Genomic DNA, 42,081 nt, shown 5'->3' on the forward strand with positions numbered 1-42,081 from the left:
CTGCTGTGGCCGACCCGCGAGGTGACGCGCGCGGTTGCCGCCGTGGCGCAAGGCGACCTGCTGCAAGCCGTGAAGCTGGACGTCGACGGCCGCCCATTGGGCGGCGAATTTCTGCAGTCGGCCACCATCGTCAATACCATGATCAAGCAGCTTTCCGTGTTCACCTCCGAGGTGACGCGTGTGGCGCGCGAAGTCGGCACCGAAGGCAAGCTCGGCGGCCAGGCGCAGGTTCCGGAAGTGACCGGCGTGTGGAAAGACCTGACCGAGAGCGTCAACTCGATGGCCAACAACCTGACCGGCCAGGTCCGCAACATCGCCGAGGTCACGATCGCGGTCGCCAACGGCGACTTGTCAAAGAAAATCACCGTCGACGTGCGCGGCGAAATCCTTCAGCTCAAGGAAGCCATCAATACGATGGTGGACCAGTTGCGTTCATTTGCGTCGGAAGTGACGCGCGTCGCCCGCGAAGTCGGCACCGACGGCAAGCTCGGCGGCCAGGCCATCGTGCCCGGTGTCGCCGGCACCTGGAAAGACCTGACCGACTCCGTCAACGCGATGTGCGGCAACCTGACCGCACAGGTCCGCAATATCGCCAACGTCACCACCGCAGTCGCGCGCGGCGACCTGTCGCGCAAGATCACGGTGGACGTGCGCGGCGAAATTCTGGAGCTGAAAGATACCATCAACACCATGGTAGACCAGCTCAACTCGTTCGCTTCGGAAGTGACGCGCGTGGCGCGTGAAGTCGGCACCGAAGGCAAGCTCGGCGGCCAGGCCCAGGTGCCAGGTGTCGCCGGCACCTGGAAGGACCTCACCGACAACGTCAACTTCATGGCCTCGAACCTGACCGCGCAGGTTCGCAACATCGCCGACGTTGCGACCGCGATCGCCGGTGGCGACTTGTCCAAGAAAATTACAGTGAACGTGTCGGGCGAAATCCTTCAACTGAAGGAAACGCTCAACACCATGGTCGACCAGCTCAACGCGTTCGCCGGCGAAGTGACGCGCGTGGCGCGCGAAGTCGGCACTGAAGGCCGGCTCGGCGGTCAGGCCAACGTGCTCGGCGTCGCCGGCACCTGGAAAGACTTGACCGAAAGCGTCAACTCGATGGCTTCCAACCTGACCGCGCAAGTCCGCAACATCGCGGAAGTGACGACCGCGGTCGCCAACGGCGACCTGTCGAAGAAGATCACGGTGGACGTGCGTGGTGAAATTCTCGAGCTGAAAGACACCATCAACACGATGGTCGACCAGCTCAATGCGTTTGCCGGCGAAGTGACGCGCGTGGCGCGCGAGGTCGGCACCGAAGGTAAGCTCGGCGGTCAGGCGCAGGTGCGCGGCGTCGCCGGCACCTGGAAAGATTTGACCGACAGCGTCAACTCGATGGCGTCCAACCTGACCGGACAGGTGCGTAACATCGCCGAGGTGGCGACCGCCGTGGCGAAGGGCGACCTGTCGAAAAAGATCACGGTGAACGTGTCGGGCGAAATCCTTCAGCTCAAGGAAACGCTCAACACGATGGTGGACCAGCTCAACGCGTTCGCCGGCGAAGTGACGCGCGTGGCGCGCGAGGTCGGCACCGACGGCAAGCTCGGCGGGCAGGCGCAAGTGACTGGCGTCGCCGGCACCTGGAAGGACCTGACCGACAGCGTCAACTCCATGGCGGGCAACCTGACCGCGCAAGTCCGCAACATCGCCGAAGTCGCCACCGCCATCGCCGGCGGTGACCTGTCGCGCAAGATCACGGTGGACGTGCGCGGCGAAATCCTTCAGCTGAAGGAAACGCTCAACACCATGGTTGACCAGCTCAACCGCTTCGCGGGCGAGGTGACGCGCGTGGCGCGCGAGGTCGGCACCGAAGGCCGGCTCGGCGGTCAGGCCAACGTGCCGGGCGTAGCCGGCACCTGGAAGGACCTCACCGACAGCGTCAACTCGATGGCGGGCAACTTGACGGCGCAAGTCCGCAACATTGCCGAAGTGACCACCGCCGTGGCGCGCGGCGACCTGTCGCGCAAGATCACGGTGGACGTGAAAGGCGAAATTCTCGAACTGAAAAACACCATCAACACCATGGTGGACCAGCTCAACGCGTTCGCTTCGGAAGTGACGCGCGTGGCGCGCGAAGTCGGCACTGAAGGCAAGCTCGGCGGCCAGGCCGAAGTGCCCGAAGTGGCCGGCACCTGGAAGGACCTGACCGACAACGTCAACTTCATGGCGTCGAATTTGACGGCGCAGGTCCGCAACATCGCCGAAGTCGCGACCGCGATCGCCGGCGGCGACTTGTCGAAGAAGATTACAGTGGACGTGCGCGGCGAAATTCTGCTGCTCAAGGACACCTTGAACACGATGGTAGAGCAACTTCGCTCCTTCGCCGCCGAGGTGACGCGCGTCGCGCGCGAAGTCGGCACCGAGGGCCGGCTCGGCGGCCAGGCCGTGGTGCCCGGCGTCGGCGGCACCTGGAAGGACCTGACCGATAACGTCAACCTCCTGGCCGCCAACCTCACCACGCAAGTTCGCAACATCGCCGAAGTGACGACCGCCGTGGCCCGCGGCGACCTGTCGCGCAAGATCACGGTGGACGTGAAGGGCGAAATTCTCGAACTGAAAAACACCATCAATACGATGGTGGACCAGCTCAACGCGTTTGCCGGCGAGGTGACGCGCGTCGCGCGCGAAGTCGGCACGGAAGGTAAACTCGGCGGACAGGCGCAGGTGCCGGGCGTGGCCGGTACCTGGAAGGACCTGACCGATACCGTGAACTTCATGGCGGCCAACCTGACCGAACAGGTGCGCGGCATCGTCAAGGTAGTGACCGCGGTCGCCAACGGCGACCTAAAACAGAACCTGACCGTGAAATCGAAGGGCGAGGTCGCAGCGCTCGCCGACACCATCAACAACATGACGGAGACGCTCGCAACCTTCGCCGATCAGGTGACGAGCGTCGCGCGCGAGGTGGGCGTGGAAGGCCGGCTCGGCGGTCAGGCCAACGTGCCGGGTGCTGCTGGCACCTGGAAGGATCTCACCGGCAACGTCAACCTGCTCGCGGCCAACCTGACCTCACAGGTTCGCGCGATCGCCGAAGTGGCGACCGCCGTGACCAAGGGCGACCTGACCCGTTCGATTCAGGTCGACGCCAGAGGCGAAGTTTCGGAGCTGAAAGACAACATCAACACGATGATCACCAACCTCCGGCTCACGACGGACCTCAACACCGAGCAGGACTGGCTGAAGACCAACCTCGCCCGCTTCACCAACATGCTGCAAGGCCAGCGCGACCTTGCTACCGTCGGCCGGCTGCTCCTCCCCGAACTGACGCCATTGGTCAACGCACATCGCGGCGTGATCTATCAGGTTCAGAACGAAGACCGTCCCCAGTTGCGCTTGCTCGCGGCTTACGCCAGCGACGGCGCCAACCCGCATGCTCAGGTGATCCAGGTCGGCGAAGGCCTGATCGGACAATGCGCCATGGATAAGCGGCAACGGCTGGTTTCCGATATTCCGGACGACGCGATCCCGATCAACTCGGCGCTGTTGCGCATGGCCCCGAAGAATCTCGTGGTGCTTCCGGTGCTGTTCGAGAACCAGGTCAAGGCCGTGATCGAGCTTGCCTCGGTTTCGACGTTCACAACGTCGCAGATGGCTTTCCTCGAACAGCTCACGGACTCGATCGGCATCGTGCTGAACAGCATTGAGGCCACGATGCAGACCGAAGGACTGCTGACGCAATCGCAGCAACTCGCCGGCGAATTGCAGACCCAGCAGAAGGAATTGCAGCAGACCAACGAACAGCTGGAGCAAAAGGCTCAGCAGCTTGCCGAGCGCAATGTCGAGGTGGAGCGCAAGAACCAGGAAATCGAGCAGGCCCGGCGTGCGCTGGAGGAAAAGGCCACCGAGCTTTCGCTGACGTCCAAATACAAGTCGGAATTCCTGGCCAACATGTCTCACGAGCTGAGGACGCCGCTCAACAGCATTCTGATTCTGGGCCAGCAGCTGACCGAAAATCCCGACGGCAACCTTACCGTCAAGCAGGTCGAATTTGCCCGCACCATCCACGGTGCCGGCACCGACCTGTTGAACCTGATCAGCGACATTCTCGACCTTTCGAAGATCGAGTCGGGCACGGTCACGGTGGAGGCCGAGGACATCCTCACCACCAACCTGCTGGAAACCGTCGGCCGGCCGTTCCGCCACGAAGCCGAAAACCGCCAACTCACCTTCGATGTCGCGATCGATCCTCACCTCGGACGAAGCATCTATACCGACTCGAAGCGGTTGCAGCAGGTGTTGAAGAACCTGCTTTCCAATGCCTTCAAGTTTACCGCCGAGGGCGGCGTTCGCCTCAGCGTCTCGGCTGCACTTGGCGGCTGGAGCGCCGAACATCCCGTTCTCGATCACTCGCCCGCGGTGGTCGCCTTCGAAGTGTCCGACACCGGTATCGGCATTCCGCAGGACAAGCAGAAGCTGATCTTTGAAGCCTTCCAGCAGGCGGATGCCGGCACCAGCCGAAAATATGGCGGCACGGGCCTTGGCCTTGCGATCAGCCGCGAGCTTGCCAGCCTGCTCGGCGGCGAAATCCATCTGCAGAGCACGCCCGGCAAAGGCAGCGTCTTCACGCTGTATCTGCCGCTGAAATATTCCGGACCGACGATCGCGCCGCGCACCAGCACTCCGTCGCAGCATGGCGCGGCGCCGGCGCTGCCTGCGGTCACGCAGGAACGCGTCACCGAGCAGTTGCCGGACGACCGGCTGAGCCTCGAGCCCGGCGACACCATTCTTTTGATCGTCGAGGACGATCCGCATTATGCGCGGGTACTGGTGGATCTGGCCCGCGACAAAGGCTTCAAGATCCTGGTCGCGGCAAGAGGCGCGGAGGCCCTCGACCTCGCCAAACAATACCAGCCGGCCGCCATCTCGCTCGACGTTTTCCTCCCCGACATGCTCGGCTGGACCGTGTTGAGCCAACTCAAGCACAATCCGCTGACCCGGCACATTCCGGTCCAGATCATCACGCTTGACGAAGACCGCCAGCACGCTTTGGCGCGCGGCGCGTTCTCCTTTGTCAACAAGCCAACGACCACCGAAGGGGTCGCCGCGGCCCTTTCCCAGATCAAGGAATACGCCAAACCCCGCCGCAAGCGTCTCCTGATCGTCGAGGACAATGCGGCGGAGCAGATGAGCATCAAGGAGCTGCTTGGCCATGACGACATCGAGATCGTCACCGCCGACACCGGAGCCGGGGCGCTAACGACGCTCCGGGATCATCCGTGCGACTGCGTGGTCCTCGATCTCAGGCTGCCTGACATGAGCGGCTTTGAGGTTCTGGACTCGATCCGCAAGGACGATTCTCTGCCGGATGTTCCGGTCGTGGTCTTCACCGGCCGCGAGCTATCGGTCGAAGAGGACGCCGAACTCCACACCATGGCCCGCAGCATCGTGGTCAAGGGCGTGGAATCGCCCGAGCGCCTGCTGGACGAGACGTCGCTGTTCCTGCATCGCGTTATCACGGAACTGCCGACCGAGAAGCAACGGATGCTGGAAAAGCTCAACAGTTCCGATGAGGATCTGGTCGGCCGCACCGCGCTGCTGGTCGATGACGACGCCCGCAACATCTTTGCGCTGTCGAGCGTTCTGGAACGGCGCGGCATGAAGGTACTGACCGCGACAACCGGCAGCGAGGCGGTCGCGCTGGTCGGGTCGCATCCGGAAATCGCCGTCGTGTTGATGGACATCATGATGCCGCATATGGACGGTTATCAAACCATTGGAGTCATCAGGACCGACCCGGCGTTCCGCAGGCTTCCGATCATCGCATTGACCGCCAAGGCGATGAAAGGAGACCGGGAGAAATGCCTCGAGGCAGGCGCTTCCGATTATCTCGCCAAGCCGGTCAATACTGAGCAGTTGCTGCTCGCTATCAGAATGTGGCTTCATCGCTGACTGGGCACGAGAGCATGGACCATGAACAGGTAGACATCCTTCTGGTGGACGATCAGCCGGCCAAGCTGCTCGCCTATGAGGTCATTCTCAAGGAGCTTGGCGAAAATCTCGTGGTGGCGACCTCGGGGCGTGAAGCGCTGGAATATCTCCTCAAGAACGAAGTTGCCGTGATTCTGGTAGACGTCTGCATGCCCGAACTCGACGGGTTCGAGCTTGCGGCAATGATCCGCGAGCACCCGCGCTTCCAGAAAACCGCGATGATTTTCATTTCCGCCATTCAGGTTTCCGACATCGACCGTCTCCGCGGCTATGAAATGGGAGCGGTCGACTACGTGCCGGTTCCGGTCGTCCCGGAAGTGCTGCGCGCAAAAATCCGCGTCTTCGTAGATCTGTATCGCAAGACGCGACAGCTCGAGCAATTCAATGCCGAGCTCGAAGACCGGGTTCGCGCGCGGACCAGCGAGCTTGAATATTCCAACGCGCGGCTGCTCGAAAGCGAGCAGCGCCGCAGCCTTGCATTGGCCGCTGGACACATGGGGTCGTGGGATTGGGACTGGGTCAGCGGCGACTGGATGTGGGACGAAGGTCAGTTCCGGATTTTCGGCGTCGATCCGAAAAACTTCACCGTTACCCCGAAAAGTGTCCGCGCCTTGCTGCATCCCGACGATATGGGCGAACTGCGCAAAGCGATGGTCCATTTCGACAAAGGCATCAAATCCTACGAAACCGAATTTCGCATCGTTCGCCCGGACGGCGAAATCCGCTGGCTGTTCGGCACGGCAGCCGCCACCGTCGACAAGACCGGCCGGGTCGTCCGCGTCAGTGGCGTGACCGTCGATATAACCGAACGCAAACGGGCGGAAGAGCGGCAAAATCTGCTCACCCGTGAGGTCGATCACCGCGCCAAGAACGCACTGGCGCTGGCCCAGTCGATCGTCCGGCTCACGCGCGGCGAAAGCGCCAAGTCCTACATGCAGGCGGTCGAAGGCCGCATCGGGGCGCTGGCGCGCGTGCACACCATCCTTTCGCTGTCGAGTTGGCAAGGCGCGGAGATCACCAAGCTCGTCGATGAGGAATTGGCGCCCTATCAGGTCAACGACCAGATTGTATTCAGCGGATCGAATGTTCAGTTGCAGCCTGCGACCGCACAAACCTTGGCGATGGCGCTGCACGAGTTGGTGACGAACTCGGCCAAATACGGCGCTTTGTCCACGCTGACCGGCCGCCTGGCGATCCATTGGAAAGTCGAGGCGGACGTTCTGACCATCCTGTGGGAAGAGCGGGAGGGTCCAACCGTCGTGGAGCCGGTATCGCGCGGCTTCGGGACGCGAAGCGTGATCGCCAGCATCGAATCCCAGCTTGGGGGCCAGGCCGAATTCGACTGGCGTTCGGAAGGTCTGATTTGCCGGCTCTCGGTACCGTTGAAGCCAGCGGCCACGTCGCGGCTAACCGGTTATCGTCAAGCAGCGACCCTGACCAGCAATGAGCGGACTGTCGAAGCCCAGAAGATCGCGAGCCAGTAACTGATCATCCACGGGTGGGTGGCGTGCGGTCGGAAAGCTCCTGGCGCGACGCCCCTTCGACACGCTAGTAAGTCGACATGCTAGTAATTGCTCGCGGGCAATTTATTCGGGATGCCCTCGATCGGGCATTCCTCGGTCCCCGCGGTCGGGCGGGTCATCGCCTCGACCATTTCGCGCGTACCTTCCGGATCGGCGATCCAGTTCTTGTAGAAATCGTAGGGACAGGCCGCGACACCGCGCGAGCTTTCGCCCGAATTGATCATGCCGGTATAGCCGCGATGAACCAGCTTGTAGAGGTGGTTCTGCGACTGGCCGTTGCGGCGCGCGTCGCGGATCAAGCTCTTTGAGAGCTGAGCATACTGGATGCCGTACTCCTCTTCGCCGGTCTCACCCAGAGTGCGGCCGTCAAAGCCGATGATCGCAGAGTGGCCGAAGTAGGAATAGACGCCGTCAAAACCGGCGGCATTGGCGACCGCGACATAAACGTTGTTGGCCCAGGCCATCGCCTTGGAAATGAGGACCTGCTGTTCTTTGGCCGGATACATGTAACCCTGACAGCGCACGATCAACTCGGCACCCTTCATGGCGCAGTCGCGCCAGATTTCGGGGAAGTTGCCGTCGTCGCAAATGATCAGACTGATCTTCATGCCCTTCGGGCCTTCGGAAACATAGGTGCAATTGCCGGGATACCAGCCTTCGATCGGCACCCATGGCATGATCTTGCGGTATTTCTGGACGATCTCGCCCTTGTCGTTCATCAGGATCAAGGTGTTATACGGCGCCTTGTTCGGATGCTGCTCGTGGCGTTCGCCGGTAAGTGAGAACACGCCCCAGACCTTGGCCTTGCGGCAGGCCTCCGCGAAAATTTCAGTCTCGGGACCCGGGATCGCCGAGGCGGTCTCGTACATCTCTTTCGAGTCATACATGATGCCCTGGGTGGAATATTCCGGGAAGATCACCAGGTCCATGCCCGGCAGTCCAACCTTCATGCCCACCAACATCTCGGCGATCTTGCGGGCGTTGTCGAGCACCTCGGCCTTGGTGTGCAGTCGCGGCATCTTGTAGTTGACGACCGCGACGCCGACCGTGTCGTTGCTGCTGGAAATGTCACCGTGAAGCATTGGGACCGCCTTCTGTTTCAGTTTGGGTTCGACGATCACAGGGATCGTGCATCAATGGCTGATCATCCATGGCCGCGCAGTCGGAAAGCTCTTGGCGCCGCTTCTGGTTTTCTTGACAAGCCGCGACGGTTTGGTCGAACAGCAGCCGCAGCCGGCTCCGTGTGAGGCCTTGTACTCGCCAAGCGTCTTGGGTGCGTTCGCGCTGCGCTCGTTGGTGGCGTGCGCCTTCCGCCGTTCCGCCGGCATGCAAAAGAAATTCGGCGCCCTTAAGATCGCGCGTGGCGAGGCGCTTTCGCATTTCGGACAATCTTGCGGTTCGTCGCATTCGGCCATCGGCCGCATGTCCGTGAACGGACCGCAATCGTTGCAGACATAATCATAAACCGGCATTTCACTTCCCTGCGTCAAAAAATCCCGAAACCCGCGGCGGATGCGGGGCGGCCTACCCCAGAAGACCGTCCCGCATCCTTCGCAGGGAGACCTACGTTCGGAGCATAATCTTGCCGGAAAGCCGGCTTCCACTTTTCCCGATCATGCTCATTTGTCCTGCGAGAGCGGCATCTGAATGTCGCCCTTGATGTGTTTGATCGGGCCGGCCGACGACGGCATGATATCGAAATCGAAGATTTCGGTCGGCAACCAGAGCGTGGCGCAGGCGTTGGGCACGTCCACCACGCCTGAGATATGGCCCTGGCACGGCGCCGTGCCGAGGATCGAATAGGCCTGCGCGCCGGAATAGCCAAACTTCTTCAGATATTCGATCGCGTTCAGACAGGCCTGACGATAAGCGATATGCACGTCGAGGTAATGCTGCTTACCCTGCTCGTCGACCGAAATGCCTTCGAAGATCAGATAGTCTTTGTAGTTCGGCGTGATCGGCGAGGGCTTGAACACCGGATTCTTGATGCCGTATTTGGCGACGCCGTCCTTGATGATATCGACCTTCAGGTGCAGCCAGCCGGCCATTTCGATCGCGCCGCAGAATGTGATCTCGCCGTCGCCCTGGCTGAAGTGCAGGTCGCCCATCGAAAGCCCGCCGCCCGGCACATAGACCGGGAAGTAGATTTTCGAGCCGCGCGACAGATCCTTGATGTCGCAGTTGCCGCCATGCTCGCGCGGCGGGACCGTGCGGGCGCCTTCGGCACCGACCTTGGCTTTGGCGTCGCCCTTGGCCTGGCCGGCATGGGCCGTCGCCGCGAACGGCGGGTTGGCCAGACCCGGCACCCGGGTCGGATTGGTTGCGATCAGCGCGGTCTCGCGCTCGTTCCATTTTGCCAGCAGCTTCGGATCGGGCAGACAGCCGATCAGGCCGGGATGGATGAGGCCGGCAAAATTCACGCCGGGAATGTGGCGCGAGGAAGTGTAGAGGCCCTTGATGTCCCAGATCGACTTCTGCGCCAGCGGGAAGTGATCGGTGAGGAATCCGCCGCCATTCTTCTTGGAGAAGAAGCCGTTAAAGCCCCAGAGGCTTTCCTTCAGCGGACCGACGTCAAGCAGGTCGACTACCAGGAGGTCGCCGGGCTCCGCACCTTTGACGCCGATCGGACCGGAGAGGAAGTGCACGATCGACAAATCGATGTCGCGGACGTCATCGGCCGAATCGTTGTTCTTGATGAAGCCGCCGGTCCAATCATAGGTCTCGATTATGAAATCGTCGCCCGGATTGACCCATGCCACGATCGGAATATCCGGATGCCAGCGATTGTGGATCTTGTCGTTTTCATAAGCCGATTTGGAAAGATCGACCTTGATCAGTGTCTCTGGCATTTCAACGCTCCCCTGTTTTTACAAGCTATGTACAAATCAAACCGATAGATATTTGGAGATCTGCGCCGCATCGATGCCGTCGCGCGAATCGTCGTGAACGATCTCGCCGTTTTCGATGACGAGCACACGATCCGCCACGTCGAGCGCGAAGCTCAGGACCTGCTCCGAGACCACGATCGAAAGGCCGCGCTCGTCGCGGATCCGCTTCAAGGTCCGCGCCATGTCCTTGATGATCGACGGCTGGATGCCTTCAGTGGGTTCATCCAGCAACAGCACTTTCGGTTTGGTAGCGAGCGCGCGTGCGATCGCCAATTGCTGCTGCTGACCGCCGGACAGATTGCCGCCGCGACGGCCCTTCATTTCCAGCAACACGGGAAACAATTCGTAGATGCTGCCGGGCACCTCCGTCTCGCCCGAGACAACGAGGCCGGTTTCGATGTTTTCCTTGACAGTCATGGTGGAAAAGATCATGCGGCCCTGGGGAACATAGGCCAGGCCCTTGGCCACGCGATCGTAACTCGGCAAATTGCCGAGCTCAGTTCCGTCCATGGTCACCGAGCCGCTTTTGGTCGGCACGATCCCCATCAGCGACTTCATCAGCGTGGTCTTGCCCATGCCGTTACGGCCCATGATCGCGACGATCTCACTCGGTGCGACGGACACGTTGAGGCCGTGCAGCACTTCGCTCTGGCCGTAGGCGACGTGAAGGTTCGAAATTGCCAGCATCACAAAGCTCCTTGCCTCGCCTTAACTCGCCCGCCCATCTCGGCACTCAGTGTCCAAGATAGACTTCAATGACTTTGGGATCGTTCTGGACGTGGTCCATCGAGCCTTCCGACAGGACCTGGCCCTGATGGAGAACAGTGACCTTGTGCGCGATGTCCTCGACGAATTTCATGTCGTGTTCGATCACCAGAACCGAGCGATCCTTGATGATGCGGTTAAGCAGTTCGGCGGTCTTGGCCCGCTCGCTCACACTCATGCCCGCGACCGGTTCGTCGAGCATCAGCAACTCGGGGTCCTGGATCAGCAACATGCCGATCTCCAGCCATTGCTTCTGGCCGTGGCTGAGCAGTTCGGCTTTCACGTTCAGCCGGTCGTTGAGGAAGATCATTTCGGATACTTCATGAACGCGGTCGCGCACCACGGCATCGCGAGTGAAGGTCAGTGCCCCGAACACCGTGCGGCCGCGCGGAAACGAGATTTCCAGGTTCTCGAACACCGTCAGGTCGTCATAAATCGATGGGGTCTGGAATTTGCGGCCGACGCCCGCCTTCACGATCTCGTTTTCCCTCAGTTTCGTAAGTTCCTTGCCACGAAACTGGATCGAACCCGATGTCGCTTTGGTCTTGCCGCAGATCAGGTCGAGCACCGTGGTCTTGCCGGCCCCGTTGGGGCCGATGATGACGCGGATTTCGTTCTCCTCGACATAGAAGGAAAGGTCGTTTACGGCCTTGAACCCGTCGAAAGAAACCGTGAGCGCCTCGACCGCGAGCAGAAACTCCTTGGGCTGGTGACCTATCAACATGATCTACCTCCTCACTCCGCCGGTGCGCCGTCGGCAACCGAAGAGTCGGTCCAGCCGTTGCCGGGTTTCAATTTGCCTGATGAGAGCATGCGATCGATGCGTGGCTGCACGTAATCGCCCCAGATACCGGCGAGCCCGTTCGGGAACGCGAGCACAACCGCGATGAACAAGCCGCCGAGACCGAACAGCCACAATTCAGGAAAGGATTCCGACAGGCTGGTCTTGGCGAAATTCACCAGCAACGTGCCGTATATCGCACCCAGGATCGAGAGCCGGCCGCCAACCGCGGTATAGATCACCATTTCGATCGACGGCACGATGCCGACAAAGGACGGCGACATAAACCCCACATTGAGTGCGAACATCGCGCCACCGATGGCAGCGAAGACGGCGGCGACGCAGAAGGCGAAGATCTTGAAGTTGGCGACGCTATAGCCGGAGAACCGGACGCGATCTTCCTTGTCGCGCATCGCGACCAGGATTCGCCCAAGTTTCGAGTGCCGAATGAACTGGGCGATGAAGATACAAACGAACAGGCAGCCCACCTCGAAGAAGTAGAGAACGACCTTGGCGTGGTCGGGCCGGATATCCCATCCGTGCAGGGTGCGTAGATCGGTCATGCCGTTGATGCCGCCGGTGTAGCCCTGCTGCCCGACGATCAGGATCGTCAGGATGGCGGCGACAGCCTGGGTGATGATGGCAAAATAGGTACCGCCGACCCGGCGTTTGAACATCGCCGCGCCAATGATCAGGGCGAAAATGCCAGGCACCAGAATGACGGCGGCGATGGTCAAAGTGAGACTATGGAAAGGCTGCCAGAACAACGGCAGTGAGGTGATCTGATTCCAGTCCATGAAATCGGGAATACCGGGTGTCGACTGGATCTTGGTGTTTTCGACGCTCGATGCTTCGAGCTTGAGAAACATCGCCATGCAATAGCCGCCGAGGCCGAAGAACACCCCCTGCCCGAGGCTCAGGATGCCGCCATAGCCCCAGCAAATCACCAGGCCCAGCGCCACGAAGGCGTAAGTGAGATATTTCGCGACCAGATTGAGCCTGAAGACATCGAGACAAAGCGGCAGGACCACCACCAGGAATACGGCGAGCACCAGAATTCCGATGAGTTCCGATCGATTGAAGTAGCGATTGTCGGTCATGGCTCCAGCCTTTTTGTTATTTGCGAACCTTGAGGGCGAACAGACCCTGCGGGCGCAGCATCAGGATTCCGACAACGGCAAGAAGCGTCAGGACTTTTGCCATCGACCCGGACATGAAGAATTCGAGGGTCGATTGCGTTTGTGAGATGCTGAACGCTGAGGCGATGGTACCGAGCAGGCTCGCGGCCCCGCCGAATACGACAACCAGGAATGTATCGACGATATAAAGCTGGCCGGAGGTCGGGCCGGTGGAGCCGATCATGGTGAAAGCGCTTCCGGCAACCCCGGCGATGCCACAGCCAAGCCCGAAGGTATAGCGATCGACCTTCTCGGTGTTGATGCCGACCGCGCCGGCCATAATGCGGTTTTGCACCACGGCGCGGACCTGACGCCCCCAGCGCGACAAGTACATGACGTAGGCGACCGCGATCGTAATCAGGACGGTAAGGCACATCACGAAGATGCCGTTGATCGGCACCTCAATGCTGTCGGTAACCTGCAGCGAACCGAGCATCCATTGCGGCAGCTCGACGCCGACTTCTCGCGCACCGAAAACCGAGCGATAGGCCTGCTGCAGGATAAGACTCAATCCCCATGTGGCGAGCAGTGTATCCAACGGACGCTTGTAGAGATGGCGGATCAGCACCCATTCCACCAGCATGCCGAGCGCTCCGGAGGCGATGAAGGCCAGTATCATCGCGAGGAAGAAATAGCCGGCGAACAGGCTCGGAAGGTGCGACTGAAAGAAGTTTGAGGTCATCCAGGTGACGTAGGCACCGAGGATCATGAACTCGCCATGCGCCATGTTGATGACGCCCATCTGGCCGAAGATAATCGCAAGACCGAGTGCCATCAGCACGTAGACCGAAAACAGGATCAGGCCCGCGAAGCCCTGCATGACGAAGATCGAGCCTAAATCACCAATCGAATAATCGCCGAACATCAATCCTGTCCTATGTCGCCGGAGGTTATGAACCCACGAACAGGGTTCGCGAGGAAGCGCTTGTCCAGGGAGGGCGTGGACCGGATGGTCCACGCCGTAAGGATTTGAGGTGGGAGCGATCGCGTCAGGAAACGCCGCTGCCCACCGACGACCCTTACTGATAGCCCTTGGGGAACGGATCCGGCTCGACGAGATCGGCGGTCTCATAGATCAGTTCGAACTGGCCATCGAGCTTGGCGCGGCCGACGCGCGTCTTCGACCACAAATGATGGTTTTCGTGGATGCGGACGTAGCCTTCCGGCGCACCCTTGAATTCCACGCCGGGCGAAGCGGCGGCAATCTTGTCGACGTCGAAGCTGCCGGCCTTTTCCACCGTTAACTTCCACAGCCACGGGCCCAGATAGGCAGCCTGGGTGACGTCACCGATCACGGTCTTCTCGCCCCACATCTTCTTGAACGCGGGAACGAAGGCCTTGTTGTTCGGATTATCGAGCGACTGGAAGTACTTCATGCAGGCATAGGCGCCCGCGATGTTTTCACCGCCGATACCGTCGATTTCGTCTTCGGTCACCGAGATCGTGAGCAGCGCCTGCTTCGACAGGTCGATGCCGGCCGCCTTGAGCTGCTTGTAGAACGCGACGTTCGAACCGCCGACGACGTCGGTGAAGATCACGTCGGGCTTGGTCAGTTTGATCTTGTTGATGACCGAATTGAACTGGGTGTTGCCGAGCGGATAATATTCCTCGCCGACCACCTTGCCCTTGAGCACGTTCTCAACGTGCTTGCGGGCGATCTTGTTCGAGGTACGCGGCCAGATGTAATCCGAACCGACAAAGAAGAACGACTTCGCGCCCTTCTCCTTGGCGATCCAGTTCAGGCCGGCCAAGATCTGCTGGGTGGCTTCCTGGCCGGTGTAGATGACGTTCTTGGATTGCTCGAGGCCTTCGTAGAAGGTCGGATAATAGAGCATGCCGTTATATTGTTCGACGACCGGCAGCACCGCCTTGCGCGAAGCCGAGGTCCAGCAGCCCATGATCGCGGCAACCTTGTCGTTGACGAGAAGCTTCTTGGCCTTCTCGGCGAAGGTCGGCCAGTCGCTGGCGCCGTCTTCCTGAATGAACTTGATCTTGCGCCCGAGCACACCGCCCATGGCATTGATCTGCTCGATGGCAAGCTTTTCTGCCTCGATCGATCCGGTTTCCGAAATCGCCATTGTGCCGGTGGCGGAATGAAGAATACCGACCGTCACTTCGGTATCGGTGACCGCGAGCCCCGTGGTGTTGACCGCGGAAGTGGCAGGCGTATCGGCCCATGAGGACCGCGGAAGCAGGGAAATGGCAGGAAGTGCAGCGATTCCCGCGAGCAGCTTGCGCCGAAGCGGCGACTTCAGGCCCCTTTTGATTTCGTCTGACATGACTACCCCATTGGTTTTCGAGGACGTGGTCTTGATCAGGCGAGGATTGCTTAAATTGTGCACTGCACAGATACGCAAGATCGCGTATATTGCACCGCAAAATAACGACGTAGGTTTTGGCACTGGAGTTGCAGTCCAAATTGCGGAAGACCGCTTAGAAACCGGGAGTGCAGAGTGGCAGGGCGGCAGCGGATCGACCGCGTCAGACGCCAGTATAATCAATGGGTTGCAAACCAGACGCTGGAGGATTACGCGCTTCGCTTCACCGCCAAGAGCGCCCGGCGCTGGTCCGCGGCCCGCGTGGCCAATACCGCGCTTGGGGCCATTTCCTTCCTGGCCCTGGAAGCGATCGGCGGCACGATCACGCTCAATTACGGCGTCACCAATGCCGCCGCCGCCATTCTCGTCGTCAGCGTCATTATTTTCTGTTGCGGCCTGCCTATTGCCTATCATGCCGCGAAATGCGGCATCGACATCGATCTCCTGACCCGCGGCGCCGGCTTCGGCTATATCGGTTCGACGATCACCTCGCTGATCTACGCGTCCTTCACTTTCATCTTCTTTGCCATCGAAGCCGTCATTCTCGCCAGCGCGCTTGAGATGTGTCTCGGAATTCCGCGACCGGTCGGATATCTGATCAGCGCCGTCGTCATCATCCCGCTGGTGATCTACGGCATCACGCTGATCAGCCGTTTCCAGCTCTGGACGCAGCCGCTTTGGATCGTTTTACATGTCCTTCCCTTCGCGGCGATCGCTTATGCGAACCCACATTCCTTTGCGGAGTGGACTAAATTCGCCGGCGAACACGGTAACCCTTCCGGCCATCTCGATCTTCTCTTGTTCGGCACGGCGGCCTCCGTGGTTTTCTCGCTGGTGGCGCAGATCGGCGAGCAGGTCGACTTTCTGCGGTTCCTGCCGCGCGACCGGCGTACTTCGAGGAAGGCGTGGTGGATTGCGTTGCTCAGCGCCGGCCCCGGCTGGATCATTCTTGGTGCGTTGAAGCTTCTGGCGGGATCTTTCCTGGCTTTCTTCGCGCTCAATCATGGTGTCAGCGAAGAGCACGCTGCCGAACCCGCCTACATGTATCTTCAGGCGTTTCGCTATGTCCTGTCGGAGCCTGGTCTGGCATTAGCCCTGACCGGCTCCTTCGTGATCCTCTCGCAGGTCAAGATCAACGTCACCAACGCCTATGCCGGCTCGATCGCGTGGTCGAATTTCTTTTCGCGATTGACCCATAGCCATCCGGGCCGCGTGGTCTGGCTGGTGTTCAATGTGCTGGTCGCGCTGCTCTTGATGGAAATCGGCGTCTACAAGGCGCTGGAACAGACGCTCGCGCTTTATTCGAATGTCGCTATCGCCTGGGTTGGCGCGCTGGTCGCCGATCTCGTCATCAACAAGCCGCTTGGCCTGCGCCCGCAGCACATGGAATTCAAGCGCGCGCATCTTTACGACGTGAATCCCGTCGGCGTCGGCGCCATGACCATCGCCACCGTCGTTTCCATCAGCGCTTTCTATGGCCTGTTCGGACCGACCGCAAAGGCGCTATCGCCTTTCGTTGCACTGCTCGTCGCGCTCGTCGTTGCACCGGTGATCGCGTTTGCGACGGGAGGAAAGTATTACATCGCGCGCAAGCCGAAGCGAAGCTGGCAGAACGTCGAAGCGATCCAGTGCTGCATTTGCGAACATACCTTCGAACCGGAGGATATGGCGTCCTGCCCGGCTTATGCCGGGCCGATATGCTCACTGTGCTGCTCGCTTGACGCGCGCTGCCACGACCTCTGCAAGCCGCATGCGCGCATTCAGGCACAGGTATCAGAAACGCTCGGCAAATTGCTGCCGCAGCCGATCTACGCGCGGATCAACTCCCAGCTTGGCCATTATCTCGGCGTCTTTGCGGTCTCCGCGGGCCTCGTCGCGCTGACGCTCGGCCTGATTTACCTTCAGACGTCAACCACCATTGATGTCGATCACGTCCTGCTGTCGGAGGTACTCTGGAAGGTCTTCTTCGCGCTCACGATCATCATCGGCGTTGTCGCCTGGTTGTTCGTACTGGCGCAGCAGAGCCGGCGCGCCGCGGAAGAGGAAACCCGGCGGCAAACCACGCTGCTGATTCAGGAAATCGACGCCCACAAACGTACCGACGCCGAATTGCAGCGCGCCAAGGAAGTCGCAGAGTCCGCGAACCTCGCAAAGAGCCGTTACGTCGTCGGCCTCAGCCACGAATTGCGCTCGCCGCTGAACGCGATTTCCGGCTACGCGCAGCTCCTGGAGCAGGACGCAAGTCTCAGCACCAAGCCACGCGATCAGGTGCGCGTGGTGCGTCGTAGCGCCGACCATTTATCGGGGTTGATCGACGGTATCCTCGATATCTCGAAGATCGAGGCCGGACGGCTGTATCTGTCGCGCGACGAAGTCCGTATCGGCGAATTTCTCGATCAGCTCGTCGGCATGTTCCGCCTTCAGGCTGCCGCCAAGGGGATCGACTTCGTTTTCCGCCGCGCGCCGACCTTACCTTCTGTGGTTTATGCCGACGAAAAGCGGCTGCGCCAGATTTTGATCAACCTGCTCTCCAACGCGATCAAGTTTACCCAGTCCGGCAGCGTACAGCTGGTCGTGCATTATCGCAGCCCCGTCGCCGAATTCGAGGTAACCGATACCGGTCCCGGCATTCAATCGAGCGACCTCGAACGTATCTTTGCTCCGTTCGAACGCGGCGCGCTCGGCGTCTCGCAACCCCAGACCGGAACTGGACTGGGGTTGACCATCAGCCGGCTGCTCGCTGGAGTGATGGGCGGCGATATTCAGGTGGCCAGCACGGTCGGCGGCGGCAGCACGTTCCGCGTCAAGTTGCTGTTGTCGGAAGTGGCCAATCCGAAACAGATCGCTCCCGTCGACGCAATACCGTCCGGCTATCACGGGGCGCGCAAGACCATCCTGATCACCGACGACGATCCGATCCAGCGCGATCTGTTGCGCGAGGTGCTGACGCCGCTCGGCTTTATCCTGCTCGCCGCACCCGATGGCCCGGGTTGTCTCGCGCTTGCCCAGCACTGCCGTCCGGATCTGTTCTTGCTGGATATTTCGATGGCCGGCATGGACGGTTGGACGGTTGCGGAAACGCTTCGCGCAGACGGCCACCACCAGGCTCGTATCCTGATGGTGTCGGCCAGCGCCCTGGAAGCGCACGGCGCGCCGCTCGCCCAGCCCTTTCACGACGGCTATCTGATGAAGCCGATCGATATTCCGCGCCTGCTCGAATTGATCCGCCAGCTCCTGAAGATCGAGTGGCAGTATGACGATGAGCAGGTGACGGTTGCGAAGTGGCAGCCAGGTCACGGCTTGCAGCCACCGGCAAACCATGTCGAAGAACTCATCAGTTTGGGCCAGCTTGGCTATATCCGCGCGATCCAGGTCAAGCTCGATGAGATCGGGACCGATTATCCAGAGCACCGGGATTTCGTGTCGGAAATGCGGTCTCTCGTCGATCGCTTCGATCTGGACCGGTACATGGCGACCCTGAAGGGGCTGCAGAGCCATGATCGCTGAATCCAAGAAACGCGACATTGCGTTGGTCGTCGATGATTCTCCGGAAACGTTGCGTCTTCTGACGGACGCGCTCGACGGCGCCGGAATGACGGTCATGGTGGCGATGGACGGCGCCGCTGCGTTGCGCATCGTCGAACAGATCACGCCCGACATCGTTTTACTCGACGCCATGATGCCCGGCATGGATGGCTTTGAAACCTGCCGGCGGCTGAAACGCGACGCGGGGTTGAGCAACGTGCCGGTGATCTTCATGACGGGATTGGCCGAGACCGAGCACATCGTCGGCGGACTGGAGGCCGGCGGCGTCGACTATGTCACCAAGCCGATCGTGATCGAGGAAATGCTGGCGCGCATTCGCGTGCATCTCGCCAATGCCCGGATGACGCAGAGCGCGCGCGCCGCCCTTGACGTGTCGGGCCGGTATCTGCTCGCCGTCAACGGGCAGGGCAAAATCGTATGGGCCACGCCACAGGCGCAAAAGATGCTGTCGGAAAATCTCGTATCCAGCGCCGGCGAAGAGTTCGCACTTCCGGAGCCTATGCTGCAATGGATCGCGCAGATGCAGAAGGGAAGGCCCAAGCCGAAATCCCAAACCGCGTCTTTTCCGGAAAATGAACAGCTTCAGCTGCAATACATGGGAAAGCTTGGGCCCAACGAATTCCTGCTGCGTCTGGCCAAGGATTCGAGCGCCGACACGCCTGCGGAGTTCTCAAGCGAACTCGGGCTGACCACGCGCGAAGGCGAGGTCTTGTCCTGGCTGAGCAAAGGCAAGACCAATCGCGATATCGCGCAAATCCTGGGGCTCAGCCCCCGGACCGTGGACAAGCACCTCGAGCAGATCTACGCTAAGCTCGGCGTCGAGAACCGTACGGCGGCAGCCGCCATCGCAACCAGCACCGGGCGCCGAAACACCTAACCGCCCCACTCCCCCTCGCCACCATTGCAAGGACTGGCGCAAAGCTGCCCGCCATGTTAGCGGCTGGCGCCAGTGCGAGCGGGGAAAACCATGTTTGAAGCGGTGATCTGGGATTTTGGCGGCGTCTTGACGTCCTCGCCCTTTGAGGCGTTCGCCCGTTTCGAGGCCGAGCGCGGCCTGCCTGCCGACATCATCCGCCGCACCAACACGGCCAATCATCTGGAGAACGCCTGGGCGAAATTCGAACGGGCCGAGGTGGATATCGAAACATTCGACAAACTATTCGCGGCGGAATCGCGGGTCTTGCGCCGAGGTCCGCGGGGCGGGATGTATTGCCGCTACTGGCCGGCGACCTCCGCCCCGAAATGGTCGAAGCGCTCCGTCGGATCAAGTCCAAATTCAAGACCGGTTGCATCACCAACAACCTTCCAGCCAATGCGATCGGCAGCGCCGGCGGGCGCACGCTCTACATCGCCGTGGTGATGCACTGTTGGACCACATCATCGAATCGGCGAAGATCGGACTGAAAAAGCCCGATCCGCAGATCTATCGGATGATGGCCGATGTACTCGCGGTCGATCCCAGGCGCTGCATCTATCTCGACGATCTCGGCATCAACCTGAAGCCGGCACGCGAGATGGGCATGACCACGATCAAGGTGCGCGACGCCCGGCAAAGCTCTTAACGAGCTTGAGGCCGCAACCGGCCTGCCGCTTCGATGAGACGCTGACGGCGCGCTTTAGGCGTCGATCGCGTCCTTGATCTTGATCCGCGTCAACGGCAGATCGCGCAGCCGTTTTCCGGCAGCGTTCGCAACCGCATTGGCGACCGATGCCGCCGCCGGCCCCTGCCCGGTTTCACCGCTGCCCAGGAACGGCTGGCCCGGACGATTGATGATGTGGACATCGACCTTTTCAGGAATTCCGTCGAAACGCAGGATCGGATAGGTCTGCCAGTCGATGCTCGTGATCCTGGTGTCGTCGAAGGTGACGGCTTCATAGAGCGTCCAGCTCATCGACTGGAGGATGGCGCCCTCGACCTGGTTGATGATCCCATCGGGGTTGACGACCTGCCCACTGTCGACGGCAGCCACCGCACGCACCAGACGCGGACGCCCGGTCTCCCGGTCGATTTCCACCTCGCTGGCGATGGCGCAGTAGGCCGCGAGGTTTTTGTATCGCGCAAAAGCGAAACCATAGCCGCGGTCCTGCGGCGCCTTCTGTTCCTTCTGCCAGCCAAACTCCTTGGCGGCTTTCTCGACGACATCGCGCGCGCGTGGATCGTCAAGATGCTTCAGGCGGAATTCGACCGGATCGGCGCCAGCCAATTCGGCGAGTTCGGTCATGAAGCTCTCGATCGAAAATACGTTGTGGTAGGCGCCAAGCGCCCGCATCGCCGAGATTCTGACCGGCATTGACGGGATGAAGTGATGCACCACATGCGCATTGGGGAATTTGTAGATCGGAATCGCGTTACGGTCGCCGCCGCCTTCCGGCAATGGCAGCGGCTTCGGCTCCGGTATGGCAAGCGGATTGGCCATGTGTTGGGCCGCCAGCAGGCAGCCGCCACCGCCCGGCCGCATCGAATGCGTGTTGCTCCAGACTTCAAAATTCCATGACGCGATCGCACCGCTGTCGTCGAGCGATGCCTTCAGTTTGGTGACCATCGCCGGACCATAGGGCTCCCAGCCGTGTTCCTGTTCGCGCATCCATTGCACGCGTACGGGAGTTCCGGGCAGTTCGCGCGCGATCAAAGCGGCGTCGGCGGCCGCGTCGTCGGCGCCGTTATGGCCGTAGCAGCCGGAGCCTTCGACGTGAATCAAACGAACTTTCGCCGGCGGCACGCGCAGCATTTCGGCGACGCCCTGGCGGTCGGGGTAAACACCTTGCGTGTGCGTCCAGACCGTCATGACGTCGTTGTTGAGCTGCGCCACCGCGCAGGACGGGCCGATCGAGCCATGCGATTGGTAAGGTCTGGTGTAGGTGGCTTCGAGAGTTCTTTGGCCTGAGACTGCGGGATCGCTGACTTCGAAGATCACCGAGTCCTTCGATGGCAATCCGGTGATGACGCTTGGCAGGTCATTCTGGTTCGGCAGGGCCGGCTTTTCGTTCCATTTTGCGACGGCCGAAAGCGCCCGCATCGCCTTGATGGCCTGAAATTCCTTTTTTGCGATGACAGCCAGAAAATTGCCGTTGCGAACAACCTTGACGACACCCGGAAGCTTTTCGACCGACGACGTATCGCATTCGCTCAACTGGGCGCCATAGCTCGGCGGACGGACGAGACGTGCATGCACCATGCCCGGCAATCGCATGTCCTGGACGTAAGCCGCACCGCCGGTGACCTTGGCCGGAATATCGACACGCGGCACCGGTTGTCCCATCACCTTGTAGGTCGCGGGATCTTTCAAGTTAGATTTAACCTCGGCCTGCACGTGCAGCATGTCCCCCGCGACCAGATCGCCGTAACCAAGGCGTTGGCCATTCGGTGCGACCACCGAACCGTTTTCGGTACGAAGATTTTCCGCCGGCAGATCGAGCCGTCGCGCGGCCTCGGCGATCAGAAGCGCGCGGACCTGTGCAGCCGCATGCAGGATCGCCGTGCCGCTATCCTGCATCGAGTGGCTGCCGGCCGTGTAGCCTTCATTGGCAGTGCGGCCGGTATCGGCGGTCACGACCTTGATGGCCTCGAAGGGAACATCGAGTTCTTCCGCAGCAATTTGCTGAAACGCAGTCTTGAAACCCTGGCCGAGTTCGGCCTTGCCGGTGAAAGCCGTGATGCCGTCCGCGTCGATACGAATCCATGCATCGAGGTAAGGAGAGGTCGCAAGGCTGCCGGGTGGCTTTGGAGCGCCCGCGGCGGCATGCTCCTGCGCAAAAGCGTCCGACAGCGAGAAGCTGACGACCAGGGCCCCCCCACCGGCCAGAACCTGACGACGATCGAGATATACGGGACCGTTCATTGCGCGCTCCCCTGGCCACTTGTCGTCAATTCAGCGGTATCCATCAGATGCGCGGCGCGATGCACGGCGCGAAGAACGCGCATGTGGGTCCCACAACGGCAAAGATTGGTTTGCAGCTCGTTGCGGATCTGCGCATCGGTCGGCTTTGGATTTCGTTGCAGCAGCGCTTGCGCGCGCATCATCATTCCGGCGATGCAGTAGCCGCATTGCGCGGCCTGCTCTTCAATGAAGGCGCGCTGAATCGGCGCGGGCTTCTCCACCGTGCCCAACCCTTCCAGGGTCGTCACTTCCTTATCCTTCAGCAGAAGCAGCGGCGTGACGCAGGACAACACAGCTTTGCCGTCGACGATCACCGTGCAGGCGCCGCACTGGCCGAGACCGCAGCCGAATTTGGCGGCATTGAGCTTGAGCTCGTCGCGCAGTACATAAAGCAGCGGCGTATCGGGATCGGCATCGATCTCGTGATCGTGACCGTTGACCTTCAATGTTGTCATGGTTTTTCTCGCTGCATGGAACCGCCGGCAATATTTTCAGGCCCCGGCGAAGTCTGGAGAGATACGGTTTCGCTATGCCTTGCATCCCGGATGATCTGTTCGACGCCGCTCCAGGCTGGCTGCGCGCTGAAGCGGCCGCGGAGATAATTCAGCAATGCCGCAATCTGATCGTCCGTCATGCTATCGGCAAAACCCGGCATGATGGGGCTGCGTTCCCCGCCTACGGGACGAATGCCGGATAGAATGACGTTGGCTGCGTTACGCGGATCCGGCGCGCTGAGCGCTGTGCTGAGGCGAAGGTTGATTCCGCTGTAGGGCAACGGCCGGTCGGAGTCATGGCAGGTTGCGCAGGCGGCCTGATAGACCAGCGCAGCGGGATTATCAGCTGTGGCAGGCTGAGCGGAGGCAGGCTGAGCTTGCGGCGATTTGATGTCCGCACGCGTGGCCTTGGCTCGATCGAGGTGGTCCTGCGTCGGAGGCCCGAACACGCTTCCCATATAAAGAGCGATCGCGCGGACGTCGTTTTCCGGCACCGATGCAAGGTTGGCAGCCACTTCCGCCATCGGCCCGCGCGCGACGCCGTGATCGGGATCCCAGCCCTGACGCAGATAATGAAACAGCGCGTCGGTAGTCCAGGGCAGTGGCGAGCGCGATTGCGCATTAATGGCGTAAGCGTGCCAGTTGTCGACGTCACCACCGGAAAATGACGCACTCGCCTTCTCCGCGCCGAGCGCGTTGCGAGGGGTATGGCACGCGCCACAATGGGCCAAACCGTCGACGAGATAAGCGCCTCTGTTCCACTCCGCACTTTGCGTACTGTCGGCCTTGTAGGTCCCGCCTTTCAGGAAAAGCAGCTTCCAGCCGGCAACGGCGAAACGCTGATTGAACGGAAATGCGAGATCGTTGGCGCGAGTGGCGGCGCGAACGGCGGGCCGGGTCATCAGGAACGCATAAAGCGCGCGGTCGTCCTCGTCGTTGACGTTGGTGAAATGGTCGTAGGGAAAGGTCGGATAGAGATGCTGTCCGGTACGGTCGACGCCTGCGCGCATGGCGCGGCGGAAAGCGGCTTCCGACCAGCGGCCGATACCGGTTTGCGGGTCGGGCGTGATATTCGACGAATAGATCGTGCCGAACGGCGTCGGCACCGGCAGGCCGCCGGCAAAGGTCTTGCCACCCTTTACCGTATGGCAATCGCTGCAATTGCCGATGGCCGCTAGATCACGGCCGCGTTTGACAAGCGCCGGTTCGAAGGATTGCGGCGCGGGAGGGTCGATTCCCTCGATCGCCGGCCGCCAGACCACCGCAAAGACGGCGATCGCCCCACCCATCAGCGCCGCTAAGGCTGCGCCCGCGATGATTCCCGACTTTGACATGCGTCCCAAGCTCTTATTGCTTTGGGACGCATTGCTAGCACAACTTGCCGGATTGCGTCCAAATTCGCGCCGGGTTTTCAGCGCTGTAACATAGCGTCCGGGTCGCAAAATGGGACGTTTCGCGACCGTTCGGGCAGGAAGACGGATATCGACCGGCCATTTTACTGCTTTATTTCCGGGGCCGGCGCCGCCGCGGCAAACTCGCGCTCAAACACCGCGAGATCCGCGCTCGGCAAATCGCCTACCGCAACGTACGTGAAATTCCCGTCGCTCCAGCTTCGGACATTATAGCCGGCGATCGTTTGCTCAGGAACGGTTTGGCCGGGCCGTAGCGTCGTGAGGCTGACGGTATGTGCCGCATGCTTGTAAACGATGGTCGCCACCGGACGATTGTTGATCACATCGACCCGGCCGCCCAGGAGCGCAAAGCCTTGCGCGGCAAGGTCCGGCACTTGCGGCGATTCCGGCAGCCGCGACGTGAACCACGGCTTGACCGTGTGACGATCGGAGGATGCGATATCGAACGGCTGCGGCGCCAGCAGGCCCCGGATATGACCGGCGACAACTTCGCTCGCGATGGTATCTTCTTGTCCAAAACGATCGATCGTTTTCAGCACCGAACCCGAGATCACAGCACCGAACACGGCGGATGCCGCAAGCGCCTGGAACGACCAGTTCCGGCGGCGCAGGACTGTTACGTTGCTGACGTTGCTCGGCCGCTCTGTGGTCGACCGCTCCGTCTCCGCTTTCAGCCTAGCCTGAATTTTAGCCTGCAAGTCCGACGGGACGTCGGCCTGCGGGAGCGAACGAACGGCCTGCCGCAACGACATCAGCCGCGTATAGCGCGCTTTCAGCAATTCGTCGGCCGCGAGCCGACGCTCGAACTCACCCGCCGCGGCTGGGTCGAGCTCGCCGTCGCAATAGGCGGTTAACTGCAGTTCGTCGTTATCTCGTAAAGACGCGGCCATAATTACTTCCGATCCCCGAGAAGCTCTATCAGGAGCTGCCTTCCTCGCGACAGACGGGACATCACGGTGCCGATGGGAACGTTGGTGATCTCGGCGATATCGCGATAATTCATCTGATTGATTTCCCGCAAAACGATCACCTCGCATCGGTAACTGCTCCAGCGCTTTCTGAATCGCCGTCGCGTCTGCCTTGAACTGGACGACATCTTCCGGCGTTTCTACTTTCGTACCGTGGAGCCCTTCGTATTCGATTTCCTGTTGCTCCGCCGGATTGAGGTCATTGATATAGGTAACTTTTTTCGGTCTGTTCTTGGTCAACCAAGTCAGAGCCGTGTTACGAACGATGGTCAGCGACCACGCCCGGGCATTGACGGCTCCGAAACCGTTGATGCCCCGAAACGCCCGTATCGCGGCTTCCTGGACGATATCTTCCGCATCCGATGCATTGCCGGAAAGCCACTGTGCGAGGCGGTAAGCCTCAGGCAAATACGGCGCGAAGATCTCGTCAAAGTCGTTTTTAGCATCCTTGTTTTGCACTACGGAGACCGACGTTTTCTGCTGGCCAGACACTCGATCTGAGCCTTCCAGCCGGTCTTTTAGCATGTCGTTTTCAAGTGCGGTACACCGGAAAGCCACCCGGTGTACCGCTAGAGTTGCCGTCATGTCTCGTCAATCAGAGCCCTCACGGCGTGGTTACTTGACGATGATCTTTCCCTGCATATGCGGATGCAGGCCGCAGAAATAATCGAAGGTGCCGGCACTGGCGAACGTAAAGGAATACGAATCGTCGGTGTCGAGCGCCTTTGACCGGAAGACCTTGTCCTTGTTGACCACGTTGTGCGGAATGTCGTCGTGATTGACCCATTTCACCGTCGTTCCGACCGCAACGGTCAGCTCGTTCGGACCGAAGGTGAAGTTGTCAATCGTCACCTCATTTGGCTCCTGCGCCGCGATCGCTCCGAACGCCAGCAACGCGCCGGCGACCGGACCGAGGAGCATCGCAACGACGACGGCGCGACCGGAAGAAAATCGCGCCATAACGATGCGCAGGTGGCTCATCAAAGCTTGCATGATAGTCCTCAGATTAGCCGGCCAGCGTATTATCGATGAAGGCGAGCGGTTTGTTGCCTTGCAAGACCGTGACGGTCGACAGTCCAAGCTTGCTGCGGAGTTGATCGGCGGGGACAAGCATCGGCCCGGGTGACGGCGCACTGCCGGGAGCCGGCTGCGGGAACGCCGTCGACAACGCGGTGTGGAAGGTCATGTTGCCTTCGACCTTCTGCGCCAGCTGATGGATGTGACCGTTGAGGATAGTGACCGATCCGAACCGCTTCAGCAGATCGAGCGCGCGGCCGCCGTCCTCGGTGCCCCAGCCCCATTCCTTGTAGAGGATCTGCATCGGGATATGGGCGAACACGACGATCGGCGTGCTGTTCGACTTGCCCTTCAGATCAGCCTCGAGCCAGGCGAGTTGCTCGGCGCCGAGATTGCCGAGACCGCCGCCCTTCAGGTCGACGACGTTGACGAGGCCGATGAAGTGGACGCCGTGATCGTCGAAAGAATACCAGCCTGCCCCCTTCGAACCCTTGCCGTAGCGATCGAGATAGGCCTTGCCGCGGTCTTCATCGATGATGTCGTGCTCGCCAGGAACCCAATGCATCTGCACGCCGGTCTCGCCAAATACTTTATCGGCATTGTCGAACTCGGCGGCCTTGGAGAGATGGGTGATGTCGCCGGTGTGGATAATGAAAGCTGGCTTGGTCGGCATCGCCTTGACCTTGGCGACCGCTTCGCGGAGCGTGCCGAGGGCGTCCGGGTTGGCTGCCTTGTCGAAGCCGATGTGGCTGTCGCTCATTTGCAGGAAGGTAAAGCCGGTCGCGGGCTCGGCGGCTGCCGCTTCCCCGATCAGTCCGATCGAATGCGGAACACCCCCGCTGATGGTCCAAAGGACACCGGTTCCCGCCCAGACCATGCATTCCAGCACTTCTCGGCGGCCTAATCCCTTTTCCTGATCGTCGAGGCCCTTTTTAGCCATGTCATATTCTCCCTATGGAGCCTGGCGCGGCTCCAACTGGCGCAGGATTGCGCCGTACGGGGAGAAGACTCGGGCTTTTCGGGCTTTATTCCCGGTGCTGTGGAGGTGGGTTCGCTCCGCCTGCTGACAGCACAGGCCCTGTTACACCTGTTATTTGACGTTTTTGCATCAATGGCGGGCGAATCCCTCCGCATGATACTGAATATATTGACAAAACTGTATTCGCCGGGGTTTTTTCTTTGCGAATAACAGGGCTTTTCTTCAGATAACAGGGCTCTCCGCGTCAAAGATCGCAGGCGATCTCATACCATCGCGTCGGCCTCGCTGATGGAATAACACATTGGCGGCGGCGCTTGCCAAGGCCCAGGCCGCGATCGCCAATCCGGAAAAATCCCTGACCGCGACCATCGTCTCTCCCTTTCCACGGGAGGCAAGCCGGATCTTTCGTTATGCCCCGCTCTCCAGTGGTCTTGATCTGGTCCGCAAGTGTTTAGGCCAGCACGAGATCGCGACCGTTCAGACCACCGCCATCGACCGCGAGTCCAACCTGATCAGACTTACCACCACGCTCGTGCATGCCTCCGGCGAATGGGTATCCTCGGATTGGCCGGTCTGCCCGATCAGCGAAACGGCCGCTCCCCATCGGCTGGGCGCGGCCCTCACCTATGCCCGCCGCTACGCCCTGTTCACGCTGGTAGGGATTGCCGGCGAGGACGACCTGGATGTACCTGATATTCCATCCGGAAACGGTGCGTCGCACGACCACTTTCCGGCACCCGTGGGACACTCCCTGCATACGTCAGCGAAGCACGCTCGTCCGACTCGACCACCAACTCTGCCGGCCCAGGATTCCGATGTTTTGCGCCGCCAGCTAGCATCTGAGATTGAACGGCTAACGAGTTCTGAGGCCCTCGCGAAATGGGCGCATCGAGTCCTTCCCTTAAAAAGCCAGCTTTCGGTAACGGATGCTCGGCTGGTTGAGGATCTGTTCTCGACAAAACTGATCCAGTTCGAAAGTCTAGAGGCACCACCGAACCAAGGTCCAACCGACCTTTTGGACCCGACTGGACACTTTGGCCCGAGCGAACAGCAGGTCACCGTCATCGGCAAACCGGTGCGAGAACGTGACCGAGACCACCTGAGGTTTGTCGCCTCTCAACCGTGCCTGGTTTGTGGCAGAATCCCATCGGATGCACATCACATCAAGTTCGCCGAGCAAACCGCGATGGGTCGCAAAGTCAGCGACAAATTCACCGTCCCCATCTGCCGACTTCACCACCGCGAGCTTCACCGTCGGGGCGACGAACGCGTTTGGTGGAACGCGCAGGGGATTGATCCTATGGTCACGGCCGCCGACCTTTGGAGCCAAACCCGTAAGGTCGTGGAACCCGCCAAGGCAGTTCAGCGTTACAAGTCCTATGATCCAGCCTCCGGGACCTATCTCGGGTACGATGGTCGGAGACATCCTTGCGAATAGGGATTGAAAAAACAGCGGCTCAAACTGAGCCGCTGTTTTTTATGCGTGCGTCGGCGCATCTTGATCACCAAGCTCTGGACTGTCTGCTCCGCGGATCTAGGCCGCATTCGCCCGGAACGAAAGCTGGATTGTGGAAGCAAGCGGTATCAAGCGTGGGGTCCCAACCGCCGCGCTCTCTCCATTTACTCCACATAATGTAATCACACAGCCGACTGTGCGGGTTACCTGGTTCTCTGGTAGCGCAGTATATGCTTTCACCGACAGGGCGCGCAAAGGCTGGCCCTGAAAGAAACGAAATAGCCAGCGCCGTCGCGCGAATAAGTTTGAAATTCATTTTGGTTTTCCTCCGCTCGATTCAGATCATGGATAAGTATTGTCGAACGCCGCTTCTTGAATTTCTAAAATATTTTTAGAGGAACGTGACGATTCCAAAAGGCGGGGCTGATTTCCTTCCTAGAGGCAGCGCTGATATTTTCCTGCGCCATGGCGCAGCAGCCATAGCCCACCGAGAGAAATACAAGACCGGCCACGAGCTTTTGCATGCCATTCCGATCGTCGTCATCCCCTTATGTAGCGATCACAAAACGCGGTAAGCTACCGTGCTCAAACGCGCAAATTGGCAAGTGGAACAGGGGAGTAAAGTTCCACGTCCGTCTGGCCAGATTCTGCGCGGCGATCCTAATTTATTTATTAGTTTCGCGACGCATAATGCTCTCATCGCTGAGGCGGCTCTCGCAGCTTCTGTCTTTGCGCGATCTGTTCATCCGTGAGCCTTGCATCATAAATCGAACGTGGTTCGATCATCCTAGAAACCAGCGTCGCGATAACGACCGCAAGCAATAAAGGCGCAACGAACGACCTGTCCCGCCCGGTCAGTTCCATGATCAGTACGACCGCCGAGATCGGTCCTTGGGTGGCCGCCAGAACGGCTCCCGCACCTATCAAGGCAGCGAGTGCAGGCTGCATTTCAGGCCGAAGCGATGAACAGGCGTGGCCGACAACCCCGCCCAGCAGCGCCCCAAGCGCAAGCGACGGTGTAAACAAACCTCCCGGTACACCACTTCCAAGGCACAACACCGTCGCTGCGGGTTTGAGCAGTAGCAGCGCCAGCAACAGGGTGAACGGGATCTGATCCGCGAACGCGAGTTGTGCAATGTCTTTGCCATTTCCCAGCAACTGCGGGAAAGGAATAGATACCAGCCCGAGCAGCCCGAGCACCAGAATGGGAGCCATCAGCCGCCGGCGATGCTTTGGCCTGTATCGGTCGGCGAGCGCGATAATCCGCACGAACGCCACCGAAACAAGTCCGGCGATGGGTCCAACCAGCATAGCCAAAACGAGATTCGCGAAGGAACCCTCGAAATGAGGGAGCTCATAAGTTGGTGCATTTGGCAGCGCCAGCCATGACGTTGCGGTGGCGACGACCGACGTAAGTATCGCAGGTAATACAAGCCGCAAAGCCAGCATTCCCCCAAAGCACCTCGAGCGCGAATAGCGCCCCACCCAGCGGCACGCCATAAGCCGCGGCCATACCTGCCCCGGCGCCGCAAGCAACCAGCAGTCGGCGCTGTTCGTCAGAAAAGTGGACCTTGTCCGACAACACGTTGGCGATGACCGCGCCCGCCTGTTTCGGTGCTCCCTCGCGACCGAGCGAAGCGCCCATTCCGACGACAATAACTGACAACACCGCGCTGCCCAGAGTTCGCAATGCCGGTAACCGTCCCGCGGAGAGCCAGATGGCTTCCGTGATGTCTATGCTGTTACCGGCAGTCAAGCGTACCAGAATGATCTGGCCGGCACCGGTCGCCAGTCCCGCGCCCATAAGTACAAGAATATGCCGCCAAGGGGTCGCCTGTTCGGCCGCGTCCAGCAACGTTCCGCCGGCACCAGGCCAAACGAAATGCTGGACGGCCTGTAGGATCAACGTCAGCGCAGCCGCACTCGCGCCCGTCCCAATGCCTGTCAGCACGATCGCAAACCAAAAGCGCCAGCCGGCGTGCGGGCCAAGTTCAATCAGAGCTGCAGCGGGAGAAGAATGTTTGGCCACGTCGTTTCAACGTCTTTCAAGCAAGTCATATCTCACCGTATGATCGTGATGCCCACCACTATCGTTATAAGACAAGACCAGATCAAATGGATACACTACCGCTTCATGTTCAAGGTCGATTCTGACAGCGGCACAATAGCAAAACAGGACCGCCCTAAAGCGATCCTGCTTGCCGAATTACCAATTCAATTTAGACCAACAACGAAAGCAGGGGCTTCCTGCCGCACTTCAGCCCGACAAAATCGATCAGGTGTTGCTCGGATACTTGTACTCCGGAGCAGCCTTAAGCTGGTCAGCGTTAGCATCCATATTTGCGTGCCACTTTTTGTCTTTGGCGTCATAGCTGAGCTTGATCGCGGTAGGACGAACCGCGACATAATGATCGCCCATTCCAAGAAATCCACCGACGCCGAGGATATAGCCGTTCACGCTGGTGCCGTTGTAGGCCACATCCTTGATCGTACCGATATTTTGATTGGCATTGTTGTAGACATCGAGGCCGACCACTTTTGAGCTGAGCTCGTCCTTGACGGGAATGTTGGTGAACATGCCGCCAGACTGCATGTCCGCTTTGCCGCCGGCGTTTGAACCTGATGTCTGATCATTTGATCCGATGGATGTAAATTCGGTTGCCGAGTTCGGTCCGATGAACATCGTGACCGGATTTCCCGATTTATCATTTGCCTGAACCAGAAATGAATCCGGAACAATTTTGATATCGGTGAAGCCAGACTGTTGCAAACTATTCGTCAATTGCTGTCGAAGGCCTGGTCCACCCGCCTGTGGTTTGGCAGTGGCCGAGGTAGGCGGCGCACTGGAATTGGGGCTTGTTGCCTGCGCCAGTGCTGCCGACGAAACCGTCGTCAGGATAGCTGCTGCCACCAAAGTCGTTCTCTTCATCGCTTGATCTCCATTCTTGCGTTGTTGACTATCGAATTAGCAACAGAATGGACGTCGCACCGTCCCGGATATTGAGGCGTCGGTGAAAGTTAGATACTTCTTTAGAATGCACTGACACAAACAACTTGCGGCCGTCAACCGCTCGTGCGTTTTGCCGTTCGAGTAAACACCGACAACGACAGCGGCCGCGAACGGACACGCGTTAGAACACTGTTCTTGTTGGCCGCCTGAGCTTTTTTCGACCGGCTCGATGACTTCCCCGGAAGGTTCACAGAGCGCTTGCCTGCCGGTTCCAGATTCTCGTCGCCCTCACCGACGCGCCCGAAAGCTTCAAACCTCGGCCTGGAACCCTGGCCTGCATCAACAGTTGCCTGCCGACGGAGGTGAGGAAGATGTGGAATCGCTGGATACTCGCGTATCGCGCTTTTATCGGGGCTCGCTGCGCAAGCTTTGAAGCGGGTGAATTCCATCATATGTCCTGCGTCGTTGTCCGGCTTTACGTCGCAAAATATTCGGCTCCAGCTGCTGAAGCATGGGCGCGGAGCCGGGGCGCTACCGAGGCCGAAATCATGGTAGCGCGACGTTGTCTGAGAGATGAACCGGTTCGTACCGCGACTGATCTCAGTGCAGGAGCTCACTAATGGCTCTGGTATGACAGACGTACTACCAACGATCGACCACGAAGAGGAAGACGCTTTCAATCGCGGGACAAGGAATTTGAGAACGACCGACAATAAGAAACCGCTTGCCCGCAAACTGCATTCAATGTTGCTCTCGATTGGACCGGACGCGGACGACGAATGCTTTATGAGCGCTGTCGAACTGCTCTCTCTGGAACAGATGAATTCACGCGAACCAGACGATTTCATGCTCGACGCTTTCATTGCTGTACAAAGCGTCGCGGAGGCGATCTCCAATGACGCGTGCCAATCTGAGCGAAATCGGCTCCTTTTGCACCGGTCAATTGCGCTCACAGTTGGCTGAATGCGCGCAGATTTCCGGGCCCTTATTGATGACGTCGACCGCGAGTAAAGCAACTAGAGCAGCAATAACGGAGTCTTCTCAACCTCTTCAACCTCTCCAGCTTGGGATAATCCACGCGCTCTTCCAGAAAAGAATCGGCGCCTTCACAACCCGGCGCGGTCAGGATAAATGGCCTGTTCGGATCTAGAATATCGCTCCGTGGATCGCCTAACGATTACGGCCCGCGGCAGCAGGGTGCTTCATCCATCTAACTTCAAATCTCGCGCGTCTTGCTGCTTCCCGAGGACCGTTGATGGACCGGACCACCCGCACCCATCAAGTTGCGCGCTGTATTGATCAGCGCGAGATGTGAGAATGCCTGCGGAAAATTACCGAGCTGGCTCTTCGAAATCGGATCATATTCCTCGGCGAGTAATCCGACGTCATTACACAACGACAAAAGCTTGGTGAAGAGCATTCGAGCTTCATCAATCCGCCCTTGCAGCACATAATTGTCGGCCAGCCAGAAGCTGCAAGCCAGAAAAGCACCCTCGCCAGGCGGCAGTCCGTCCGTCCCTGTAGTGGTGTTGTACCTCAGGACAAAGCCATCCCTAACAAGGTTCCGCTCGATCGCAGATAACGTCCCGCGTATGCGCGCGTCAGTTGCGGGCAGAAATCCGACAATCGGGATTAAAAGAAGACTGGCATCAAGCTCGGTCACACCAAAGGATTGAACGAACGAATTCTGTTGAGCGTCAAACCCGTCATCGCAGACTCTTTTATGAATTCTATCGCGAACAGTTTGCCAGTGCTCCAAAGGAGCTTCTAGACCGAACTCCTCGGACGATCGAATTGCTCGGTCAAAGGCAACCCAAGCCATAACTTTGGAATGCGTAAAATGCTTGCGTCCACCACGGACTTCCCAAATTCCGTCGTCCGGTTGATCCCAGATCGTTTCCAGATGTTCGATCAGCGCGCATTCAAGCCCCCAACTAGCGTCGTTTTCAGCAAGGCCAGCTCGTCTGGCAACATACAGCGCATCGAGGACTTCCCCGTAGACATCGAGCTGAATCTGGCCAGCCGCCGCGTTGCCAACCCTGACCGGCACTGAGTTTTGATAGCCCGCAAGCCAAGGTATCTCATACTCCACAAGGCGCCGTTCTCCCGCTATGCCGTACATGATTTGCAGATCATCCGGATTTCCGGCAACCGATCGAAGCAGCCAACGGCGCCAAGCCTTCGCCTCATCGAGAAAGCCCGCCTCAAGCAAGGCATACAATGTGAACGTCGCATCGCGGAGCCAACAAAAGCGGTAGTCCCAGTTGCGCGCTCCCCCAATTTTTTCCGGCAAAGAGGTAGTGCCCGCGGCAACGATCCCACCTGTCTCGCGATGCGAGAGCGCCTTTAGCGTTAGCAAAGACCTCAGAACCGGCTCGGACCACTCCCCTGCCCGTTTGATTGGCGCGGCCCAGTTCGACCAAAACAGTTCGGCCTCAGCCAAAGCATCATTGGCTCGGAAAGGAGGAGGTAACGGTCGATACGAATGGCTCCAGCTCAATGTAAACGTAACTTCTTCCCCAGCCGCAACGTCGAACTCTCCGATCGACTTGAAATTTGCGCCACGAAGCGGAACGCGCGTTTCCAATATCAGTCGTTCTGGGCCAGCTGTCAGTTCGAGCCTGCCGTCTTCCTGCCGAGAGACCCAAGGCACAATCGAACCATATTCGAATCGCACGATTAGCTCGGCGTGCATGGCGACCGTGCCGCTTAATCCTCGTACAATCCGGACAAGGTCCGATACGCCATCTCGGCGCCACATGAAGTCGATGACGCGAGCCGAGCCAGTTTCGGTTTCGAAGGTCGTTTCAAGTATCAAGGTGTCGCCGCGATAGCGTCTTGAGATTTGAGTACAATCAGCAGCCGGACCAATGAGCCACCGGCCCTGCTGGGCTCCTCCAAGCAAAGCGGAGAAGCACGCAGCGCTGTCGAACCTTGGAAATCCCAGCCAATCGATGGATCCATTGCGACCGACAAGCGCTAACGTTGCACAATTGCCGATCGCAGCGTAATCCTCAATCTGGTTCGGCATCATGCTGTCAATCGCAGCTTGATTTTCTCAGCCACGCGCAGTGCGTTTGCAATAATCGTCAGAGTCGGATTGACCGCACCAATCGACGGAAAGAAACTGGCGTCGGCCAGATAGAGGTTGTCGAGCTCATGTGCCTTACAATCGAGATCAAGGACTGACGCCCGCGGATCGGTCCCGAACCGTGCGGTTCCAGCCTGGTGAGCTGTGCCTCCGATCGGAACGTTTTGGCCAAGATACAGGCTTCGCTCCAGCAACATGGGATGCGCTCCAGCCTTGCTCAGCATTGTTCCAAGCTTCTTCTTAAGACGATGGTGGGCTTCCATGTTACCCTCCGTGAGGTCCAGCACCACGCGGTCGCCATCATACGAAATACGGTTTTCCGGCCGCGGCAAATCCTCGCTGGACAGCCAAAAATCCATCGAGCGCCGGGCCATTTCCTCGAACGGCATTTTCGGCATCCATTCGAGCCAGCTGGGAAGTGCTTCGCCCCTGATCTGAGCACCGTGCGAGGTCGCACACATCTGGATCAGACCGAGCGGAAAAGCCCAATCATCGGAACCGAAATAATAGTCGCTCACCGCGAGTGTTTTCTGAAAAATGGTATCTTTCGGCTGCGTCATCAGGGCCATCAAGATCGATTGATTGTGACGCATGTAGTTGCGTCCAATCTGATCGGAGCCATTCGCAAGACCTTTCGGGTGTTTGTCATTTCCCGATCGCAGCAATAGCAGTGCTGACGACAGTGCTCCACAAGCGACAACCACGATGTCGGCTGAGTATAACTCCTCCTGACCGCCTCTGATAACGCGGACTCCCGTCACCGACCTACCGGTTTCATCAGTCTCAAGCTTCGACACATAGGCGCCGGTCAGCAGCGTCAGATTGGGATAACCTTTCAACGCTGGATCCACGCACATCACCTGCGCATCCGCCTTTCCGTTGAGTAAGCATGGAAAACCGTCAAAAGCATCGCAGCGGATACAAATGCTCGTCGGAGTGGCCTTGCCGTCTTTTTCGTCCAATAATATGCCCAACGGAAGATGAAACGGGTGCAAGCCGTCCTCGGCCAAGCTGTCGCTCAACGCCTGGATCTGGGGTTCGTGCGAAACGGCAGGATAAGGGAACGGTCCGCTGGACGGCGGCTCGGTGGGATCTTCACCGCGCTGTCCGTGCACGCGAAAGAGCCGTTCTGCTTCCGAATAGTAAGGTTCAAATGCATCATATTTCAGTGGCCACGCAGGCGATATACCGTCTTTATGTACGATTTCATCAAAGTCCCGTTCGCGCATCCGAAACAGGGCCGCGCCATACACCTTTGAATTGCCGCCGACAAAATAGTGCAGGCCGGGATGAAAAGTCCGCCCGTCGGCACCGTACCAAGTCTCCTTTGCCTGATAAGCTGCATCGACGAATACTGTCTGAGAATCCCAATTGGCAGGTGAACGCGGCAGATAATCGCCGCGCTCCAGCAGCAGAATGCGCTTGCCGGTGGGTGCCAGCTTGTGCGCAACGGACGCCCCGCCAGGGCCGCTACCGATAACAATAACGTCGTAATGGTTTGACATTGCCGCTCCTATCCGCCTGTGGCAAATCCGGGATAGAGCGTCATACCGCCGTCAACGAATAGCGTCGTGCCAACCACATAATCGGATTGATCTGACGCGAGCCATACGGCCGCGCGCGCGATGTCTTCGGGCTCACCAATCCGCCCATAAGGCACCAGCGTCATCAGTGCGTCATAGGCTTCTTTTGTGTCCCAAGCGGTCGTGTTGATCGGCGTTCTGATCGCACCGGGCGCGATAGCGTTCACACGGATGCGTTTCGGCGCGAGTTCTTGCGCCATACTCTCCATCATGAGTTTGATCCCGCCCTTGGAAGTGGCGTAGTTGGCATGTCCACCCCACGGAATCTCCTGGTGCACTGAGCTCATGCAGATGATCTTGCCCGCGGCGCTCGATATTGAGGGAACTACGCCGCGACGGAGAAATTCCCCTACCGCCGCGCGCGCGCACAAGAATTGACCGGTGAGGTTGACGCTGAGCACCTTATTCCACTCCTCCAGAGTCATCTCGTGAATGGCTGAGTCGCGTTGTAAACCAGCGTTGCTAACGAGAATATCGATTGTACCGAATTCCTTGACCATCCGAGTGAACATGGCTGCGACCTGATCTTCCGAAGAAACGTCTGCCTGCTGCGCATAGGCCAAGGCACCGGATTTTTTGATTTCCTCGACCACCGCGTTGGCTGCGTCTTCACCATCGACGTAGTTGACCACCACGTCGGCACCGGCCTGCCCCAAAGCGATCGCGACCCCCTTGCCGATGCCCGAATTGGCCCCCGTGACCAACGCCTTCTGTCCGTAGAGGAGCTTTGGAACCGCGATCGGTGGTGCAGTTGATACGGCCGTGGACTGTTCTGTCGGCGAGGTCATGGAGATTACTCCGGTTTGACGAAAGCCGGCGACGAGCCGGAATTGGAAAGCGCTTTGATCGGCGAGCATCCTTTAGTGGGTATCGATATAACCAGGCGATGGCCATCTGGATCGATCAAACCTTGCGGAGTGACGCTTTCTGCTGAAGACCCATCGACATGAAGCATCAGCCGCGTCGCGGCCACATCGTTACCGTGAACAGAGGAACTTATCCCGCGAGTGACGGATCTGTAGCAGAGCAATTCGACATGCGGAGTGCCCTGCTGGAGCTCCAACGCCGTGACTTCTACTTGTACATGTCTTACGGCATCCAGCCGTTCCTGCTCAGTGCCGCTGTTGAATGAATGTCCCGATACACGGAAGCCGAGACCTCGGTAAAATTCAGTACTGGCAGCACCGTCGGCAACACTGATCGCTGAATGGTCGATGCCGAGAAAGACGCCGGCCCGGGGGCGGCTCTGCCAATACGGCGGCATCCGGTCGTTTGGAAATTCCAGCAGCTCCAGCGGATGACCGTCGGGATCGCGGAATTTGAACGCCGTGACACCACCTGAGGAGGCCGGCAATTGTTGCGGCCCATCGGTCGAGATTGCCATCCACCCACCGGCGGAAACCAGCCTTTGATAAGCTGCATTGATATCCGCAACAACGATCGCAAAATGCTGAAAGCATAGATCCGAAGAAGCAGCATCCTTGGGATAAAGCCGGCCCGGTCGGTCGAATTGCAGGAGTTCAACCACTTCGTCGCCAAGCCCCAGTGTGACTACCGAAGCCCCGCCGTCCACGCCCATCAGCCGCTCGAACTCACCTCCCGAACGCCGCTCAGTCCCGAGCAATCGAAAATCCAAAGCATTCTGATAAAAGTTGGATAACTGATGCGCATTTGGCGTCGTCAGGCCGAAGCGGGCCAGTCTTCGAACCAGGACGTGCGGCTTCGCGCTTGCCATGCCGGTCACCGGAATTCGCAGGGTGATCGGGGGGCTGACGCCTCTTCAAACTGAACCACCATGAGTACTGCCGGAACGTCTCCGATCGTCCCGGACCGATGGCCGCGTTTGCCATCGATCTCACGGCAATTCTGATCACTGCCGAACGAGATTTCGCCTGGCCCCATTTCGATCCGCGTGCCGTCCATGGCTTCAACGAACCAGCGCCCTGACAACGGCACGATCCATTGTGGTTTCGGATTTTCGTGCCAGGCACCGATCCAGCCAACTGGCTGTACGGTCACCATCGTCGTCATGTTCCCGGTGAAACTTGTCCCCTGCCATTGCGGATCGGCAGGCGCATTCATCGACTTCAACTCAAACTCAGTCATCGTGCATTGCGTCAGCCGGCTAATGCCATCCGCACCGGTCCACAAATGCCAATACGAGATCGTCGGCCGACCGCTCATCTGGCCGCCGCGACAGGGCTCAGGCTATAGGGGTGTGACGATGCCAGGGGATGCGATACAAACCGTTCAAAACCGTTTGCGCTTGCGCCGAACGCCAACGCCAGAAAGCCGCCGCCAACCGCGAGATTTTTGAGAAAATCCCAAAATAACTGCCGGCCATGGCTGGCGCCGCGCAGCCGGAAATCCGGCGTCTTCCAAAACTGTTTCCACAGCAGGGCCGTGACGATGCAATAAGCGGCCAGCACGAGCGCCGCCAAGCGGTCAGCGATGCCCGTCAGAATGGCCAGCGACATAAACACCTCTACGCCCAAACCGGCAAAGATCAGGACGGTCGCGAGCGAACGGCTCGGCGCGGCTTCCGCCGCCTGGTCGACCGCCGGTCTGAAATTGAGGACCTTGTCCAGCGCACTAAATGGCAAAAACAGCATGACCAGCGCTAGGCGAGCGGCCAAGGCGGCACCGATACTTAGAACGGCCATTGTTCGCAGCCTTAACCGGAGAAAGCTCGACCGGAAACGTAGTCTGGTCCGGATGACAACGCACGGGAGAAGCTATAGTGCCCGCGAATGACCATTATTCGCCAATTGCGACCATAAAGTCGTTGCCTTCCCACTTACCCGGCCCAGTCCGCAGCATCGTGAAGCGCACTTCTGCGCCTGCAGCCAGCGCTTGAGTAGGAAGATCGCAAATGAACGTGCCGAAGCCTGTGGCGTCAGTTCTGCTATCCGTTGCGGTCGCCCAGTTATCGATCGACCAATGCACCGAAACCGGCTCCAGAAATTCAAGGCGCAGCCTTCGGCCCACCGCCATCCGGCTAATTTTCGTGTCCATACGCCAGACAATGGGCGCCGGCTTGGGCGTGCTTTTCACGTAGCGGGCGTAGGTTTGCGGCGGCATGTCGAATACCGCGCCGTCCCGCAATGACCGCAGCAATTTGATGTGTTCAGGGTGTGCCCAAACCAGCGGCATCGCGCTTCCCGAAGGCCGCCCCAGAAACAGCTCCTTCTCCGGAATATCTTCGCTGTCCCAAATTTGCTCCGGTAATAGGCCCCCGATGCTGGCGGACACTTCGAACGTTGCCAACAGACGTTTCGCTTCTTCGGGCCTTCCGGCGGCGAGTTCGTAGTGCGCGCGCTCGCCGGTCAAAAGCGGCCAAAGCCGGCCAATGCCGGACCCGTCAAAAGGCGCGCCGTCGGCGTGCTCACCATAACCGTCATCGTTGTAGCGATACCAATAGGGACCGGCTGGCAATTCCCGTCTAAGCAAAGAGTCGACAACGGCAACCGTATTGAGAATGCGTGGATCGTCGGCAGCTCGCAGACCAAATCGAACATAGGCGAGCGCATCGGGACTGACCAGAAGGCCGGCTTCCAGCACTTCGTCGCCACCAGCTCGATTTCGGATTGGTATCAAGCCGCGCGATCCGAACACGCCGTCGCCGCCGAAAAATCCGATCCGCATGTAGTAACCGTCGATCCCGAGTGTCCGGGAAAGCTCGGTTTCGGTCGCATAAGTCCAGTTATCAATCTGCTCGTTCCAGCCATCGGCCACATCACGCAGATATCGCGCTTTGGCGCTGTTGCCGGCTCCGTCTATCGCATCGGCGGCCGCCAGCAGCGCCGCGATCTCAACCGCCAGCGTAAACGGAGAGTAGCCGCCGTCCTCCTCCCAGCGATCCTGTTGCGTGGTCGGGCCGGCGCGAACAATGTAACCAGCAGCAGTCTCAATCAATCGCCCATAATGTCCGGCCTCGGACGCTTTGATCGCGCCGACGCGCAGGAGCATATCGTAGAGCAGGATCGGAAAAGCCGTTTCGTCCATTTGGACGCCCTGCCAGTAGGGCCGGCCGTCAAGCCAGGAATTCTGTACCCAGTGCCCGTCCGCTTCCTGAATTGCCATTAGATAGTCGAGCACCGATTTTGCGGCGGTCGTTGCACCCGCCGCGAGAAATCCGCCAGCCGTTTCGACGAGATCCCGCGGCCAGACCAGATGATAACCGCCGAGGTCGTCATCGCCCTTGCGGAACCCCCACGGGATCGAAAGGCTCGCAATAATCGCCCCTGATGCATCGTCCCGATGCGAGGCCAGCACAGCGGTGCTGACTCGGTAGCGGTTCAGCTTCGCCGGGTCGTGGGGTTCATCGAGCGGCAGGAACGCGCTCTGCAGGTCGCGCCACCCAGCGGAATATTTCTTGAGCGCCGCCGTTGCGCCTTGTTGCAGGCTGAGAACGGCACGAAAGGCGGGCTTCCTCAGGCAGAACTCCGAAGCCCATCGCCAGCAGTGCCCGACCGTTACTGTTCGCCAGATCGAGCGTACCGGACAACGCGACGTTGCCATTCTGCGCGGATTGATACTCCGGCTTCAAACCCTCACCGCGTTTCAATGTCTGCCAGCCGTCAGAGGTTCCGACGTAACCGACCGACCGCGCAATCCAGGGGACAGAGGACGCGATCGCGAGCGACCGGCCCCTCGCTTGCGCAAAGAGCATCGGCCTTCCCTTGAAGTCGCCTACCCAGCCATTATTTCCGGCGCCAGCATTGACGAGGTGAGGCGAGATCAGCGCGTGAATCTGATAGTCGGGCGGCTTGCGAGCCAACGCTTCAAAATGAAGCTCCTGAAGCACGACTTCGCGATCGGGATCAGATAGGACCGATTTAGTGATACGGTAGCGGCCGTCTCTCGAGGTGTTGACCAGACGGAAAGCTTGAACACCGTCTTCGATCAAAACGACCGTATGATCGGCGTCGCGCTTCTCTTCGGAAAAATAATCCTTCGCAGTAACAATAAAGCCAAAATCACGAATGCTGGCTGTATCGAGTCGTGGGGCATAGACTTCGTTGAGGATACCGTGGCTGATCGTAAACCAAACCTTGCTCTCTGCGCCTGCGGCTGTCCCGACTGCACTCTTCGCGCTTGAGGTCCAACGGGGCGATATCCCGGGTGCGCCGGGCGGGACCGTTTGGTCTGTCACTCGGCTTCCTCAATGTTTCTCATTCGTTACCGCTCTCTCAAAATTTGGAGATAAGGAAGACGCCAGCGATCATCAGCGAACACCCGGCCAAGCGCGCAAGGCCGGCTGGATGTTGCACAAATC

The 42,081-nt window shown here is 59.4% G+C and carries 29 protein-coding genes and 5 pseudogenes; 8 read left to right on the forward strand and 26 right to left on the reverse strand.

What is annotated here, in order from left to right; all coding sequences use genetic code 11:
- Positions 1 to 5,937, forward strand: a 5,937-nt coding sequence (locus tag ABSE61_RS30730) for a HAMP domain-containing protein (protein ID WP_423874931.1), incomplete at its 5' end; no start/stop codon positions are given.
- 14 nt (positions 5,938 to 5,951) lie between these two features.
- Complete coding sequence (locus ABSE61_RS30735; protein WP_423874932.1) at positions 5,952 to 7,460, forward strand: sensor histidine kinase; 1,509 nt, start codon at positions 5,952 to 5,954, stop codon at positions 7,458 to 7,460.
- Between the two features lie 80 nt (positions 7,461 to 7,540).
- Here the strand turns inward: ABSE61_RS30735 and ABSE61_RS30740 are convergent, their stop codons facing one another.
- From ABSE61_RS30740 to urtA, 8 genes are all read right to left on the reverse strand, one after another.
- Positions 7,541 to 8,581 (reverse strand): aliphatic amidase, encoded by a 1,041-nt coding sequence (locus ABSE61_RS30740; RefSeq protein ID WP_423874933.1) that lies wholly within the window; start codon positions 8,579 to 8,581, stop codon positions 7,541 to 7,543.
- A 51-nt stretch (positions 8,582 to 8,632) separates the two neighbouring features.
- The gene (locus tag ABSE61_RS30745) at positions 8,633 to 8,971 is read right to left on the reverse strand and encodes an FmdB family zinc ribbon protein (protein WP_423874934.1); all 339 of its coding nucleotides are present in this window, start codon (positions 8,969 to 8,971) and stop codon (positions 8,633 to 8,635) included.
- A gap of 147 nt (positions 8,972 to 9,118) precedes the next feature.
- Entirely contained in the window at positions 9,119 to 10,348 is a 1,230-nt protein-coding gene (gene fmdA / locus ABSE61_RS30750; RefSeq protein ID WP_423874935.1) for a formamidase, read from the reverse strand.
- Between the two features lie 36 nt (positions 10,349 to 10,384).
- Positions 10,385 to 11,074, reverse strand: a complete 690-nt coding sequence (gene urtE / locus ABSE61_RS30755) for an urea ABC transporter ATP-binding subunit UrtE (RefSeq protein WP_423874936.1) — start codon at positions 11,072 to 11,074, stop codon at positions 10,385 to 10,387.
- A 46-nt stretch (positions 11,075 to 11,120) separates the two neighbouring features.
- The gene (urtD, locus tag ABSE61_RS30760) at positions 11,121 to 11,876 is read right to left on the reverse strand and encodes an urea ABC transporter ATP-binding protein UrtD (protein ID WP_423874937.1); all 756 of its coding nucleotides are present in this window, start codon (positions 11,874 to 11,876) and stop codon (positions 11,121 to 11,123) included.
- A gap of 11 nt (positions 11,877 to 11,887) precedes the next feature.
- Positions 11,888 to 13,033 carry an urea ABC transporter permease subunit UrtC gene (gene urtC, locus ABSE61_RS30765; protein ID WP_423874938.1) on the reverse strand — a complete coding sequence of 382 codons (1,146 nt, stop codon included), beginning with the start codon at positions 13,031 to 13,033 and terminating at the stop codon, positions 11,888 to 11,890.
- A gap of 16 nt (positions 13,034 to 13,049) precedes the next feature.
- Complete coding sequence (gene urtB / locus ABSE61_RS30770; RefSeq protein WP_423874939.1) at positions 13,050 to 13,976, reverse strand: urea ABC transporter permease subunit UrtB; 927 nt, start codon at positions 13,974 to 13,976, stop codon at positions 13,050 to 13,052.
- A 154-nt stretch (positions 13,977 to 14,130) separates the two neighbouring features.
- The gene (urtA, locus tag ABSE61_RS30775) at positions 14,131 to 15,390 is read right to left on the reverse strand and encodes an urea ABC transporter substrate-binding protein (protein WP_423874940.1); all 1,260 of its coding nucleotides are present in this window, start codon (positions 15,388 to 15,390) and stop codon (positions 14,131 to 14,133) included.
- 174 nt (positions 15,391 to 15,564) lie between these two features.
- On the opposite strand from urtA, the gene ABSE61_RS30780 reads away from it, so the two are divergent.
- The 3 genes and pseudogenes from ABSE61_RS30780 to ABSE61_RS30790 all read left to right on the forward strand — a co-directional run bounded on the left by ABSE61_RS30780 (position 15,565) and on the right by ABSE61_RS30790 (position 20,574).
- Positions 15,565 to 18,936 carry a hybrid sensor histidine kinase/response regulator gene (locus ABSE61_RS30780; protein WP_423874941.1) on the forward strand — a complete coding sequence of 1,124 codons (3,372 nt, stop codon included), beginning with the start codon at positions 15,565 to 15,567 and terminating at the stop codon, positions 18,934 to 18,936.
- Positions 18,926 to 19,852 (forward strand): response regulator, encoded by a 927-nt coding sequence (locus ABSE61_RS30785; RefSeq protein ID WP_423874942.1) that lies wholly within the window; start codon positions 18,926 to 18,928, stop codon positions 19,850 to 19,852. The genes ABSE61_RS30780 and ABSE61_RS30785 overlap by 11 nt, the downstream gene beginning before the upstream one ends.
- 90 nt (positions 19,853 to 19,942) lie before the next feature.
- Positions 19,943 to 20,574 (forward strand): annotated as a pseudogene (locus tag ABSE61_RS30790) (HAD-IA family hydrolase).
- A 17-nt stretch (positions 20,575 to 20,591) separates the two neighbouring features.
- Here ABSE61_RS30790 and ABSE61_RS30795 read toward each other — a convergent pair.
- The 8 genes and pseudogenes from ABSE61_RS30795 to ABSE61_RS30830 form a co-directional block, all read right to left on the reverse strand.
- Complete coding sequence (locus tag ABSE61_RS30795; protein WP_423874943.1) at positions 20,592 to 22,814, reverse strand: xanthine dehydrogenase family protein molybdopterin-binding subunit; 2,223 nt, start codon at positions 22,812 to 22,814, stop codon at positions 20,592 to 20,594.
- Positions 22,811 to 23,308 (reverse strand): (2Fe-2S)-binding protein, encoded by a 498-nt coding sequence (locus tag ABSE61_RS30800; RefSeq protein WP_423874944.1) that lies wholly within the window; start codon positions 23,306 to 23,308, stop codon positions 22,811 to 22,813. Before ABSE61_RS30800 ends, ABSE61_RS30795 begins: the two co-directional genes overlap by 4 nt.
- On the reverse strand, positions 23,305 to 24,681 hold the full coding sequence (locus tag ABSE61_RS30805) for a c-type cytochrome (protein ID WP_423874945.1): 1,377 nt from the start codon (positions 24,679 to 24,681) through the stop codon (positions 23,305 to 23,307). The genes ABSE61_RS30800 and ABSE61_RS30805 overlap by 4 nt, the downstream gene beginning before the upstream one ends.
- Before the next feature lie 161 nt (positions 24,682 to 24,842).
- Entirely contained in the window at positions 24,843 to 25,649 is an 807-nt protein-coding gene (locus ABSE61_RS30810) for an anti-sigma factor family protein (protein ID WP_423874957.1), read from the reverse strand.
- Between the two features lie 2 nt (positions 25,650 to 25,651).
- Complete coding sequence (locus ABSE61_RS30815) at positions 25,652 to 25,762, reverse strand: sigma factor-like helix-turn-helix DNA-binding protein (protein WP_423874958.1); 111 nt, start codon at positions 25,760 to 25,762, stop codon at positions 25,652 to 25,654.
- Positions 25,763 to 25,850: 88 nt separating this feature from the next.
- A pseudogene (locus ABSE61_RS30820) lies at positions 25,851 to 26,312 on the reverse strand (sigma factor); the annotation flags it as partial.
- 30 nt (positions 26,313 to 26,342) lie between these two features.
- Positions 26,343 to 26,720, reverse strand: coding sequence for a cupredoxin domain-containing protein (locus tag ABSE61_RS30825; protein ID WP_423874946.1), 378 nt, complete (start codon positions 26,718 to 26,720; stop codon positions 26,343 to 26,345).
- A gap of 13 nt (positions 26,721 to 26,733) precedes the next feature.
- Positions 26,734 to 27,684: a metallophosphoesterase family protein gene (locus ABSE61_RS30830; RefSeq protein ID WP_423874947.1), complete on the reverse strand. Its 951-nt coding sequence runs from the start codon at positions 27,682 to 27,684 to the stop codon at positions 26,734 to 26,736.
- 340 nt (positions 27,685 to 28,024) lie between these two features.
- Here ABSE61_RS30830 and ABSE61_RS37135 point away from each other — a divergent pair.
- Both ABSE61_RS37135 and ABSE61_RS30840 read left to right on the forward strand, forming a co-directional pair.
- A pseudogene (locus ABSE61_RS37135) lies at positions 28,025 to 29,014 on the forward strand (ERF family protein); the annotation flags it as partial.
- Between the two features lie 72 nt (positions 29,015 to 29,086).
- Positions 29,087 to 29,161: pseudogene (locus ABSE61_RS30840) on the forward strand (BA14K family protein); the annotation flags it as partial.
- A 714-nt stretch (positions 29,162 to 29,875) separates the two neighbouring features.
- Here ABSE61_RS30840 and ABSE61_RS30845 read toward each other — a convergent pair.
- From ABSE61_RS30845 to ABSE61_RS30855, 3 genes are all read right to left on the reverse strand, one after another.
- Positions 29,876 to 30,628, reverse strand: a complete 753-nt coding sequence (locus ABSE61_RS30845) for a chloride channel protein (RefSeq protein ID WP_423874948.1) — start codon at positions 30,626 to 30,628, stop codon at positions 29,876 to 29,878.
- Positions 30,534 to 31,208, reverse strand: coding sequence for a chloride channel protein (locus ABSE61_RS30850; protein WP_423874949.1), 675 nt, complete (start codon positions 31,206 to 31,208; stop codon positions 30,534 to 30,536). The genes ABSE61_RS30845 and ABSE61_RS30850 overlap by 95 nt, the downstream gene beginning before the upstream one ends.
- 246 nt (positions 31,209 to 31,454) lie before the next feature.
- A complete protein-coding gene (locus ABSE61_RS30855; protein ID WP_423874950.1) occupies positions 31,455 to 32,108 on the reverse strand; it encodes a PRC-barrel domain-containing protein in 654 nt (217 codons plus the stop codon).
- 651 nt (positions 32,109 to 32,759) lie between these two features.
- Here ABSE61_RS30855 and ABSE61_RS30860 point away from each other — a divergent pair.
- Positions 32,760 to 33,092 carry a hypothetical protein gene (locus ABSE61_RS30860; RefSeq protein WP_423874951.1) on the forward strand — a complete coding sequence of 111 codons (333 nt, stop codon included), beginning with the start codon at positions 32,760 to 32,762 and terminating at the stop codon, positions 33,090 to 33,092.
- A gap of 253 nt (positions 33,093 to 33,345) precedes the next feature.
- Here the strand turns inward: ABSE61_RS30860 and ABSE61_RS30865 are convergent, their stop codons facing one another.
- The 7 genes and pseudogenes from ABSE61_RS30865 to ABSE61_RS30895 form a co-directional block, all read right to left on the reverse strand.
- Positions 33,346 to 35,160, reverse strand: coding sequence for a glycoside hydrolase family 15 protein (locus ABSE61_RS30865; RefSeq protein WP_423874959.1), 1,815 nt, complete (start codon positions 35,158 to 35,160; stop codon positions 33,346 to 33,348).
- A complete protein-coding gene (locus ABSE61_RS30870) occupies positions 35,160 to 36,725 on the reverse strand; it encodes a GMC oxidoreductase (RefSeq protein WP_423874952.1) in 1,566 nt (521 codons plus the stop codon). Before ABSE61_RS30870 ends, ABSE61_RS30865 begins: the two co-directional genes overlap by 1 nt.
- Positions 36,726 to 36,733: 8 nt before the next feature.
- On the reverse strand, positions 36,734 to 37,591 hold the full coding sequence (locus ABSE61_RS30875; RefSeq protein WP_423874953.1) for an SDR family oxidoreductase: 858 nt from the start codon (positions 37,589 to 37,591) through the stop codon (positions 36,734 to 36,736).
- Positions 37,592 to 37,596: 5 nt separating this feature from the next.
- Positions 37,597 to 38,538: a VOC family protein gene (locus ABSE61_RS30880; protein ID WP_423874954.1), complete on the reverse strand. Its 942-nt coding sequence runs from the start codon at positions 38,536 to 38,538 to the stop codon at positions 37,597 to 37,599.
- A gap of 5 nt (positions 38,539 to 38,543) precedes the next feature.
- Positions 38,544 to 38,987, reverse strand: a complete 444-nt coding sequence (locus ABSE61_RS30885) for a cupin domain-containing protein (protein ID WP_423874955.1) — start codon at positions 38,985 to 38,987, stop codon at positions 38,544 to 38,546.
- Complete coding sequence (locus ABSE61_RS30890) at positions 38,984 to 39,466, reverse strand: DoxX family membrane protein (RefSeq protein ID WP_423874956.1); 483 nt, start codon at positions 39,464 to 39,466, stop codon at positions 38,984 to 38,986. The genes ABSE61_RS30885 and ABSE61_RS30890 overlap by 4 nt, the downstream gene beginning before the upstream one ends.
- A 94-nt stretch (positions 39,467 to 39,560) precedes the next feature.
- Positions 39,561 to 41,958 (reverse strand): annotated as a pseudogene (locus ABSE61_RS30895) (glucan 1,4-alpha-glucosidase).
- Positions 41,959 to 42,081: the final 123 nt, after the last annotated feature.

Source organism: Bradyrhizobium sp. (genome assembly GCF_049519115.1).
GTDB lineage: Bacteria > Pseudomonadota > Alphaproteobacteria > Rhizobiales > Xanthobacteraceae > Bradyrhizobium.

Bases quoted from the DNA above. Each gene is read 5' to 3' on its own strand.
- fmdA (WP_423874935.1), bottom strand. From the start codon at position 10,348: ATGCCAGAGACACTGATCAAGGTCGATCTTTCCAAATCGGCTTATGAA.
- ABSE61_RS30875 (WP_423874953.1), bottom strand. From the start codon at position 37,591: ATGACCTCGCCGACAGAACAGTCCACGGCCGTATCAACTGCACCACCG.
- ABSE61_RS30890 (WP_423874956.1), bottom strand. From the start codon at position 39,466: ATGGCCGTTCTAAGTATCGGTGCCGCCTTGGCCGCTCGCCTAGCGCTG.
- urtC (WP_423874938.1), bottom strand. From the start codon at position 13,033: ATGACCGACAATCGCTACTTCAATCGATCGGAACTCATCGGAATTCTG.
- ABSE61_RS30800 (WP_423874944.1), bottom strand. From the start codon at position 23,308: ATGACAACATTGAAGGTCAACGGTCACGATCACGAGATCGATGCCGAT.
- ABSE61_RS30825 (WP_423874946.1), bottom strand. From the start codon at position 26,720: ATGCAAGCTTTGATGAGCCACCTGCGCATCGTTATGGCGCGATTTTCT.
- ABSE61_RS30735 (WP_423874932.1), top strand. From the start codon at position 5,952: ATGGACCATGAACAGGTAGACATCCTTCTGGTGGACGATCAGCCGGCC.
- ABSE61_RS30860 (WP_423874951.1), top strand. From the start codon at position 32,760: ATGACAGACGTACTACCAACGATCGACCACGAAGAGGAAGACGCTTTC.
- ABSE61_RS30870 (WP_423874952.1), bottom strand. From the start codon at position 36,725: ATGTCAAACCATTACGACGTTATTGTTATCGGTAGCGGCCCTGGCGGG.
- urtE (WP_423874936.1), bottom strand. From the start codon at position 11,074: ATGCTGGCAATTTCGAACCTTCACGTCGCCTACGGCCAGAGCGAAGTG.
- ABSE61_RS30815 (WP_423874958.1), bottom strand. From the start codon at position 25,762: ATGAATTATCGCGATATCGCCGAGATCACCAACGTTCCCATCGGCACC.
- ABSE61_RS30805 (WP_423874945.1), bottom strand. From the start codon at position 24,681: ATGTCAAAGTCGGGAATCATCGCGGGCGCAGCCTTAGCGGCGCTGATG.
- ABSE61_RS30740 (WP_423874933.1), bottom strand. From the start codon at position 8,581: ATGCTTCACGGTGACATTTCCAGCAGCAACGACACGGTCGGCGTCGCG.
- ABSE61_RS30845 (WP_423874948.1), bottom strand. From the start codon at position 30,628: ATGCTGGCTTTGCGGCTTGTATTACCTGCGATACTTACGTCGGTCGTC.
- ABSE61_RS30810 (WP_423874957.1), bottom strand. From the start codon at position 25,649: ATGGCCGCGTCTTTACGAGATAACGACGAACTGCAGTTAACCGCCTAT.
- ABSE61_RS30880 (WP_423874954.1), bottom strand. From the start codon at position 38,538: ATGGCAAGCGCGAAGCCGCACGTCCTGGTTCGAAGACTGGCCCGCTTC.
- ABSE61_RS30830 (WP_423874947.1), bottom strand. From the start codon at position 27,684: ATGGCTAAAAAGGGCCTCGACGATCAGGAAAAGGGATTAGGCCGCCGA.
- ABSE61_RS30855 (WP_423874950.1), bottom strand. From the start codon at position 32,108: ATGAAGAGAACGACTTTGGTGGCAGCAGCTATCCTGACGACGGTTTCG.
- urtA (WP_423874940.1), bottom strand. From the start codon at position 15,390: ATGTCAGACGAAATCAAAAGGGGCCTGAAGTCGCCGCTTCGGCGCAAG.
- urtB (WP_423874939.1), bottom strand. From the start codon at position 13,976: ATGTTCGGCGATTATTCGATTGGTGATTTAGGCTCGATCTTCGTCATG.
- ABSE61_RS30865 (WP_423874959.1), bottom strand. From the start codon at position 35,160: ATGCCGAACCAGATTGAGGATTACGCTGCGATCGGCAATTGTGCAACG.
- ABSE61_RS30885 (WP_423874955.1), bottom strand. From the start codon at position 38,987: ATGAGCGGTCGGCCGACGATCTCGTATTGGCATTTGTGGACCGGTGCG.
- ABSE61_RS30745 (WP_423874934.1), bottom strand. From the start codon at position 8,971: ATGCCGGTTTATGATTATGTCTGCAACGATTGCGGTCCGTTCACGGAC.
- ABSE61_RS30785 (WP_423874942.1), top strand. From the start codon at position 18,926: ATGATCGCTGAATCCAAGAAACGCGACATTGCGTTGGTCGTCGATGAT.
- urtD (WP_423874937.1), bottom strand. From the start codon at position 11,876: ATGTTGATAGGTCACCAGCCCAAGGAGTTTCTGCTCGCGGTCGAGGCG.
- ABSE61_RS30795 (WP_423874943.1), bottom strand. From the start codon at position 22,814: ATGAACGGTCCCGTATATCTCGATCGTCGTCAGGTTCTGGCCGGTGGG.